The following is a 57103-nucleotide window of genomic DNA, read 5'->3' as shown; positions in this document are numbered from 1 at the left end:
GGATGGTCAGCATGTCGAGCATGCCCTGGGTCGGGTGCGCATGACGGCCGTCGCCACCGTTGATGATCGCTACTTGCGGACAGACATGCTCGGCGATGAAGTGCGCAGCGCCGGAGTCTCCGTGGCGCACGACGAACATGTCGGCGGCCATCGCTTCAAGGTTGCGCAGGGTGTCGAGCAGGGTTTCACCTTTACTCGCCGACGAGGTCGACACGTTGAGGGTGATCACGTCCGCCGACAGCCGCTGGGCCGCCAGTTCGAAGGTGGTGCGGGTGCGGGTGGAGTTCTCGAAGAACACGTTGCACACGGTCTTGCCGCGCAGCAACGGGACCTTCTTCACCGCCCGGGCACCGACTTCGAGGAACGAATCGGCAGTGTCGAGGATTTCCGTCAGCAACTCGCGGCGCAGGCCGTCGAGCGAGAGGAAGTGGCGCAGCTGGCCCTGATCATTGAGCTGCAGCGGGCGCTTGGTGTCTAGAGGCGTCATCGCGAGGGGGACTCTCAATAGGGCGGATTAAGGGTTCAGGTCTTGCAGTTCGAGCGTCAGCGGCTCAGGGCCGGACAGCTTTACCCGCTCGTGTGGGGCGAGCGACAGGGTCGCGCCGACCACGTTCGGGCGAATCGGCAGTTCGCCAGCGTCCAGGTCCAGCAGGCAGACCAGGGTCACGCTGGCCGGGCGGCCGTAGTCGAACAGTTCGTTCATGGCGGCGCGGATGGTGCGGCCGCTCATCAGTACGTCGTCGATCAGCACCAGATGCTGGCCTTCGATCTCGAAGGGCAGGGCCGACGGGCGCACTTGCGGGTGCAGGCCGTTCTGGCTGAAGTCGTCGCGGTAGAAGGAAACATCCAGCGTGCCCAGCGGCGCATCACTGCCCAGTTCCTTGAGCAGGGCCTGCGCGACCCAGATTCCGCCAGTGCGGATGCCGATGTAGCGCGGTTCACTGATATCACGCTGGGCAAGGTGCGCCTTGAGGCGGGTCGCCATCTGGCTGATCAGATCGGCGGGATTTGGCAGGCTCATGGTTGCTCCTTCTTGGGGCCGAGCCAGGTCCTTGGACAAGGCTTGGGTTATAACGCAAAAGAAAAGCGCCGAAGCGCTTGTCAGGATTCAAACAATGCAGTGTTTTCATCGAGCCAGCCCTGCAACAGCAGGGCGGCGGCGATGGCGTCCACCGGGTTGTCGCGGTAACTGCCTTTCTGTCCGCCGCGCACCAGTCGCTCACCCTTGGCTTCAAAGGTGGTCAGGCGTTCGTCGTGGGTATAGAACGGCACATTGAAGCGGCCATTGAGGCGACGGGCGAACTTCTCGGCGCGCAGGCACATTTCGCTGGGCGTGCCGTCCATGTTCAGCGGCAGGCCGACCACCACGGCGTCGGGCTTCCATTCCTTGAACAGGGCTTCGACCTGATTCCAGTCCGGAACGCCGTTCTGCGCTTTCAGGGTGCACAGCTCGCGAGCCTGGCCGGTAATCACCTGGCCGACCGCGACGCCGATCTGTTTGGTGCCGTAGTCGAAGCCGAGAATCAGGCGCAGGGCCATCAGGCGTGCCCCGCCTGACTGGTCAGCAGGCTGAGGTTGATCCCCAGATGCCGTGCCGCCGCTTCCAGACGCAGTTCGCTGCTGGTGTTGAACAGGATGTCGGCGTCGTACGGGCAGGTCAGCCAGGCGTTGTCGGCGAGCTCCGCTTCCAGTTGCCCGGCTTCCCAGCCGGCGTAACCGAGGGCGATCACGCTTTTCGCCGGGCCCACGCCGTCGGCGATGGCGAACAGCACGTCCTGCGAGGTCGACAGCGCCAGATCACCGTCCAGCTCGACAGTGGCCTGAAAGGTCTTGCCCGCCGGGTGCAGAACGAAACCGCGATCAGTCTGCACCGGGCCGCCGATGAAGATCGGCACATGCTGGCACAGCGCTGGTGGATCGATGTCCGGACGCAGTTGCTCGAGAATGTCGGCCAGATTCAGCTCTTGCGGTCGATTGACCACCAGCCCCATGGCGCCATTGGCCGTGTGCTCGACGATGTAGGTCAAGGTGTGGGCAAAGTTCGGGTCGGCCATGTGAGGCATGGCGATCAGGAAGTGATGCTTGAGGTAGCTGGGGCTGACGTTTTTCATGAGCGATAGTGTGGCGTCGTAGGGGCAAACTGACAAGCTGAGGATCAGGCAGCAACGCGGATCAAATGTGGGGCGGGCTTTGCGATGTTCTTAATTGCTGGAGAGCTTGTCGCCCCGGGCGAACTTCCAGGTGCGGATGATTTCCAGTCGGTCGATATCCGACAGATCGCCGGTAAACGGGGCAAACGGTGCCGCCAGTCGAACAATGCGCTGCGCTGCCTGATCCAGCAGCGGCTGGCCGGACGACTCGAGCACCAGCACTTCATACAGCGAACCGTCGCGATTGATCGAGACCATCAGGCGCAGGTTGCCGTAGATCTGCTTGCGTCGGGCCTCTTCCGGGTAATTGAGGTTGCCGATCCGCTCGACCTTCTTGCGCCAGTCGTCCTTGTACCAGGCGCCCTTGTCGCGCATGGTCGAGGCGGCGCTCAAACGGTGAATGCGCGGACGCTTGGCGTACAGCTGTTGTTCGTTGGCCAGTTCCGCTTCGAGGCTGGCGATGTCGCTGGACAGCTGCGAGCTGTCGAACGTCGGTGCGTCAACTGCAGGTTTGGTCTCGGTTTTGGTTTCTTCTTTCTTGGTTGGCGCCTTTTGCTGTTTCGGCGCCACCGTGGTCACCGCAGCCTTGGGCGCCGCTTCGCGGACTTCCGGCTTGGCGGCCGGTGGCGGGGTGACTTTCTTGACCTGGTTGTCCTGGAACGGCGCGACCTCGGTGGTCTTGGGGATCGCCTTCTTGTCCAGGGTGCCGCTGCCTTGCTGGTTTTCCTGAGCGAGGAAGTCGGCCTTCTCGGGCTTCTTTTCACTCTTGAAGGTGGCGAGGGTGATTTCCAGGGTTTTGCTGATCTGCTTGGGCTCGACCATGGTGAAGCCGACACCCAGCAGCAGCGCCAAATGAATCAGCGCCGCGAGAAACAGGGTAAATCCGAGGCGATCGGCCGGGCGCACGCCACGGTGGGCGAGTTCTGCGGGCAGATCGGACGGGAGGGTCATGACAGAAAAACCAACATCGCGTTTTTACGGGCTCGGCATGATAACGCAATGTTGGTTTTTAGCTGCAAGCTTCAAGCGACAAGCAGCACAGGAGCAGCAGCGAGTTTCGAGCTTCGAGCTGCATGTTTAAGGCTTGAGGCTTGCAGCTGGCCGTCAGGCTTGCAGCTTCTTCTCGATCGCGTCCATCAGCAGGCCGCCGATGTCGGTGCCGAACGCATTGTCGATCTCGCGGATGCAGGTCGGGCTGGTGACATTGATTTCGGTGAGGCTTTCGCCAATCACGTCCAGACCGACGAACAGCAGGCCTTTCTCGCGCAGGGTCGGGCCGACTTGTGCGGCGATCCAGCGATCCTTGTCGGTCAGCGGACGGGCTTCCCCACGGCCACCGGCGGCGAGGTTGCCACGGGTTTCGCCCTGAGCCGGAATCCGCGCCAGGCAGTAATCCACCGGCTCGCCGTCGATCATCAGGATGCGCTTGTCGCCGTCCTTGATCGCTGGCAGATAAGCCTGGCCCATGATCTGCTGGGTGCCGAGGGCGGTCAGGGTTTCGAGGATCACCGACAGGTTCGGATCGCCCGCGCGGTGGCGGAAAATCGAAGTGCCGCCCATGCCGTCCAGCGGCTTGAGGATCACGTCGCCGTGTTTGGCAGCGAATTCACGCAGCACATCGGCGCGACGGCTGACTACGGTCGGTGGCGTGCACTGCGGGAACAGCGTGGCGAACAGCTTTTCATTGCAGTCGCGCAGGCTCTGCGGCTTGTTGACCACCAGCACGCCGGCGGTTTCGGCCTGTTCCAGCAGGTAGGTGGAGTACACGAACTCCATGTCGAACGGCGGATCCTTGCGCATCAGGATCACGTCCAGGTCGCTCAGCAGGTTGTCCTGCTCGGCGTCCAGTTCGAACCATTTTTCCGGGTTGGCGAAGACTTTCAGCGGCTTCATGCGTGCCCGGGCCTGACCTTCGCCCTGATACAGGTCGCGCTGTTCCATGTAGAACAGTTCCCAGCCACGCTTCTGCGCGGCCAGCAGCATGGCCAGCGAGCTATCCTTTTTATAGGAAATGCTGGCGATAGGGTCCATGACAATCCCGACGCGAACGCTCATTGGGTTTTCCTCGAAAATTGGCTACCGGATCGGTATTGAAAAAGTGCCGCCAGAGTGGCGCTGGCAGGGTTTTCGGTCAAGGAAAAACCCGTCGATAGATTGCATCTGGAGACTGTGCTAAAAAGGCTGGCATAGCGTGCTGGCCCTTGAGCATCAAGGGTTTCCAGCCATTACTCATCGCAAAACGGACAATTTGATTCGCAAAGGCGACGGTAGAGCCCCCTTATGGAACAGCAGTCCAGCGCCTTGAAGGTCATGGTGATCGATGACTCGAAAACGATTCGTCGCACCGCCGAAACGCTGTTGAAGAATGTGGGCTGCGAGGTCATCACGGCCATCGACGGTTTCGACGCGTTGGCCAAGATCGCCGACAACCACCCCGGAATCATTTTTGTCGACATCATGATGCCGCGTCTGGATGGTTATCAGACCTGCGCTTTAATCAAGAACAACAGTGCGTTCAAGTCCACGCCGGTGATCATGCTGTCGTCGCGTGACGGGCTGTTCGACAAGGCCAAGGGGCGGATTGTCGGCTCTGATCAATTTTTGACCAAGCCTTTCAGCAAGGAAGAACTGCTCAACGCGATCCAGGCCCACGTTCCGGGCTTTGCCGCCGTTTTGCCGCAGTAAGACACGTACAGAGACGCTCGGCCAGCGGGCCGGATGTCGACAAGAAAAATGGGGAAGACCATGGCACGTATCCTGATCGTCGATGATTCGCCGACTGAAATGTACAAACTCACCGGCATGCTGGAAAAGCACGGCCATGAAGTGCTCAAGGCCGAAAACGGCGCCGACGGCGTAGCGCTGGCCCGTCAGGAAAAACCCGACGCCGTGCTGATGGACATCGTCATGCCGGGCCTCAACGGTTTTCAGGCGACCCGCCAGTTGACCAAGGATGCCGAGACCAGCCACATCCCGGTGATCATTATCACCACCAAGGATCAGGAAACCGACAAGGTCTGGGGCACCCGTCAGGGCGCAAAGGATTACCTGACCAAACCGGTCGAGGAAGACATGCTGATCAAGACCCTGAACAACGTGCTGGCCGGTTGATCGCGCCGCCATGAGCGAATCGCTGACCGCGTTCGAGTTGCTGTGGCAGATCGACCAGCGCTGCCGCCTGCTGGCGGCGGACCTGCCGTCGCAGCCCGGTCGCCAGGATCGCTGGAGCGGCATCGGTTTTCGCCTCGGCGAGCACTGGTACGTGGCGCCGATGGGCGAAGTCAGCGAAGTGCTGCACGAGCCGCGCTTCACTCAGTTGCCCGGGGTCAAGCCATGGGTCAAAGGGGTGGCTAACCTGCGTGGGCGCTTGCTGCCGATCATGGACCTGTGCGGATTCTTCGGTCACGAACTGTCGCCACTGCGCAAACAGCGGCGGGTGTTGGTGGTGGAGCATCAGGACGTATTCGCCGGGCTGCTGGTCGATGAGGTGTTCGGCCTGCAGCACTTCGAACAGGGCAGCTTCGAGCCGATCTCGATCAGCAAGCGCCAGGGCTCCAAGGCCGAGTTCGTCAAAGGCTATTTCCGGCGCGAGCAGAACTGGCGGGTGTTCAGCCTGTTTGCGCTGGCCAAATCGCCGGTGTTCATGAGCGTCGCAATTTAGTCGAAACACCACAAACCCCATGTGGGAGCGGGCGTGCTCGCGAATACGGTCTGACATTCAACATTGATGCTGGCTGACCCACCGCATTCGCGAGCAAGCCCGCTCCCACATTGGACCGTGGCAGGTTTCATAGGCGAGGACCGATGACAAAAGCAAAAACAGGCAAGTCGGCGGAAGGATCGCGCAGTCGCTCGCAGATCATCGTGCTGTTCATCGCACTGATCGTGTTCATCATGCTGCTGTTCGCCAACTTCGCGTACCTCAACACCCAGGCCAACTACGACAAACAGTACATCGGCCACGCCGGTGAGCTGCGCGTGCTGTCGCAACGCATCGCCAAGAACGCCACCGAAGCCGCCGCCGGCAAGGCTGCCGCGTTCAAGTTGCTCAGCGATGCGCGCAACGATTTCGCCCAGCGTTGGGGTTATCTGAAGAAGGGCGACCCGGCCACCGGCCTGCCACCCGCCCCGGCCACCGTGCGCCCTGAAATGCGCGCCGTGCAGCTGGATTGGGAGCGCTTGCTGAAAAACACCGATGCCATTCTCTCCAGCGAGCAGACCGTGCTGTCGCTGCATCAGGTCGCCGCAACGCTGGCCGAAACTGTGCCGCAGTTGCAGATCGAATACGAAAAAGTCGTCGAAATCCTCCTGCAACGCGGCGCGCCGGCCGCGCAAGTGGCGATGGCCCAGCGCCAATCACTGCTGGCCGAACGTATCCTCGGCGCGGTCAACACCGTGCTCGCCGGCGACGAGAATTCGCAGCAGGCCGCCGACGCCTTTGGGCGCGACGCCACCCGTTTCGGCCAGGTGCTCAACGGCATGTTGCAGGGCAACCCGACCCTGAAAATCAGCCAGGTCGAGGACCGCGATGCCCGTGCGCGCCTGAGTGATATTTCCGAGTTGTTCCAGTTTGTTTCCGGCTCCGTGGATGAAATCCTCGAAACCTCGCCAGAGCTGTTCAAGGTCCGTGAGTCGGCCGGCAACATCTTCAGCCTGTCGCAGACCCTGCTCGATGAAGCTTCACATCTGGCCACCGGCTTCGAAAACCTCGCCGGCGGGCGCAGCACCGATACCATCGGCGGCTACGTGTTGGGGTTGCTGGCGCTGGCCTCGATCATCCTGATCGGCATGGTCATGGTCCGTGAAACCAATCGCCAGTTGCGCGAGACCGCCGAGAAGAACGAGCGCAACCAGAACGCGATCATGCGTCTGCTCGACGAAATCGAAGACCTCGCCGACGGCGACCTCACGGTCACGGCGTCGGTGACCGAAGACTTCACCGGGACCATCGCCGACTCGATCAACTACTCGGTCGACCAACTGCGCGATCTGGTCGCTACCATCAACCTCACCGCCGGCCAGGTGGCCGCCGCCGTGCAGGAAACCCAGGCCACCGCGATGCACCTGGCCCAGGCCTCGGAGCATCAGGCGCAGCAGATTTCCGAAGCCTCGACGGCGATCAGCGACATGGCCCAATCCATCGACCAGGTGTCGGCCAACGCCGCTGAGTCCTCGGCGGTGGCCGAGCGTTCGGTGGAGATCGCCAACAAAGGCAACGAGGTGGTGCACAACACCATCCACGGCATGGACAACATTCGCGAACAGATTCAGGACACCGCCAAGCGGATCAAACGCCTGGGCGAATCCTCGCAGGAGATTGGCGACATCGTCAGCCTGATCGACGACATTGCCGACCAGACCAACATCCTCGCCCTCAACGCGGCGATTCAGGCGTCGATGGCCGGGGATGCCGGGCGCGGTTTCGCCGTGGTAGCCGATGAAGTGCAGCGTCTGGCCGAGCGTTCGTCCGCCGCCACCCGGCAGATCGAGACCCTGGTGCGGGCGATCCAGACCGACACCAACGAAGCGGTGATTTCCATGGAGCAGACCACCACCGAGGTGGTGCGCGGCGCGCGGCTGGCGCAGGATGCCGGGGTGGCCCTGGAAGAAATCGAAGGCGTGTCGAAGACCCTCGCGGCGCTGATCCAGAGCATTTCCAACGCGGCGCAGCAGCAGACCTCGTCGGCCGGACAGATTTCCCTGACGATGAACGTGATCCAGCAGATCACCACGCAGACCTCGTCCGGTTCCACCGCCACCGCCGAGAGCATCGGCAACCTGGCGAAGATGGCCAGTCAGCTGCGCCGTTCGGTATCCGGTTTCACCTTGCCGTCGGCGTCCGCGACGGACAAGGCGTGAGTGGAGTGGTTATGGGTGACCGGCATGATTACGTGGCCCTCGAATGGGTCAAGGGCGAAATTGCCGAAACGCTGAAACAGGCGCATCAGGCGATTGAAGCCGTGCTTGATGATCCGCAGGCCTTTCCTGGGCTGGACGAGTGCCTCGATTACATTCATCAGGTGCACGGCAGCTTGCAGATGGTCGAGTTCTACGGCGCCGCCTTGCTCGCCGAAGAGATGGAACACTTGGTCGAGGCCTTGCAGCACGAACGCGTCAGCCATCGTGAAGAAGCCCTGCACCTGCTGCTGCAAGCCCTTGGACAGTTGCCGATCTACCTCGACCGGGTGCAGAGCGCCCGCCGTGATCTGCCACTGGTGGTGCTGCCGCTGATCAACGATCTGCGCAGTGCGCGGGGCGAAAGCCTGCTCTCGGAAACCAGCCTGTTCAGCCCGCAATTGCTCCAGTTGTCGCCGCTCAGCGATGCAGCGCTGGCGCTGCTGGAGCCTGCGGAACTGCCGAACGTGCTGCGCAAGTTGCGCCAGATGCTGCAAATGGCGCTGGTCGGTCTGTTGCGCGAGCAGGATGACCAGACGCATCTGGATTACCTGGCGAAGGTCTTCAGCCGTCTCGAAGCCTTGAGCGGCGAGGCGCCGTTGAGCCCGTTATGGCAAGTGGCGTCGGCGCTGGTCGAAGGCATGCGCGAAGGCGCGATTGCCAACAGTCCCGCGCTGCGCAGCCTGTTCAAGGATGCCGACAAGGAGCTCAAGCGCCTGCTCGAACAGGGCATGCACGGACTCAATCAACCGCCGCCGGCGGAGCTGCTCAAAAGCCTGCTGTTCTATATTGCCAAAGCCGAACATCCCACCGGGCAGATGCTGACCATGAAAGATCGCTACTCCCTGGACGACGCGTTGCCCGACAGCGCGATGCTCGACGAAGAACGCGCGCGCCTGGCCGGCCCCGACCGCGATGCGATGCGCTCGGTGCTCACGGCATTGTGTGAAGAACTGGTGCGGGTCAAGGAGCGGCTTGATCTGTTCGTGCGCAGCGACCGTCAGCATGCCTCGGACCTGGACAGCCTGCTGGCACCGCTGCGGCAAATCGCCGACACCCTGGCAGTGCTCGGTTTCGGCCAGCCGCGCAAGGTCATCATCGATCAACTGGCGGTGGTGCTCAGCCTCGCTCAGGGCCAACGCGAGCCGAGTGACGCCACGCTGATGGACGTCGCTGGCGCCTTGCTCTACGTCGAAGCGAACCTGGCCGGGATGGTCGGCAAGGTGGAGCCGGAAAGCCCCGAAGACGCGCGCTTGCCGACCACCGACCTGACGCAGATCCACCAGATCGTGATCAAGGAAGCGCGCATCTGCCTGCAACAGGCCAAGGACATGATCGTCGACTACATCGACGCCGACTGGGATCGCCAGCAATTGCAACCGTTGCCGGAGCTGCTGACCCAGGTGCGCGGCGCGCTGGCGATGATTCCGCTGAGCCGGGCGGCGAGCCTGGTCGAAGCCTGCAACCGTTTCATCCGCGAGCATCTGCTGCTCGATCCCCATGAGCCGGGCTGGCAACAGCTGGATAATCTGGCCGACGTCATTACCAGCCTTGAGTATTACCTCGAGCGTCTGAGCGACGATCCGCAGGCGCCGAACGAGCCCCTGCTGGACGTCGCACAGAAGAGCCTCGCCAGCCTCGGTTTTTTTCCCAAGGACCCGCTCGACGAGCAGCCCGGCGAACCGCATGTGCCGCTGCTCGACGATGTGCTCAGCCCCGGCGAAGCGTTGGTGATGCAGGACCTGCAAGCGCTGGATGACCCCGAGACCGTGCAGTCGCTGGCCGATGTGCTGGCAAGCCCGGTGTCGGCGGTCAACCCGCCAGCCTTGATCACCCCCGGCAGCCTGATGCCGCCGCCCGCCGATGAAGAACCGGTGGACGATGAACTGCGCGAAGTGTTCCTCGAAGAGACCGATGAGGTGCTCGAGGTTCTGCACGAATACCTGCCGCGCTGGACGGCCGACACCCATGACCGCGCCGCGCTGACGGAACTGCGCCGGGCCTTTCACACCTTGAAGGGCAGTGGGCGGATGGTTCGTGCGTTGATTCTCGGCGAGCTGGCGTGGGCAGTGGAAAACCTGCTCAACCGCGTACTGGAACATAGCGTCGAGCCCGGCCCGCAGGTTAAACAGTTGCTCCAGGACAGCGTGCTGTTGCTGCCGGAGCTGATCAGCGAATTCGCCACTCAGCGCCAGCGTCAGCGCAGCGACGTCGATCAACTCGCGGCCCGCGCTCACGCCTTGGCCAAAGGCGCTGCGGCGCCGGCCGAGGAAGACGGCGCCGACGTTGCCGCGTTGGATCCGCTGTTGCTGGAGATCTTCCGCAACGAAGCCGAAACCCACCTCGCCAGCCTCAACCGTTTTCTCGATCAGGCCGCCGAGCATGTGCCGCTGCAGGCCAGCGACGAGTTGCAGCGCGCCTTGCACACGCTCAAGGGCAGTGCGTCGATGGCCGGCGTGCTGCCGATTGCCGAACTGGCGGCACCACTGGATCAGTTGGCCCGTGAATTCAAGGCACATCAGTTGCCACTCGACCTGGACGAAGTGGAATTGCTGCTCGAAGCCGAAGGCCTGTTGCGCGTTGGCCTGCGTCAGCTCAAGCACGATCCGCTGGCGCCGATTGTCGGTGCACAGTCGCTGATCAAACGCACGGGCACACTGCTCGCCGAACGTCTGGAAGCCATCCTCAATGCGCCGAATACCGGTTTGCGGGTCAAGCGCGACCCGCAACTGATCAATAACTTCCTCGCTCAGGGCATGGACATTCTGCTCGACGCTGAGAGCCTGCTGCAGCGTTGGCAGCAACACCCCGGCGAGCGCCAGGAACTCAGCGCGCTGCTGGATGAACTGACCACTTTGGGCGAGGGCGCACACCTCGCCGATCTGCTGCCGGTGGACGTGCTGTGCGAAGCCTTGCTCGACCTTTATGGCGCGGTGGAAGAAAGCAGCCTGGCGGTCAGCGAAAGGTTTTTCCAGGAAGCGCAGAACGCCCACGAAGCGTTGATCAACATGCTCGACGAACTGGCCGCCGGCCAGGAAGTCACGCCGCAGCCGCAGCGTATCCGCGCCTTGCACGAACTGCTGGATGAAAGCCTCGACCCGACGTCCATGGGGCTGATCCGCAGCGACGGCAGTCGCACCTTGAGCATCCATGAGCTGGGTGCAGCGACTGCCGAACTCGCCCAAGCCAATGCCGAGACCGCCCCGGACGACGAGATCGTCGAGATCTTCCTTGAAGAGGCGGTGGATATTCTCGACAGCGCCGGCCAGGCCTTGCAGCGCTGGTTGGGCGACCCGGACAACGGCGCGCCGCTGTCATCGTTGCAGCGTGACTTGCACACGCTCAAGGGCGGCGCGCGGATGGCCGAAGTCGATGCCATCGGTGATCTGGCCCATGAGCTGGAAGGTCTTTACGAAGGGCTGGTGGATCGCCGCTACAGTCACAGCGAGAGGCTGGGGCGTTTGCTGCACAAGAGTCATGACCGCCTGGCCTTGTTGCTGGAGCAGTTGCAGGACCATCAGCCACTGCGCCCGGCGCAGGAGCTGATCGAGGCGATCCGCCAGTTCCGTCAGGGCGCATCCGGCAGTGCCGAAGCCGCGCAACCGGCCGCCGATCACGACAGCGCCGCGCATGACCCGGAGCTGCTGGAGATCTTCCTCGAAGAAGGTTTCGACATCATCGAAAACTCCGGCGCGGCGTTGCTGCGCTGGCAGGCCGAGCCGGGCAATCGCCAGGAAGTGGAAACCCTGCTGCGCGACCTGCACACCCTCAAGGGCGGTGCGCGGATGGTCGAGATCGGCCCGATCGGCGACCTCGCCCATGAGCTGGAATACCTCTACGAAAGCCTCGTCACCGGTGTGTTGCAGCCGTCCACCGAACTGTTCGCGCTGGTGCAGCGCGGGCATGACCGGCTGGCGCAAATGCTCGACGGCGTGCGTGCCGGACAGCCGTGCCCGCCAGCGGATCGACTGATCAGTGCGATCCAGAATTTCAGCCACCCGGCGACGCCCGACACGCCGCCGCTGCTGCCGATTCCGACCAAGACCGAGCCTGCGGCACCAGCCGCTGATGCCGCTGCGGACATGGTCAAGGTGTCCGCCGAGCTGCTCGATGAGCTGGTCAATCTGGCCGGTGAAACCTCGATTTTCCGTGGGCGTATCGAGCAACAGGTCAGCGATGCACAAACCGCGCTGAACGAGATGGAAACCACTATCGAGCGTATGCGCGATCAGTTGCGCCGGCTCGACACCGAAACCCAGGGGCGGATTCTCAGCCGTCAGCAGGTCGATGCCGAACGCCTCGGTTATGAAGAATTCGATCCGCTGGAAATGGACCGTCATTCGCAGTTGCAGCAACTGTCGCGGGCGCTGTTCGAGTCCGCCTCCGACTTGCTCGACCTCAAGGAAACCCTCGACCGTCGCAACCACGACGCCGAGAACCTGTTGCAGCAACAAGGGCGGATCAACACCGAATTGCAGGAAGGCCTGATGCGCACGCGCATGGTGCCGTTCGAACGGATGCTGCCACGGCTCAAGCGCATCGTGCGTCAGGTCGCCGAAGAGCTGAACAAGGACGTCGCGTTCATCATCGACAACGCCGAAGGCGAGATGGATCGCAACGTGCTGGAACGCATGGCGGCGCCGCTGGAACACATGTTGCGCAACGCCGTCGATCACGGCCTGGAGTCCGCCGAAGTACGACTGGCGGCGGGCAAACCGGCGCAGGGCACGATCAGCCTGGACCTGTCGCGCGAGGGCGGCGACATCGTTTTCGATATCCGCGACGACGGCGCCGGGGTGCCGCTGGACGCGGTGCGGCGCAAGGCGATTAAGCGTGGCTTGCTGGCGCCGGATGCCGAGATCAGTGACCGCGACGTGCTGCAGTTCATCCTCCAGCCGGGCTTTTCCACCGCTGAAAAGATCACCCAGATTTCCGGGCGCGGCGTCGGTATGGATGTGGTCCACGAAGAAGTCCGTCAGCTCGGCGGCACCATGAGTATCGATTCGGTGCGGGGGCAGGGCGTGCATTTCCGCATTCGCTTGCCGTTCACCGTGTCGGTCAACCGGGCGCTGATGGTGCAGTGCGGCGAGGATCAGTATGCGATTCCGCTGAACACCATCGAAGGCATCGTCCGCGTCTTGCCGAATGATCTGGAGGGGCATTTCCGCAATGATCCGCCGAGCTATCACTACGGCGGTCAGCGCCATGAACTGTGTTACCTGGGCGAGCTGCTGAAAACCGCGCCCCGGCCGAAACTGCTCGGCCAGAGCCTGCCATTGCCGGTGCTGCTGGTGCAGTGCAATGACCGGCGCATCGCGGTGCAGGTCGATGCGATGGCCGGCACCCGCGAGATCGTGGTCAAGAGCCTCGGCCCGCAGTTCGGCGCGGTGCAGGGAGTGTCCGGGGCGACGATTCTCGGCGATGGCCGGGTGGTGCTGATTCTCGACCTGCTGGCGCCGATCCGCGCGATGCAGGCGCGGGTTGCGCGGTGTCCGGTGCATGCGGAAATCGACAGCGAGCCGCAGAAGCCGCTGCTGGTGCTGGTGGTCGACGACTCGGTCACCGTGCGCAAGGTCACCAGCCGTTTGCTCGAACGTCATGGCATGAACGTGCTGACCGCCAAGGACGGGGTTGATGCGATGCTGCTGCTCGAAGAGCACATGCCCGACCTGATGCTGCTCGACATCGAAATGCCGCGCATGGACGGCTTCGAAGTCGCCACCCAGGTGCGCAACGACGAACGCCTGCAACACCTGCCGATCATCATGATCACCTCGCGCACCGGGCAGAAACACCGCGACCGTGCAATGGCCATCGGCGTCAACGACTACCTCGGCAAGCCGTACCAGGAATCGGTGCTGCTCGAAAGTATCGCTCACTGGAGCAAGAAACATGCATGAGCGCCGCCACAACGCGCGCACCAGCCAGCTCACCGGTTTGCTGCTGCCGTTGGCCGATCGCAACCTGATCCTGCCCAACGTCGCCGTGGCCGAGCTGATCGACTATCAGGCCAGCGCTTTCGACCTGGACACACCGCCGTGGTACCTGGGGCGGGTGAGCTGGCGTGAACGGCAGATTCCGCTGCTGAGTTTCGAGTCGGCCTGCGGGCAGAAAATCGTCATCGGCGAGCGCGCGCGGATCGTTATCCTCAACGCCCTCGGTGGCTTGCCGCAGCTCAAATTCATTGCGCTGCTGGTGCAGGGGATTCCGCGTTCGTACAAGCTCGACAGCCAGTTGAGTTATGTCGATGTGCCGTTGTGTGCGCTGGAGCAGGCCGCGGTGCAGGTCGGGGAGCAGGTGGCGAAGGTGCCGGATTTGTTTGGGTTGGAGCAGTTGTTGGTGGATGCGGGGCTGGTTCACTGATCCAGCCTTTATGGGGGGCTGACTGGCCTCTTCGCGAGCAAGCCCGCTCCCACAGTAGATTTGTACACAAAATTTGCGCTCACCGAAGATCCCCTGTGGGAGCGGGCTTGCTCGCGAAGACGTCAGTCGCCACACCCCAATCCGACAGGCAAACCCTCAATCTCTACAGCGCCATAACCCCATTCAGCCAAACTGTTTAAAGACAGACTGATCCAGAATTTGCGATGCGTCGGCTGGCCTCTTCGCGAGCAAGCCCGCTCCCACATTGGATCTTCAGTGAATACAGATTATGCGTACGCCACCGATCCCCTGTGGGAGCGGGCTTGCTCGCGAATGCGGCAGTGAACGTTACGCTCAGCGTAATGATTCACCGCCGCACTTGATTGATGCCCACCCTTCACGCGCCTAACGTAGCTCCACGACAGCGAACCCCGTGGAGTGAGCATGACAACAACAATTTCCCCCGACTCGCGCTGGACGCGGCGGCGTGACGAGAAGCAGCGGCGCCTCGACAAGGTACGCGGGCTGGCCGATGGTGTGGTGTTGCCCACCGACAAGATCGTTGCCGCACTCGAAGCGCTGATCCATCCCGGCGACCGCGTGGTGCTGGAGGGCAACAACCAGAAGCAGGCGGATTTTCTTTCCCGCTCGCTGGTCAAGGCCGATCCGCAAAAGCTCCACGATTTGCACATGATCATGCCCAGTGTCGGTCGCTCGGAGCACCTCGACCTGTTCGAGCGCGGCATCGCCCGCAAACTGGATTTCTCCTTCGCCGGCACCCAGAGCCTGCGCATCAGCCAGCTGCTTGAAGACGGTTTGCTGGAAGTCGGCGCGATTCATACCTACATCGAACTCTACGCACGGCTGGTGGTGGACCTGATCCCCAATGTCGTGCTCTCGGCCGGGTTCATGGCTGACCGCGCCGGCAACATCTACACCGGCCCGAGCACCGAGGACACTCCCGCACTGATCGAACCGGCCGCGTTCAGCGACGGCATCGTCATCGTCCAGGTCAACCAATTGGTCGACGATGTCAGCGAACTGCCCCGCGTGGATATCCCGGCATCGTGGGTCGACTTCGTGGTGGTGGCCGACAAGCCGTTCTACATCGAACCGCTGTTCACCCGCGACCCACGGCACATCAAACCGGTGCACGTGTTGATGGCGATGATGGCGATCCGTGGCATCTACGAAAAACACAACGTGCAGTCGCTCAACCACGGCATCGGTTTCAACACCGCCGCCATCGAATTGATTCTGCCGACCTACGGCGAATCCCTCGGCCTCAAGGGCAAGATCTGCCGCAACTGGACGCTCAACCCGCACCCGACACTGATCCCGGCGATTGAAAGTGGCTGGGTCGAAAGCGTGCATTGCTTCGGCACCGAACTGGGCATGGAAAACTACATCGCCGCGCGCCCGGACGTGTTCTTCACCGGCCGTGACGGCTCGCTGCGTTCCAACCGGATGTTCTGCCAACTGGCCGGGCAGTACGCGGTGGACCTGTTTATCGGCGCGACGTTGCAGGTCGATGGCGACGGCCATTCCTCGACCGTGACCCGTGGTCGTCTCGCCGGTTTCGGCGGTGCGCCAAACATGGGCCACGACCCGCGTGGCCGCCGTCACGGCACCCCGGCGTGGCTCGATATGCGTCACGACGACTCGCAGCAACCGATGCTCGAACGCGGCAAGAAACTCGTGGTGCAAATGGTCGAGACCTTCCAGGAGGGCGGCAAACCGACCTTCGTCGAAACCCTCGACGCGGTGGAAGTGGCGAAGAAAAGCGGCATGCCGCTGGCGCCGATCATGATCTACGGCGATGACGTCACCCACCTGCTCACCGAAGAGGGCATCGCCTACCTGTACAAGGCGCGCTCGCTGGAAGAGCGCCAGGCGATGATCGCCGCGGTGGCGGGCGTGACCGCTATCGGCCTGCGCCACAACCCCAAAGACACCGAACGCATGCGCCGCGAAGGCCTGATCGCCTTGCCCGAAGACCTCGGCATCCGCCGCACCGACGCCACCCGCGAACTGTTGGCGGCGAAAAGTGTGGCCGATCTGGTCGAGTGGTCCGGCGGCCTGTACAACCCGCCCGCCAAATTCAGGAGCTGGTAATGCACGCACTCAACCTGCAAGCGAAAACCCTCAGCCTGAGCGAACGCCTGGCGGATCTGGCGGTGGATGCGCTGATCGACGAAGCCGATCTGTCGCCGAAACCGGCGCTGGTCGACCGTCGTGGCAACGGCGCGCACACCGATCTGCACCTGGGCCTGATGCACGCGTCGGCGTTGTCGTTGTGGCCGGCGTTCAAGGAAATGGCCGAAGCTGCCAGCACGACAGGCGAGGTCTGTTTGCCATTGCGCGAAGCGATTGGCCGCATCGGTCGCGAAGGCGAGCAAGCGATGCTCGCGACCACTAACGGTGTAAACACCCATCGCGGGGCAATCTGGGCCTTGGGGCTTTTGATCACTGCCGCTGCACTGGAGCCGCAATCGTCCAGCGCCAATGCAGTCTCCCTGCGCGCCGCACGTCTGGCCTTGCTGGATGATCGTCATGCACCAAAACCCTTGAGCCACGGCGCCCAGGTCGCCCTCCGATATGGCGCACGCGGTGCCCGCGAGGAAGCGCAACTCGGCTTCCCGTCCGTACTGCAACGTGGCCTGCCACAACTCAAACGCAGCCGCGCCAACGGCCACGGCGAACAGAATGCCCGGCTCGACGCCTTGCTCGCGATCATGACTGACCTCGCCGACACCTGCGTACTTTACCGCGCAGGTGAACAAGGCCTGCACGCCATGCAAAGCGGCGCGCAAGCGGTGCTCGATGCCGGCGGCAGCGCCAGCCTCAGCGGGCGTCGGCGCCTGCACGAACTCGATCAACAACTCATCGCATTGAATGCCTCGCCCGGTGGCGCCGCCGACTTGCTCGCCGCCACGCTGCTGCTCGACCGAATCGAGCGCGACGGCATCCTTCAAGGAGCGTTTTGATGGAAACCTTATCCTTTGAATTCCCCGCCGGGCAGCCGCCACGCGGTCGCGCGCTGGTCGGTTGTGTCGGCTCGGGTGATCTGGAAGTGCTGATCGAACCGGGGCTGGCCGGCAAGCTGACGATCAATGTGCAGACCTCGGTCAACGGCGCACAGCTGCGCTGGCAGCATCTGTTTGCGCGGATGTTCGACGGCACCACGCCGCCGGCGATGGCCATCGATATTCACGATTTCGGTGCGACGCCGGGTGTGGTGCGGCTGCGGCTGGAACAAGGTTTCGAGGAGATCGGCCATGACTGACAGCGCGGCGCTTTTGCACAAACACAGCTTCGTCGAACTCGGTGCGCGGCAACGGGCGAAAGCCTTGCTCGATGCCGGGACCTTCCGTGAATTGCTCGACCCGTTTCAGCGCGTCATGTCGCCCTGGCTTGAACGCCAGGGCGTGGTGCCGCAAGCCGATGATGGTGTGGTGATCGCCAAGGGCAGCCTCGATGGTTTGCCGGTGGTGATCGCGGCGATTGAAGGCGCGTTTCAAGGTGGCAGCCTCGGTGAAGTCGGCGGGGCGAAGATTGCCGGTGCGCTGGAACTGGCCGCTGAAGACAACCGCAAGGGCATCCCGACCCGCGCCGTGTTGCTGCTGGAAACCGGTGGCGTGCGCTTGCAGGAAGCCAACCTCGGGCTGGCGGCGATTGCCGATATCCATGCGGCGATTGTCGATTTGCAGCAGTACCAGCCGGTGGTGGGCGTGGTGGCGGGCAGCGTCGGCTGTTTCGGCGGCATGTCGATTGCCGCCGCGCTGTGCAGCTATTTGCTGGTGACCCGGGAAGCGCGCCTCGGCTTGAACGGCCCGCAGGTGATCGAGCAGGAAGCCGGGATCGAGGAATACGACTCGCGCGACCGGCCCTTCATCTGGAGCCTGACCGGTGGCGAGCAGCGTTTCGCTAGCGGCTTGGTGGATCGTTATGTCGCCGATGATGTGGAGAAGATTCGGCAGCAGGTTGGCGAGTTGCTGCAACAAGGTTTACCGGCGCAACCACGCAGTCAGCGTGCCGAGTGGTTCCTTCAACGCCTCGGCAGTCTGAACACTGACCAGCAAATCGAACCGGCGGTGGTTCGCGATCTGTATCAAGGAGAGCGCTCATGAGCGGTTATTCATTGCGCGGTTTGAACTGGTTCAATGCCCTGAGCGCGGGGGCTGTTGCGGTGAAAGGGTTGCCGCCATCGTTGAAGGTGGCCGACGGTGAATTGGGGCGTTTTATCGCCGTGGTCGCTGACCCGGACAACCGCTTTCCACGCGCTCGTAACGGTGAAGTCGGCCTGCTCGAAGGCTGGGGCTTGGCCAAGGCTGTGGATGACGCGATCAGCGCTGATCGCGACAAAGCGCAGAAGCGTCCGATCATCGCCATCGTCGATGTACCGAGCCAGGCTTATGGCCGCCGCGAAGAAGCGCTCGGCATTCATCAGGCTTTGGCCGGTGCGGCGGACAGTTATGCCCGCGCCCGCTTGGCCGGCCACCCGGTGATTGCGCTGTTGGTGGGCAAGGCGATGTCCGGGGCGTTTCTCGCTCACGGTTATCAGGCCAACCGCTTGATTGCCCTGCGCGATCCCGGCGTGATGGTGCACGCGATGGGCAAGGCGTCGGCGGCGCGAGTGACCTTGCGCAGCGTTGAGGAACTGGAAGCGCTGGCGGCCAGCGTGCCGCCGATGGCTTATGACATCGACAGCTACGCCAGCCTCGGATTGCTCTGGGAAACCCTCTCGGTGCAGCAGATCGAGCAGCCGTCAGCGGAGGATCTGGCGCGAGTGAGCGAGTGCCTGAAACAAGCCATCGACGATATCTCCAGCACTGACTTGAGCAACCGTCTCGGCGCGAAAAATCGCCAAGCATCCAGCCGCGTGCGCGAACTGCTGAGGGCGCAGTGGTGAACATGCCACTGGCCCACGACCTGCTCTGGGGCATGACGCCGGCGCAGTTGCCGGCGGATGCGCCGCTGTGGGCCGTCGAGTCGCTGGCAGCCGGGCAACCGGTGGTGGTGCGGCGCGCCCTGAGCGCTGCAGGCCGGGTGGCGGTGGGCGTGCGCGGAATGTTGCGCGAGCAGCGGCTGGCGGCGTTTATGCCGGTCGATTCGATTGCCTGTCGGGTCAGTCCCGAGGCGCTTTGTCGGGTCGATTGCGAGCGTGATTTACCGGTGATGCAGGCGCTTGAACAACTGCGGCCGTGGCTCGATGATTGCGGTTGGGTCTGGGGCGTCAGCGGCAGTGTCGGGTTTGAATTGGCCAGTGGTTTTGCAGCGATGCACGAGCGCAGCGATCTCGATCTGATCCTGCGCACGCCGCAAGTGCTGACGCGCAATCAGGCACGTAAACTGGTCGAGCGCTTCGATCAGGCGGTGTGCCGGGTTGACATGCAATTGCAGACGCCGTTCGGTGCGGTGGCTTTGCGCGAATGGGCCAGCGATTCGGCGCGCGTGCTGCTGAAGAATGCTCATCAGGCTTGTCTGGTGGCTGACCCGTGGAACCCGCAGGAGCAGGCAGCGTGAGCAGCCTGTTGGTGTTCCCCGGCCAGGGCGCGCAGCAAGCGGGCATGCTCCAGTGCTTGTCTGGAGCAACGCTGACCGAGGCCAGTGATGTGCTCGGTGAAGACGTCTCGTTGCTCGATTCGCCCGAAGCGTTGCGCAGCACCCGGGCCGTTCAGCTGTGCCTGCTGATCGCCGGCGTCGCTGCGTCGCGGCAGTTGTTGCAGGACGGACTGACGGCGGACTACGTCGCTGGCCTGTCCATCGGCGCTTATCCGGCAGCGGTGGTCGCCGGGGCCTTGAATTTCAGCGATGCACTGCATCTGGTGAGCCTGCGCGGGGAGTTGATGCAGCAGGCTTATCCACAAGGCTACGGCATGACCGCGATCATCGGCCTGCAATTGTCCACCGTCGAAACGCTGCTGGCGCAGGTGCACAGCGAGGATGCGCCGGTGTACCTGGCTAACATCAACGCCGATAACCAAGTGGTGATTGCTGGCAGTGACGAGGCCATGCAAACCGTCGCCGAACTGGCACGCAGCCGTGGCGCCGGTCTGGCGAAACGGTTGGCGGTGAGTGTGCCGTCGCACTGTCCGCTGCTGGAAAAGCCGGCGCAAACCCTTGCCAAAGCCTTCGCCAACGTCGAATTGAAAATGCCGCAGATGGCTTATCTGAGCGGCAGTCGCGCGCGCCCTGTGACCAAAGTAGAAGCGTTGCGCGACGATCTCGCCTTCAACATGTGCCGCGTGGTCGATTGGCGCGGCACCGTGCAAAGCGCCTACGAGCGCGGCGTGCGTCTACACATCGAATTGCCGCCCGGTGCCGTACTGACCGGGCTGGCGCGCCGGGTGTTCGAACAGGGCACGGTCACTGCCTTCGACAGTGCGCGGCTCGACACCTTGCAGGCGCTGCTGCGCGAGGAGGGTGGCCGCCGACCATAAACCGCAGCGACTCAGGCTTCGAACAACAAAAACAACATTCGACGATGCACTTTGAGGACTACAACAATGATTATTTACGGTGTGGCGTTTCTCGCCTTTTGTACGCTGGTGGGTATTTGGGTCGGTGAGCTGCTCGGCAAGTTGATCGGCGTGCCGGCCAACGTCGGCGGCGTCGGTATTGCGATGCTGCTGCTGATCGGGTTGGGCAGTTACCTGAACAAAAGCGGCTGGCTCAAAGGCAAGACCGAGCAGGGTGTCGAGTTCTGGAGTGCGATCTACATTCCGATTGTGGTCGCCATGGCGGCGCAACAAAACGTTTACGGCGCGCTGAAGGGCGGGCCGATGGCGATCCTCGCGGGAACGCTTGCCGTGGTCATCGCCTTTGCCTTGGTGCCGGTGCTGGTGCGCCTGGGTAACAAGGAACCGGCGCCGATCACACCTGCCAAGACTGCGGGGTGAGCGCCATGTACGAATCAATGATGAAAGTCATCACCGGCTACGGTTTGATCAGCGGTTTCCTGATTGTCGGCCTGACCATGTGGGTGTCGTACTGGATGTCCAACACCTTCACCAAGGGCCGTCTGCACGGCTCGGCCATCGCCATTTTGCTGGGACTGGTGCTGTCGTATGTCGGCGGTGCACTGACCGGTGGGCAGAAAGGCGTGGTGGATATTCCGCTGCTGTCGGGCATCGGTTTGCTCGGCGGCGCGATGCTGCGGGACTTCGCGATTGTTGCGACGGCGTTTGGCGTCAGCGTCGATGAGCTGAAGCGCGCCGGGTTTGTCGGGGTGCTGGCATTGTTTATCGGCGTGGGCACATCGTTCGTTGCCGGGGTCGGTGTGGCGATGGCGTTCGGTTACACCGATGCAGTGAGCCTGACCACCATTGGCGCAGGGGCGGTGACTTACATCGTCGGGCCGGTGACAGGCGCGGCGATTGGGGCGAGTTCCGAGGTGATGGCGCTGTCGATTGCGGCGGGGTTGATCAAAGCGATTCTGGTGATGGTGATGACGCCGTTCGTGGCGCCGATGATCGGCCTGAACAACCCGCGCAGTGCGGTGATCTTTGGCGGTTTGATGGGCACCTCCAGTGGCGTGGCCGGCGGGTTGGCGGCGACCGATCCGAAACTGGTGCCCTATGGCTGCCTGACGGCGGCGTTCTATACGGCGTTGGGTTGTTTGCTCGGGCCTTCGCTGTTGTTTCTACTGATGCGCGGGTTGATGGGCTAAGCCATCTGCTGTCTGGACTGACGCCTTCGCGAGCAGGCTCGCTCCCACACTTGGAATGCATTTCCCTGTGGGAGCGAGCCTGCTCGCGATTGGGACGACGCGGTCTCAGGCCTGGCGATTGGCATACATCCGACATTCCGCCAGCAACGCCAGCAGGTTCGGATCGCGCTCCTTGGCCTTCAGAAACACCACGCCGATGTGCTGCTGCAACCGGTACTTCTCCTGCAAAGGGATCAGCTTCACCCGATTCTCGTACACCGCCGCAATCCGTCCCGGCAGTAACGCGTAACCGACGCCCGAACTGACCATGCTCAGCAGGGTGAAGATGTCGTTCACCTGCATCGCCACTTTCGGCTCGAACCCTGCCTGCTTGAACACCCGCACACCGTCCTGATGCGTGGCAAAGCCCTGGGTCAAGGTGATGAACGTTTCATCGCGTACCTGCGCCAGATCGACTTCGGTGCGTTGGGCAAACGTGGAATCCGCCGGCGTGGCGAGGAAGATGTCATCGGAGAACAGCGGGATCTGCTCGCAGTCCGGGTCGTTGATGCTGTCGTCCAGCGACACCAGAATCGCGTCGACTTCCATGTTTTTCAGCTTGTAGAGCAGGTCGATGTTCGAGCCGAGGATCAGGTCGATGTTGAGTTCGCTGCGGCGTATCTTCAGGCCCATGATCAGTTGCGGCACGGTCTTCACCGTCAGCGAATACAGCGAGCCGAGCTTGAAGCGTTCGGCAGAGAATCCGGCGGCTTCGCGGGTCAGGCGTACGCTTTCGACGACATCATTGATCAGCTTCTGTGCGCGCTCTTCCAGCACATAAGCGCTTTCCAGCGGCGTCAGGTTGCGGCCTTCGTGCTTGAACAGCGGGCAGCGCAGGGCGCTTTCCAGTGAATGAATGGCGCGATGCACGCTGACGTTGCTGGTCTGTAACTCGGCAGCGGCGCGCGCCAGATTGCCGGTGCGCATGAAGGCGAGGAACACCTCGAGTTTTTTCAGGGTCAATTCTTCGTCGATCAGCATGGCGCGGACTCTTTTTGGTATCGGCCGATTGTGCCCAATTACCACGACATGTGCAGACCCGCGTTGAACAGAAACATTGCGCTTTTACGCTCAAGGCCCGAGCCTTGCGCGTTGCGGTAACGAATCGTGAGGTGAGCGACACATGTATCACGGGGAAAGACTCAACGCCTGGACGCATCTGGTCGGGGCGGTGGCAGCGTTTATCGGCGGTGTGTGGATGTTGGTGATTGCCAGTCTCGACGGCAGTCCGTGGAAGATTGTCAGCGTGGCGATTTACGCATTCACTCTGTTGGTGCTCTACAGCGCCTCGACCGTGTACCACAGCGTGCGCGGGCGTAAAAAAGCAATCATGAAAAAGGTTGATCACTTTTCGATCTACCTGTTGATTGCCGGCAGTTACACGCCGTTCTGTCTGGTGACGCTGCGCGGGCCGTGGGGCTGGACGCTGTTCGGCATCGTCTGGGGGCTGGCGTTGATCGGCATCCTGCAAGAGATCAAGCCACGCTCGGAGGCGCGGATCCTGTCGATCGTGATTTACGCGGTGATGGGCTGGATCGTGCTGGTGGCGGTCAAGCCGTTGATCGCGGCGCTGGGCACGACCGGGTTTGCCTGGCTGGCGTCGGGCGGTGTGTTGTACACCGTGGGGATCATCTTTTTTGCCCTTGATCACCGGTTGCGGCATGCGCACGGGATCTGGCACCTGTTTGTGATTGCCGGGAGTTTGCTGCACTTTGTGGCGATTCTGTTTTATGTCCTGTGAATGCAATGCTGGTGGGAGGGGGCTTGCTGCTGACATCTTTGTTGAATGACATACCGCATTCGGGAGCAAGCCCCCTCCCACAGTGAATCTTCTGTGTTCACAAAATGTGTGTTCACTGGAGATCTATTGTGGGAGCGGGCTTGCTCGCGAAGAGGCCCTAGAAATCACCCCAAAGTTGCTGGGCCACCGCCAATGCGACCACCGGTGCCGTCTCGGTACGCAATACACGTGGGCCAAGGCGCGCCGCGTGGAAACCGCTGCCCTTGGCCTGCTCGACTTCGGCGTCGGACAACCCGCCTTCCGGGCCGATGAGGAAGGCCAGGCTCGAAGGCTTGGCGTGACTCACCAACGGCTCCGCCACCGGATGCAGCACCAGTTTCAACTCGGCTTCGGTCTGCTTGATCCAGTCAGCCAACAACACTGGCGGATGAATCACCGGCACTCGCGAGCGCCCGCACTGCTCACAGGCACTGATCGCCACCTGACGCCAGTGCAGCAGGCGTTTGTCGGCGCGCTCATCCTTGAGCCGGACTTCGCAGCGGTCGCTGAAGATCGGGGTGATTTCATTCACGCCCAGCTCGGTGGCTTTCTGAATCGCCCAGTCCATGCGCTCACCCCGGGAAAGGCCCTGGCCGAGGTGAATGTGCAGCGGCGATTCGACCTGACCGGCGAATTGCTCGTCGATCTGCACGGTCACGCGCTTCTTGCCGACCTCCAGCAGGGCGCCCCGAAACTCATGGCCGGAGCCGTCAAACATCTGCACCGCATCGCCCTCGGCCATGCGCAGCACGCGGCTGATGTAATGCGCCTGGGCTTCCGGCAGTTCGTGTTCGCCAGTGCTCAGGGGCGCGTCGATAAAGAAGCGGGACAGTCTCATTTCGGGGTCTCTGGAAAGATGTGAATCAGTTGGATCGGTGTCGACTTCATTCGCGAGCAGGCTCGCTCCCACATTTGAAATGCATTCCCCTGTGGGAGCGAGCCTGCTCGCGAAAGCGCCAGTCCAGACACCGCAAATCTCAAGTAAGCCGAATCAGCCCGGATCGCGGAAACCGGGGTGGAAATCCTTCGGCACTGCCACGCTCACGCTGTCACGCGTAGCGATGTCGATGCCCTCACTAGCCACTTCGGCGAGGAAGTCGATTTGCTCCGGGGTGATCACGTACGGCGGCAGGAAATACACCACGCTGCCCAACGGCCGCAGCAACGCGCCACGCTCCAGCGCATGCTGGAACACCTTCAGGCCGCGCCGTTCCTGCCAGGGGTAGGCCTCTTTGGTGGCCTTATCCTTGACCATCTCGATCGCCAGGACCATGCCGGTCTGGCGCACTTCGGACACGTTCGGGTGATCGACCAGATGCGCGGTGGCCGAGGCCATGCGCTGGGCCAGGGCCTTGTTGTTCTCGATGACGTTGTCCTGCTCGAAGATATCCAGCGTCGCCAGTGCCGCCGCGCACGCCAGCGGGTTGCCGGTGTAGCTGTGCGAATGCAGGAAGGCGCGCAGGGTCGGGTAGTCGTCGTAGAACGCGCTGTAGACCTCGTCGGTGGTCAGGCACGCCGCCAGCGGCAGGTAGCCGCCGGTCAACGCTTTCGACAGGCAGAGGAAGTCCGGGCGGATGTCGGCCTGTTCGCAGGCGAACATCGTCCCGGTGCGGCCGAAGCCGACGGCGATTTCGTCGAGGATCAGGTGCACGCCATAACGGTCGCAGGATTCGCGCAGCAGCTTGAGGTACACCGGGTGGTACATGCGCATGCCGCCAGCGCCCTGAATCAACGGCTCGACGATGACTGCCGCGACGCTGTCATGATTTTCGGCCAGAGTCTGTTCCATGGCCGCGAACATGTTGCGCGAATGTTCTTCCCAGCTCATGCCTTCGGGACGCCCGTAGCAATCGGGGCTCGGCACCTTGATGGTGTCCATCAGCAGGGCTTTGTAGGTTTCGGTGAACAGCGGCACATCGCCGACGGCCATCGCTGCCATGGTTTCGCCGTGGTAGCTGTTGGTCAGGGTGACAAAGCGCTTTTTGTTCGGCTGGCCGCGATTGAGCCAGTAGTGAAAGCTCATTTTCAGCGCGACTTCGATGCAGGATGAACCGTTATCGGCGTAGAACACTCGGTTCAGGCCTTGCGGCGTCATCTTCACCAGACGTTCGGACAGTTCGATCACCGGCTGATGGCTGAATCCGGCCAGAATCACGTGCTCCAGTTGATCGACCTGATCCTTGATGCGCTGGTTGATGCGCGGGTTGGCGTGGCCGAACACGTTGACCCACCAGGAGCTGACGGCGTCGAGGTAGCGTTTGCCTTCGAAGTCTTCGAGCCACACGCCTTCACCGCGTTTGATCGGGATCAGCGGCAGCTGTTCGTGGTCTTTCATCTGGGTGCAGGGATGCCACAGCACGGCGAGGTCGCGTTGCATCCACTGGTTATTCAGGCCCATTTACAGTCTCCTCGAGGCGGCTCGCGTCAGGCGCGGGCAAACAATCGCGCAAGCCTATGCAATGCATCGCGCCGGGACAACCCATTGCGTCGATTGAGCTACTTTGTATGGGGCGATAGACGTCGCTGGCGGCGTTTTGATGGCTGACGTATTCTTCGCGGTTCTTTGGGTCGTCTGGCCCGCAAAACTGCTTTTTCCTACGTGTATTTCCGGAGTTCGCTGAATGTCTGTCGGTTGGCTGCGCGCCTGTGCGCTGGTGATGTTGGGGCTGTTCAGCGTTACGGCGCTGGCCAAGGATAAAACCGCAATCGTGATCGGCGGTGGCCTGTCGGGCCTGACCGCGGCTTACGAGCTGCAGAACAAGGGCTGGCAGGTCACGCTGCTGGAAGCCAAACCGAGCCTGGGTGGTCGTTCCGGCATGGCCACCAGCGAGTGGATCGGCAACGACAAGACCCAGCCAGTGCTGAACAAGTACGTCTCGACCTTCAAGCTGAGCACCACGCCGGCCCCTGAGTTCGTGCGCACACCGGGTTATCTGATCGACGGCGAGTATTTCTCTGCAGCCGATCTGGCGACGAAGCAGCCGGCCACCGCCGATGCCTTGAAGCGCTACCAGAAAACCCTCGACGATCTGGCGCGCTCGATCGACGATCCGCAAAACCCGGCCGCGACCAACACCCTGCATGCGCTGGACCAGATCAACGTGTCGAGCTGGCTCGACAAGCAGAACCTGCCGGCCACTGCACGTCAGCTGATCAACCAGGACATCCGCACTCACTACGACGAGCCTTCGCGCCTGTCGCTGCTGTATTTCGCCCAGCAGAACCGCGTGTATCGCGGCGTCGCTGACCGTGATCTGCGTGCCTCGCGTCTGGTGGGCGGCAGCCAGGTGCTGGCCCAGGCCTTCGTCAAGCAGATCAAGACCATCAAGACCAACTCGCCGGTTTCGGCCATCACTCAGGACAAGGACGGCGTGACCGTCAAGGTCGGCAGTGTGGGTTATCAGGCTGATTACGTGGTGCTGGCGGTGCCGTTGCGTGCACTGAACAAGATTGCGCTGACGCCAGCGCTGGACGCTCAGCATCTGGCCGCGATCAAGGGCACCAACTACGGCTGGCGTGACCAGATCATGCTCAAGTTCAAGACGCCAGTGTGGGAAAGCAAGGCGCGCATGTCCGGCGAGATCTACAGCAACGCAGGTTTAGGCATGCTCTGGATCGAACCAGCCCTCAAGGGCGGCGCCAACGTCGTCATCAACCTGTCCGGCGACAACGCTCGGGTGATGCAGGCGTTCGGCGACAAGCAGATGGTCGATCAGGTGCTGATCCGTCTGCACGCGTTTTATCCACAGGCCCGTGGCTCGTTCACCGGTTATGAAATCCGCCGCTACAGCACCGACCCGTCGATGGGCGGCGCTTACCTGGCTTACGGCCCGGGCCAGATCAGCAAGTTCTGGCGTCTGTGGGAGCGTCCGCTGCAACGCGTGACCTTCGCTGGCGAACACACCGACACCTTGTACCCGGGCACACTGGAAGGCGCACTGCGCACCGGCCAGCGTGCGGCCAGTCAGGTAGAAGACCTGGCAGCCGGCAAGTCGTTTGAACCGGTCAAAGTGGTTCCGGCTGCAGCAGCGGCAGGCGCGGCGGGTGCCGTGGCGGCGAAGAAGGGCAACTTCTTCAGCAACCTGTTCGGTGGCTCGGATGATGAGAAAAAACCAGAGCCAGTAAAGGCACCTGAGCCCGCTCCAGCGCCAGTGGCACCAGCGCCTGCACCGGCTCCAGCCCCTGCGCCAGCTCCGGTGGAAGCACCGAAGCCAGCGGCCCCGGTGAAAGCCGAGCCGGCGAAGAAAGCGGCGGCCAAGCCTGCGGCGAAGAAGCCTGCGGCCAAAACCGAGGCGAAAAAAGCCCCGGCCAAGCCAGCGGCGAAAAAAGCCGAACCGGCGAAGAAGCCAGCGGCTAAACCGGCAGCAACTCCGGCACCGGCGGCAAGCACCGACAGCAAAGCGCAGTAAGTCTTTGCGGTGAACGAAAAAGCGCGGCTTTCATGCCGCGCTTTTTTATTGCCTGCCAAACCAGGCTCGCACAGTTGGAATGCGTACACCCTGTGGGAGCGGGCTTGCTCGCGAAGAGGCCGGTTCCGGCAATACAAACTCCGGGTCTGTACGCAGCATTCTGCACCGCACTTTCCCCGTTAATCTTTCCTTAACCACTATGCTCAAGACTCTTGATCGTATTTCTCGATATTTCAAAGCAAAATTTTCCGCTTTAATTCGATAGATAACTCGCTAGTCTTGGTTCGCAGTTCTCACAGGATTTGGGCAATGCAGCTACGTAACTCTTCTTCACGCTATGGTTGGGTCAGCATCTTCATGCACTGGGGCGTGGCGCTGGCAGTCTTCGGGCTGTTTGCACTGGGTCTGTGGATGGTGGGGCTGGATTACTACAGCAGCTGGCGCAAAGACGCGCCGGATCTGCACAAGAGCATCGGTCTGGTGTTGTTGGGTGTGATGGTGTTGCGGGTGCTCTGGCGCTTTATCAGCCCACCGCCGCCAACACTGCAAAGCTACAGCCGGATGACCCGTATCGGCGCGAAGTTCGGCCACGGGTTTCTGTATCTCGCGCTGTTCGCTGTGATGATTGCCGGTTACCTGATTTCCACCGCAGACGGTGTCGGGATCCCGGTGTTTGGCCTGTTTGAAGTTCCTGCACTGGTCTCCGGGCTACCGGATCAGGCAGATACCGCTGGGGTGATTCATCTCTGGCTGGCGTGGGCGCTGGTAATTTTTTCCGGTCTCCATGCGTTGGCAGCATTGAAGCACCACTTTATCGATCGTGATGCGACCCTGACGCGAATGCTCGGTCGCAAAGCCTGAAATTCAACCTCGACTCAAAGGAAAAGAAAGCATGTTGAAAAAGACTCTGGCCGCTCTGGCAATCGGTTCGGCCGTACTGTCCGCGAACGTGATGGCTGCTGATTACACCGTCGACAAGGAAGGCCAGCACGCTTTCGTCGACTTCAAGATCAGCCACTTGGGCTACAGCTACATCACCGGTACCTTCAAGGACATCGACGGCAAGTTCAGCTTTGACGCTGCCAAGCCTGAAGACAGCAAAATCGAATTCAACGTGAAAACCGCCAGCGTGTTCACCAACCACGCCGAGCGCGACAAGCACATCGCCAGCAAAGACTTCCTGGACGTGGGCAAATACGCTGACGCCAAGTTCGTCTCCACCAGCGTCAAATCCACCGGCAAGAACGCTGCTGGCAAAGACACTGCTGACGTGACCGGTGACCTGACCCTGCACGGCGTGACCAAGCCGATCGTGGTCAAGGCTGTGTTCCTGGGTGAAGGCAAGGATCCATGGGGCGGCTACCGTGCCGGCTTCGAAGGCACCACCAGCATCAATCGCCAGGATTTCGGCAAGATGATGGATCTGGGCCCGGCATCCAACAACGTCGACCTGTACATCTCGTTTGAAGGTGTGAAAGCGAAGTAATTTTCGCCGTCATGCAAAAACGCCCCCGGTCGCAAGGCCGGGGGCGTTTTTTTTGTGTACTCAAAGCCCACATCACCACAAAACCCCTGTGGGAGCGGGCTTGCTCGCGAATACGGTGTGTCATTGAAAGGGATGTTGGCTGATCTGGCGCATTCGCGAGCAAGCCCGCTCCCACAGGGGAAGGTGTGTGTTGTGCATAAAAAATGCCCCGGCTCTTTCGAGTCGGGGCATTTTTCATGGCTGCGATAACTCAGCGATTGCGGGTCAGCAAGGCTGGTTTTTCGCCGCGCGGGCGGGTCGGCAGTTGATCGAGCTGCTCAGGTGTCGGGAAGCGGTCAGCCTTGGACTCCTTGTGCATGATCTTTGGCCCACTGCTGCGCGGATTCTGCACGGCCGGTTCGGCGCGTGGCTGATCGTCGCGAGCCGGGCGGCGGTTGCGCGAGGACTCGTCGCGACGGCCCTGGCCGTCACGCGGAGCACCATTGCGTGGGCCGTTGCGTTTGGCCGGCGGGGTGCCGGTGCTCGAACCGTTGCTGTTGCGCGGACCGTTCTGGCGACCCTGCGGCTGACCGCCACGGGGTGCGCCGGAACCTGCGCCCTGAGCTGGCGCGCCTGGACGGCGACCACGGCCACCGGCCGGGGCAGCTTTCGGCACGTAGTCAACGCGGTTACCGAAGTTATCGATATCGTCGTCGAGGAACTCGTCCGGTGCGCGATCAGCGGCGGCGCGTGGCGGCTGCGACGGCTGACGCTGTTCGCGGGCCGGGGTGCCTTCACGTGGTTTCTGCTGACGGGCAGGGCGCTCGCCGCGTTCACCGGCCGGTTTTTCCTTGCCCTTGTCTTTGCCTTTGTCTTTACGACCGCCGCCACCGCCGCCGCCATTCGGGCCGTCACCACGCGGGCCACGGGAGTTGCGCGGGTTGCGCATGTCCGGACGCTCACGCACTTCAGGCTTCTCGGCCTCGATGGTGCTGGCATCGAAGCCCATCAGGTCGCCGTCGGCGATTTTCTGCTTGGTCATGCGTTCGATGCTTTTCAGCAGTTTTTCTTCGTCCGGGGCAACCAGCGAGATTGCTTCGCCCGAACGACCGGCGCGGCCAGTACGGCCGATACGGTGCACGTAGTCTTCATCGACGTTCGGCAGTTCGAAGTTGACCACGTGTGGCAACTGGTCGATGTCCAGACCACGGGCGGCGATATCGGTTGCTACCAGGATGCGCACTTCACCGGCCTTGAAGTCGGCCAAGGCTTTGGTGCGCGCGTTCTGGCTCTTGTTACCGTGGATCGCCACAGCCGGCAGGCCGTGTTTGTCCAGGTACTCGGCCAGACGGTTGGCGCCGTGCTTGGTGCGGGTAAACACCAGCACCTGTTCCCAGGCGCCTGCGGTGATCAAGTGCGCCAGCAGGGCGCGCTTGTGGCTGGCCGGCAGACGGAACACGCGTTGCTCGATGCGCTCGACCGTGGTGTTCGGCGGCGTCACTTCGATGCGTTCCGGGTTGTGCAGCAGCTTGCCGGCAAGATCAGTGATGTCTTTGGAGAAGGTCGCCGAGAACAGCAGGTTCTGACGCTTGGCCGGCAGACGCGCGAGGACTTTCTTCACGTCGTGCACGAAACCCATGTCGAGCATGCGGTCGGCTTCGTCGAGGACGAGGATTTCGACGTGGGACAGGTCAACGCTGCCCTGGCCGCAGAGGTCGAGCAAACGACCCGGGCAGGCAACGAGCACGTCAACACCACGGGACATGGCCTGAACCTGTGGGTTCATGCCGACGCCGCCGAAGATGCAGGCGCTGACGAATTTCAGGTCACGGGCGTAGATCTTGAAGCTCTCGTGAACCTGGGCCGCGAGTTCGCGGGTCGGGGTCAGGACCAGTACGCGCGGTTGGCGCGGGCCATGACGCTGGGATTTGTCCGGGTGACCGTTGGGGAACAACCGCTCCAGGATCGGAAGGGCGAAACCGCCGGTTTTACCGGTACCTGTCTGTGCCGCAACCATCAGGTCGCGACCTTGCAACACGGCGGGAATGGCCCGCTGTTGCACCGGAGTAGGCTCGGTATAGCCCGCATCTTCGATGGCACGGACTAAAGCCTCGGAGAGACCGAGGGAAGCAAAGGACATGAGTAATCCTGTTTTAGTTAGGGCTTGGCCCAATGGGAGTCTTGCCTGGCGCGAATCGCGTTTAAGAGGACGCGACCCCGTCCGGTCCTGCTGCGGTCTCGAAGGCACGTCAGGAGCGCTCGCGCGGGCTGAAAAGCTGCGCTGTAGCGGGTCTAGAGGCCTGTTACGGTTCCGGGCGTCCGGGCGTGAGCCTGGCGGGAACGCCGGAGTATAACAGAGCAATCACTGCGCGCTGCTTTCCTGCTGCTCAACGGTTTTGCTGTCGGCCGAGGCATTGCCCAGCGGCGCGGTGCCAGCCGGCGCTGCGCCGTAACGTGCGCTGAGCTCGGCGTAGGCCGGTTCGCGCTTGAAACGCTTGAGTTCGGCGCCGAAACGCTGCACCAGCAGATCCATCCCGGCATTGCGGCGAACCGCCAGATATTGGCTCTGGCGGCTAATAACGGTAGGGTTTTCGGTGATCTGATCGCGGATATTCAACTGATCGAGCAAGTGCTGACCGACGCGGCGATCGGTGATCAGCAAGTCGATGCGCCCGCGCAGCAGTTTGCCGAAATTGGCCTCGTGGGTTGGCGCCGGTTCACGGGTGAACAACGTCGATTCCCTGAAATCCGGGCTGTACAGATACCCCGGCGAGGTGCCGATGGTCAGGCCTTTGAGGTCTTCGAGCTGGCGGAACGGGTGTGGCCGGTCGTTGGCGTAGAACATCACGAACTCGACGTCCGACAACGGTTCGATGGGGTAGAGCAGAGTGGCGTCGCGCTCGTCGCTGTGAAAGATGTCCAGAGCGCCGTCAGCCTGGCCGGTGTCGAGCATCGACAGGCAGCGCTTCCACGGCAGGAACTGCCATTCGACCTCGATTCCCAGGCGCTTGAACACGATGGCCGTGGTTTCGTAGTCCAGCCCGAGGTTTTTACCGCCCTCTTCGTAGACATAAGGCGCCCACGGCTCGGTGACAATACGCAACTTCTCGCCCCGAGCAGCAAAGCTCAGGCAAGCAAAAACCAGCACCGTGAATAACTGCGCGATCAAAGGCATGGCTTGAGATTACGACGAGAAACGCGAAAGAGCCAGAAAGTGGCTGTACAAGCTCTGTTTCGGGCGTTAAAAGCAAAAGATCGCAGCCTCTGACAGACTCCGCAGAGCCGGAAAACTGTCAAAAGTTGCGATCTTCAGGTCTTGCCCGGGTGTTGCTTAGCGCGGCAGCTTCAGGTTGTTCCAGATCGCCAGGCTCGGTTCGGCCTGGTTCATGGAATAGAAGTGCAGCCCCGGTGCGCCACCCTGCAGCAGGCGTTCGCACATTTCGCTGACGACCTGCTCGCCAAAGCGCTGAATGCTTTGGCTGTCGTCGCCGTAGGCTTCCAGTTGCTTGCGGATCCAGCGCGGAATTTCCGCACCGCAGGCATCGGAGAAACGCGCCAGCTTGCTGTAGTTGGTGATCGGCATGATCCCCGGCACGACCGGAATATCCACGCCCAGCGCCTGCAAACGTTCGACGAAGTAGAAGTAGCTGTCGGCGTTGAAGAAGTACTGGGTGATTGCGCTGTCGGCGCCGGCGCGAGCCTTGCGCACGAAGTTGGCAAGATCGTCTTCGTAGTTGCGCGCTTGCGGATGCATCTCCGGGTAAGCGGCGACTTCGATGTGGAAATGATCACCGGTTTCTTCACGAATGAATTCCACCAGTTCATTGGCGTGACGCAGCTCGCCGCTGGTCATGCCCATGCCGGACGGCAGGTCGCCGCGCAGCGCAACGATGCGCTTGATACCGGCTGCCTTGTATTCGTTCAGCAGGCCGCGCAGGTCGTCCTTGCTGTCGCCGACGCACGACAGGTGCGGTGCGGCCGGTACTTTGACTTCGCTTTCCAGTTGCAGAACGGTGTTGAGGGTGCGATCACGGGTCGAACCACCAGCGCCATAGGTGCAGGAAAAGAAGTCGGGGTTGTAAGTGGCCAGCTGACGGGCAGTGGCGAGCAGTTTTTCATGCCCAGCATCGGTCTTGGTCGGGAAGAACTCGAAGCTGTAGCGACGGTCTTGGGACATGGTCATACCCTTGGAAACAAGAACCTTCGAGGCGCTGCAATCCCATGTGGGAGCGAGCCTGCTCGCGAAAGCGTTGGGACAGACAACACGGATGTTGAATGTTAAGCCGCCTTCGCGAGCAGGCTCGCTCCCACAGGGATAGCGAGCAGTCAGCGCCTGTTAGTAGCGGTAAGCGTGCGGCTTGAACGGGCCTTCGACGGTCACGCCGATGTAGTCAGCCTGTTGCTTGGTCAGTTGAGTGACCACGCCGCCGAAGCCGCGAACCATTTCCAGGGCCACTTCTTCGTCGAGTTTCTTCGGCAGTACTTCAACGGTCAGGCGCTCGGCTTTCTGGGCTGGCGACAGGTCGGCGTACTTCTGGCCGAACAGGAAGATCTGTGCCAGAACCTGGTTGGCGAACGAACCGTCCATGATGCGGCTCGGGTGACCGGTGGCGTTGCCCAGGTTCACCAGACGGCCTTCGGCCAGCAGGATCAGGTAGTCGTCGTTCTGCGCGTCGAATGCGCCCGGGCCGGTACGGTGGATCTTGTGTACCTGTGGCTTCACTTCTTCCCATGCCCAGTTCTTGCGCATGAAAGCGGTGTCGATTTCGTTGTCGAAGTGACCAATGTTGCAGACAACAGCACGCTTCTTCAGCGCTTTGAGCATGTTGGCGTCGCAAACGTTGACGTTACCGGTGGTGGTCACGATCAGGTCGATCTTGCCCAGCAGCGCTTTGTCGATGCTGGCTTCGGTGCCGTCGTTGATGCCGTCGATGAACGGCGAAACCAGTTCGAAACCGTCCATGCAGGCTTGCATGGCGCAGATCGGGTCGACTTCGGAGACTTTGACGATCATGCCTTCCTGACGCAGGGACTGGGCCGAACCCTTGCCCACGTCACCGTAACCGATGACCAGCGCTTGCTTGCCGGACAGCAGGTGGTCGGTACCGCGCTTGATCGCATCGTTCAGGCTGTGACGGCAGCCGTACTTGTTGTCGTTCTTGGACTTGGTTACCGAGTCGTTGACGTTGATGGCCGGGATCTTCAGCTCGCCCTTGGCCAGCATGTCCAGCAGGCGGTGTACGCCGGTGGTGGTTTCTTCGGTCACGCCGTGAACGCGATCCAGCACCTGAGGGTACTTGTCGTGCAGCAGCTGAGTCAGGTCGCCGCCGTCGTCGAGGATCATGTTGGCGTCCCATGGCTGGCCATCTTTCAGGATGGTCTGCTCCAGGCACCACTCGTACTCTTCTTCAGTCTCGCCTTTCCAGGCGAAAACCGGGATGCCGGCAGCGGCGATGGACGCAGCAGCCTGATCCTGGGTGGAGAAAATGTTGCAGGACGACCAGCGTACTTCGGCACCCAGGGCAACCAGGGTTTCGATCAGCACGGCAGTCTGAATGGTCATGTGGATGCAGCCGAGGATTTTCGCGCCCTTGAGCGGCTGCTCGGAAGCGTACTTGCGGCGCAGACCCATCAGGGCCGGCATTTCCGATTCGGCGATGATGGTTTCGCGACGGCCCCAGGCAGCCAGGGACATGTCGGCAACTTTGTAATCGTTAAAATCGGCAGGCGTGATAACAGCGCTCATGAAGAGCCTCCATTCGTAATGTATGCGAATGGGCGCCGTTGTGCGTTTAGTGTCTGGCCTGAGCCAGTCAACGCCCTATCCGAGCCTGACAGGTTGAACCTGCTGCAGCGCCCCTCGGACAGGTGGCGGGAAAACGGTAGCAATTGAACGTTACCGTTTTGAAACGGGGGCGATTATAGCCGTCTAGACTGATCTTCCAAAGGGTTTCTGTCGGCCAAATGAAGATCGCTAATAGCGACCATAGTAGAAGGCTCATGGAGCCTGACCGCTCAGTCTGCCAAGATGGCCCCATCATTGGGCAAGACACTCAGGAGTGAAGATGAATTTCCACACCCGCAAATGGGTAAAACCCGAAGACCTGAACCCCAACGGCACCCTGTTCGGCGGCAGCCTGCTGCGCTGGATCGACGAGGAAGCGGCGATCTACGCCATCGTCCAGTTGGGCAATCAGCGCGTGGTGACCAAGTACATTTCCGAGATCAACTTCGTCAGCGCCTCGCGTCAGGGCGACATCATCGAACTGGGCATCACCGCCACCGAGTTCGGCCGTACCTCGATCACCCTGACTTGCGAGGTGCGCAACAAGATCACCCGCAAGAGCATCCTCACAGTCGAGAAGATGGTCTTCGTCAATCTCGGCGAAGACGGCCTGCCGGCGCCGCACGGGCGCACTGAAATCAAATATGTGAAAGATCAGTTTCAGGAAGATGAATTAGTCACCAAGTGACATCGGCGGTGCACCCTTCGCGAGCAAGCCCGCTCCCACATCAGACCGCGTGCTGCCCCGCAACTCGGTCAACTGTGGGAGCGGGCTTGCTCGCGAATGCGGTTTTGTATTCACCGAAGATTCATCTGCTCAGTGAACAGCTGTGAACGGCGGGGGTCGTAGCTGAAAGCCCCCCACTGGTTGCCACGCCATGACCACCCCCACCGACGGCAAGACCCCCGACCTCTCGGCCAAGGAGCAACACGAAGTCGAAAAAAACCAGCCGCCCCGCGCGGCGGTTCTGCATGAAATCATCCGCACCCAGGGCGATCAGGAGCTGGAGCGCAGCATTGCCGCGTTGTGGTGGTCGGCGCTGGCCGCCGGGCTGACGATGGGCCTGTCGCTGATGGGCATGGGTCTGCTCAACTCTCGCCTGCCTGAGGGTGACGAATTCAAGGTGATCGCCAGTTTCGGCTACTGCGCGGGTTTCCTCGCGGTGATCCTTGCACGCCAGCAGCTGTTCACCGAAAACACCCTGACCGCGGTCCTGCCGGTCATGACCAAACCGACGATACGCAACTTCGGCCGGCTGATCCGGCTATGGGGCGTCGTCCTGTTCGGCAATTTGTGCGGCACGATTCTGGTGGCGTACGTGATGCTCGAGTTGCCGATTTTCGACAGCAAGACCGACGCCGCCTTCCTCGAAATCGGCCGCAAGGTCATGGAGAACCACGCCAGCCAGATGTTCGCCAAGGGCATCGTCTCCGGCTGGATGATCGCCACCATGGTCTGGATGATCCCGTCCATGGAGAGCGCGAAGATGTGGATCATCATCCTCATCACCTACCTGATGGCGCTGGGCGACTTCACCCACATCGTGGTCGGTTCGGCGGAAGTGTCGTATCTGGTGTTTGCCGGCGAGCTGCCGTGGAGTGATTTCTGGATGGTGTTCGCCGGGCCGACGTTGGCGGGGAACATCATCGGCGGCAGTTTCATCTTCGCCCTGATCAGCCATGCGCAGATACGCAGCGAGAGCGGTGCGCCGAAAGACCCGGAAAAGCCGAAAGGGTCTGCGGACCAGGTTGAACAGCCTGATCCGCAGCAGATCAGAAAATGATCAGTGGTGCGCGGGCTCAGCCGCTGTGGCTGGCTCGTCACGGGTGGCGTGCTTGACCAGTTTGCCGATGGTCAGCCCCTGCAACAGGATTGACGACAGCACCACGATGTAGGTGATGCTCAGCAGCAGATCGCGCTCCGGGCCCAATGGCAGGGCCAGCGCCAGTGCCACCGAGACACCGCCGCGCAAGCCGCCCCAGGTCAGGATGCGGATGGTGCCGCGCGGCACCGTGCGCCAGCGACGCAGCAGAACGATGGCCGGGGCCACGGTGAGCAGGCGCGAGAGCAGAATCGCCACCGCCAGCAGGCTTGCCGCCGCCACGTGCAGCCAGTTGAACGGCAGCAGTAACAGCTCCAGACCGATCAGCGCGAACAGCAGGGCGTTGAGCATGTCGTCAAGCAACTCCCAGAAGCCGTCGAGGTACTTGCGGGTCATGTCGTTCATCGCCAGGTTGCGCCCCAGGTTACCGATGATCAGACCGGCCACCACCATCGCAATCGGTGCCGAGACGTGCACCTCGCTGGCCATCGCCGAACCGCCGATCACCAGCGCCAGGGTCAGCATCACCGTGATCTGATGCTGCTGGACGCTCTTGATCATCCGGTACACCAGATAGCCGATCAGCCCGCCGAACAGCACGCCGCCAATGGCTTCGTGAACGAACAGCATGGCCGTGGCACTGATCGTTGGCGTCTCGCCCAGTTGGGCGATGCCCAGCAGCACGGTGAACACCACCACCGCCGTGCCATCGTTGAACAGTGATTCACCGACAATGGTGGTTTTCAGCGGCTTGGAAGCATTGGCCGTACGCAATACGCCGAGCACCGCGATCGGGTCGGTCGGCGAAATCAGCGCGCCGAACAGCAGGCAGTACAGGAAGCTCACGTGCCAGCCGAACAGGGCAAAAATGTAATAGGCGAGGCTGCCGATCACGGCGGTGGCGATCAGCACGCCGAAGGTCGCCAGCAGGCCGATGGGCCAGCGGTAGCTGCGCAGGTCATTCAAGTTGACGTGCAGGGCGCCGGCGAACAGCAGGAATGACAGCATCCAGTTCATCAACAGATCGCCGAAGTCGATCTGGCCGATCAGTTGCTGCACGCGTTCTTCGAGGCCGGGGTAGCCGAGCACGCTCAGGCCTTGCAGCAACAGAGAGAACATCAGCGCGGTGACCATCACACCGATGGTCGGTGGCAGGCCGATGAAGCGGTAATTGACGAAAGTGAGGAGGGTGGTGAGGCAGATAAAAGCGGCTACGAGTTCAAGCATCCGGGGTCCTTTGGATGGGGGTGGAAAGACAGCGCCCCGATTCTTCGGCGCACAGATTGGATGGGCTGACTCGGGGTGGGGACACAATCACGTCCCCTCGGTTGGTCAGCCGCACACATTGGTGTAGGGTCAACAACAAAAAATCAAGGAGTGAAACGTGGCGGCGACAGTTCTGGTGTTGATAGCGGCGCTGTTGCATGCGGCGTGGAATACCTTGATCAAGTTCAGCGCCGAACGGTTGTTGGTGGTGGCTTGCATGGACACGGTGGCGCTGTTGTTCGTGGCGCTGGCGTCGCCCTTCATCAGCCTGCCGCCACTGGACATCTGGCCGTGGATTCTGGCTTCGGCGGCGTTCGAGCTGCTGTATCGCTATCTGTTGATTCAGGCTTATCGGGTCGGCGACCTCGGGCTGGTCTATCCTCTGATGCGCGGATTGTCGCCGCTGGTGGTGCTGGCGCTGACCCTGATCTTCGCCGGCGAAGTGCTCACTGCGCAGCAGATCTTCGGGATCATGCTGATTCCGTTGGGCATGGCCTGCCTGCTCTGGCAGGGCGGCGGCGGGAAGCATCTCCCCTGGTCGATGCTACCGGTGGTGGCACTGATCGGGCTGTGCATCGGTTGCTACACCTATATCGACGGTCAGGCCTTGCGGCGCTGGTCGCATCCGCTGGATTACCTGGTCTGGGTCACACTGCTCAGCGCCTGGCCGTTTCCGTTGCTCGCATGGGTCGCCAAACGCCCGGCGTTCCTGGTGTTCTGGCGCGAGCAATGGAAGCTGGGGCTGGCGGTCGGGTTCTGCGTGTTGTTCAGCTACGCTCTGGTGCTGTGGGCGATGCAGTTGGGGTCGATTGCCGAGGCGGCAGCATTGCGCGAGATCAGCGTGATCCTGGTGGTGCTGTTTGGCATGCGTTACCTCAAAGAACCTTTCGGCAGGCCGCGGCTCTTAGCCTGTGGGTTGGTATTGATCGGCATGCTGGTAATGAAGTTCTGACCGCCCGCCATTTTCCATCAATCAAAGAAGGACGGCTTTATGACGGTAGCTCTGTGGTGCGTGTTGATCGCGATTTTCCTGCCCTATATCTGCACCGGCGTGGCCAAGGCAGTGGGTGGCTACCGGCTGAGCGACAACCATGATCCTCGGGACTTTCTGGAAAGTCTGAACGGTGTGGCCCGCCGGGCGCATGCGGCGCAGTTGAACAGTTTCGAGGTGATGCCGGCATTCGCCATCGCGGTGATCGTCGCGCATCTGGTGGGCACCGCGCAGCTGGTGACGGTGAATGTGCTGGCGGTGATGTTTATCACCAGTCGCCTGCTGTACATCATCTGCTACCTGGCGGACTGGGCGATTCTGCGGTCGCTGGTGTGGTTTGTCGGGATGGGGCTGATTGCTTCGTTCTTCTTTGTGTCTGTCTGATTCTCGGGTGTTGCTGCCTGCCTCTTCGCGAGCAAGCCCGCTCCCACAGTAGTACACATGTTAACTGTGGGAGCGGGCTTGCTCGCGAAGGCGCTGAGGAACTTAAGGTTTGTCCTTCACCGTGTCGGCGACTTGCGGCACTTGCGGCAACGCCGCGCCTTTAGGCCAGAGCATCCAGATCTGTCCCTGCTGTTTCATGTCGCCGGCCAGTTGCCCGGCCGCATCGCCGGTGCCCCAGAACAGGTCCGCGCGAACCTCGCCGGCAATCGCGCCACCGGTGTCTTGCGCCGCCACTGGACGCACCAGTGCCGTGCCGTCAGGGCGGGTGGTGGACAGCCACAGCAGACTGCCCAACGGAATCACCTTGCGGTCCACCGCTGCGCTATAACCGGCCGTCAGCGGTACGTTCAGCGAGCCGCGTGGGCCTTCGTTGCTGTCCGGGTTGCGGGTGAAAAACACATAGCTCGGGTTGCTGCCGAGCAGTTCCGGAATGCGCGACGGGTTGGCCTTGGCCCAGTTGCTGATCGCGCTCATGGTCACGTCTTCCTTCTTCAGTTCTCCCTGTTCCACCAGCCAGCGGCCGATCGGTCGGTACGGGTGGCCGTTCTGGTCGGCGTAGGCGATGCGCAGTTGTTTGCCGTCCGCCGTCTGAATTCGCCCGGAGCCCTGAATCTGCAGGAATTGCAGGTTCATCGGATCGGTCAGGTACGCCACCACGGGGGCTTTGACGCCTTTGGACTCGATGGTCGCGGCGTCGTCATACGGCTTGAGCACGCGACCTTCGAGACGACCGCGCAGGCGCTTGCCCTTGAGCTCCGGATAAATGCTGTCCAGCGACACGATGATCATGTCTTCTGGCACGCCGTACACCGGCACGTTGGCGGCGTCGGTGGGCGTCAGGCTGCCGGGGTAGACCGGTTCGTAGTAACCGGTGATCAGACCGTTGGGGTTGTCATGCTCGGCGCGCAGGCCGAACACGTCGAGGTTCTGCTTGAGGAAACTGCGGATTTCGCTGGCGCTCTGCGGCACGTTGGCCGCGGCGGCGCAGGTGCCGCCCCAGACCGGGTCGGCCTTGAGTCGGGTGCAGGCGCTGCGCCATGAGCCGAAGCCGGCGACCAGATCGCTGTCGGACACGGCTGGCAAAGCTTCCCAGGTGGCGCTGGAGTAAGTGGCCAAGGCGTGGGTTTTCGGTTTGGCGGTGTCGCCGCCCGTGCAGCCGGCGAGGATTGCCAGCAGCGGAAGGGTTGCGATCAGAGGGTGACGCCAGGCCTTGAAGCGGCTGTTCATGGAGTGATTCCTGTGCCGGTTGCCCGAGTGCTCCATGCGCTCAGGCAACCCGTATTTTTAATAGGGCTATTGGTGTTTGTCGGCGACGCGAGGATACTGGCCGCCGAATTCCGTGACCTGAAGCCACCATGACTCTTAAAAGAATTTCTGTTGTATTGCTGGCCTGTCTGACCTTGTCCGCCTGTGGCGGTGTCGATCCGAATTCGCCGCTGGGACAACGCAAGGCGATCTTCAAGCAGATGCTCAAGACCGGCGAAGAGCTGGGCGGCATGCTGCGTGGACGCATTCCGTTCGACGGACCGAAATTCGCCGACGGTGCGGTGAAACTCGATGCGTTGTCCCATGAACCGTGGAAGCATTTCCCGCAGGTGCGCGAAGAAGATCACACCAGTGCCAAGGATGATGTCTGGCTGCGTCAGGCACGCTTTCAGGAACTGGCCCGCAACCTTGAGGCAACCACCGGTGAATTGGTGAGCGTCAGCAAGGTCCAGCCGTACAAGGCCAGCAACCTGGGGCCTGCCGTGCAGAAAGTTGAAGATGCCTGCAGCGCTTGCCATAAAGAGTTTCGGGATCATTGATCTCTGTTGTTTGAGATGAAGCCTTCGCGAGCGAGCCCGCTCCCACATTGGATTTGTGAGGTTCACACAATCCCTGTGGGAGCGGGCTCGCTCGCGAAGAGAGCATCAAATTCACCGCATGCCGGTTACTTGTCCAATTGGTCCAGCGCGTCCTGCAGCTCCTTGCGCGACTCGGCGAGCTTGTTCTTGCGCTTGTCGATCTTCTCCGGATCGCCTTTCTTCATCGCCTTGTCGAGATCAGCCTGACGCTTGCTGACTTCGTGCTTGGCATCCAGCACCTTGTTCTCGCGTTCTTTCTTCAGACCGGCATCGGTGCAGTTCTTTGTCACTTCATCCAGTGCCGTTTGCAAGCCGGCCTGCTGATCGGCGTTGCCGCGGGACTTGGCCTGTTCGATCTGGTTGATGATGCCCTGCTTCTTGGCGGCGCAACCGGTCAGCCCCGGGGCGTCTTCGTCGGCCATCACGGGGGCGGCCATCACGGCGCAGAGGGTCAGCAGGGCGAGCGGTGAAAGAAGTTTCATAAAAGCTCCATGTGCAAAGGCAATCGGGTCAGTCGGGCGCTGCGCAGTTGGAGCGCCTCGGCGGCCCTTGGGTTCCCGGCGTGCGGGGATTGCATGTTCAGAAACCGTCGATTCCGGCGGCATGTAATTGTTCGCTGATGGCCAGCACCTGCGGGTCGCGAAAGAATGCGCTCAATTGCGCTGCGCGTCCGGGGCCGATACCGGCTTCAGCCTGCCATTGTTCGGTGTCGCGTTGTGCCAGCGCCTGCCAGGAATCAGCGAGTGGTGCCTGCCCTGTTGGCGGCAAGCCCAAGGCTTTGAGCCATTGGGCGAAGGGCCGTTGGCGGGCGCTGTGAAAACTGTTCATAAGGCGTTCGCTACTAAGCTCGCCGAAGCCGGCAATGTTAGCAAGCTCTGGCGCGTCGAGGGTCAACCAATCCAGCAGGTTGTTTACGCGGCGTGTTTCGAGAAGTTTCTTCCAGGTGCCGTGACCGACATGCTGCATCGCCAGTCCCTGTTTGCCGCTGAGCCAGGTCAAACGGGCGAGAAACTGGCTTTCACAGCCGGGGGTCGGTTGCCAGCAGCTCAAGTTGTGGAAGTCAGCGGCGTTGGGGATATTGATGTCTGCCCGCTCGGTGGTGCGCAGCACGACGCTGTCGAGCCGTGGAATGGTCAGGCCGGCGAGGCTGATGGCAACCTGATCGCCGGGACGAATATCCAGCGCTTGCCAGCGTGTCAATGAGTTGGCACTGACCCGTTTGATCTCTCGGTCATCCAGCATGACCGGGTTCAGCTCGATCACCGGCGTGATACGGCCGGTGCGGCCGATCTTGAAGTTGACCTCGCGGACTTCAGCCAGCGCTTGCGCAAAAGGGTATTTCCAGGCGATGGCCCAGTAGGGGGCACGTGCCTGCCAGCGTTCGGCGGATGGGCGCTGACCCTGACGCAAAACCACGCCGTCGGTGGCAAACGGCAGGGGCGAGTGATACCAGTGGTCGCGCCACTTCTGCGCCTCGGCGAAGTCGCTGACGGGTTGGCTGTACGGCTCGATTGCGGCGAAACCCAGTGCCGTCAGTCTGGCTATTCGTTCGGGCAAATTCACAGGCCCTTGTGGCCAGTCCCAAACGAATAATCCGATGCCGGCGGCTTGTTCGGCATCAAGCGATTTTCGTCCCATCAGACCTGCCACGGTAGCGCGAGCGTTGACGCTGCCGGATCGGGTCTGCACGTGTTCGTTAAGGCGCCAGTAGAGTTCGCCTTGCACCAGCAGATCCAGCGGTTGTGTCAGGCGCTGAGGAATGGCGCCGATCTTCTGCGCTGATGGCGTCCAGTCCTGTCCACGAACACCGTCGCCACGACTGATTGCCTGATGCAGAACGCCTTCTCGATAAATCAGCGTCACCGCGACGCCGTCGATCTTGGGTTGTACCCAGACATCCCGGCGGTCGCGCAGCCACGTTTCCACGGCAGCCGCCTCGTGCACCTTATCCAGACCGGTATGGGCGATGGGGTGTGCGATTGAGCCTGGGGCCGTGCGCAAGGGATCGGGTGGCGAGGGCAACTTGAAGCACTCTCGCCATTGGTTCAAGCGTATGCGCGATTGGTCGTAGAGTTCGTCGGCAATCAGCGAGCGGCCTTCGCGGTGATAGGCGTCGTCCCATTGGTCGAGCTGTTTTTGCAGGGCGCTGATTTCGTTGGTTGCCTTGGCGGCAGACCAGTCGGGGCAGGCGGCGTAAGCGGTCAGGTGGGTGACACTCAGCACAAGAACTGAAAACAGGCGCAGCGTGGCAAGCATGGTGAGCGTCCTTGCTCAGGGGGAATGCTTGAAGGCTAGTCAGGATTTGGAGCAGCACCGGGTGGGTGTTTTGCATCGTGTTTCAGGCTGAAACTCAGGTCGCCAGAGCTGGCCTCTTCGCGGGCAAGCCCGCTCCCACAGGGGTCTTTGTTTGTGTTCAAGGTGGTATTGCAGGCATGAAAAAGCCCCGCACGGCGCGAACCGTGCGGGGCTTTTTGTGCAGCCGGGGAAGTCTTACAGACCAGCAGCGGAACGCAGGGCGTCGGCGCGGTCGGTTTTTTCCCAGGTGAAGGTGGTGAAGGTGTCTTCGCCAACAGTCTTGGTCTGCGGTGCGCGACCGAAGTGGCCGTAGGCTGCAGTTTCCTGGTACATCGGGTGCAGCAGATCGAGCATGGTGGTGATTGCGTATGGACGCAGGTCGAACACTTCACGTACCAGCTTGATGATCTTGTCATCGCTGATCTTGCCGGTGCCGAAGGTGTTCAGCGAGATCGAAGTCGGCTGAGCGACACCGATGGCGTAGGACACCTGGATCTCGCAACGCTCGGCCAGGCCGGCCGCGACGATGTTCTTGGCAACATAACGGCCAGCGTAGGCAGCCGAGCGGTCAACCTTCGATGGATCTTTGCCGGAGAACGCGCCACCGCCGTGACGGGCCATGCCGCCGTAGCTGTCGACGATGATCTTGCGGCCGGTCAGACCGCAGTCACCTACCGGGCCGCCAATGATGAACTGGCCGGTCGGGTTGATGTGGAACTGGGTGTCCTTGCTCAGCAGTTCGGCAGGCAGCACGTGCTTGACGATCAGCTCCATCACGCCTTCGCGCAGGTCTTTGTACGACACTTCAGGGTTGTGCTGGGTCGACAGAACCACGGCGTCGATACCAACAACCTTGCCGCCTTCGTAACGGCAAGTCACTTGCGACTTGGCGTCTGGACGCAGCCAAGGCAACAGGCCCGATTTACGGGCTTCGGCCTGGCGCTGCACCAGTTGGTGCGAGAAGGTGATCGGCGCAGGCATCAGCACTTCGGTTTCATTGCTGGCGTAGCCGAACATCAGGCCCTGGTCGCCGGCGCCCTGATCTTCAGGCTTGGCGCGGTCAACACCCTGGTTGATGTCAGGGGACTGCTTGCCGATGATGTTCATCACGCCGCAGGTGGCGCCGTCGAAGCCGACTTCGGAGCTGGTGTAGCCGATGTCGCAGATGACGTCACGAACGATCTGCTCCAGGTCGACCCAGGCGCTGGTGGTCACTTCACCGGCAACGATGGCCACGCCGGTCTTGACCAGGGTTTCCACGGCAACGCGTGCGTGTTTGTCCTGGGCAATAATGGCGTCCAGCACCGCATCGGAAATCTGGTCGGCGATTTTGTCCGGATGTCCTTCAGACACGGACTCGGAGGTGAAGAGGGAGTATTCGCTCATCTCGATGTTTTCCTGAATTTACCGATGGTGAGTGTCGCCAGCCGGTCGCTGAAAGTGGCGAACCTGGATCTGGAAACCATTACGTAAGCCTACATAGAGGCTGTCCCCGGGAACGAGTCCCGCAGCGGTGGCCCAACGGGCCAAATCGTCCTGTTCAAACCCCAACCACAGATCACCGCAGGCCTCCCTGGCCCAACTCTGGTTGTGGCTACATAACTCTGTCACGAGCAGGCTACCGCCCGGTTGCAGCAGGCCGGCCATGTGCTTGAGCGCTTCGGCCGGCGCGGCGAAATGGTGCAACACCATGTTCAGTACTACGCAATCGGCCTGAAGGCTTGTGCCATTCAATGCATCGGCCAATTGCAGGCTGACGTTAGCCAGCTGTTCACGTTCACATACCTGACGCGCCAGTTCGAGCATCGCCGGGCTGTTGTCCAGCGCGGTTACGGTGCCGAAACGACGGGCCAGTTCCGGCAGAAAAGCACCATCGCCGGGGCCGACTTCAATGGCCGTGGCAGCACCATTGAAGTTCAGTTTGTCGAGCAGGGCCAGCACACTGTCACGGTATTGCGGCAGGCCTGCGATCAAGTCTTGCTGGGCGCGAAATTTCTCCGCTACCCGGGCGAAAAAGTCCTGGCTGGCCGCCTCGCGTTGCCCGTGTACCTGGGCGATGCGTATCTGCACATCGTCCGGCAGCGCCAGATTGTCGACTTCTTCTAACAGTGCCGCGTGCAACTTGCCACCCAGCAGCTCGGTGTGGGGCAGGGCGCGGCGATAGAAAATCGCGTTGCCTTCGCGGCGCGTCGCCACAAGATCGGCCTGGGCCAGCACCTTGAGGTGGTGGCTCATGCCGGACTGACCGATGCCGAAAATCTGCGCCAGCTCCAGTACGCCGAACGAATCGTTGGCCAGCGCGCGCAATACATTCAGGCGCAGCGGGTCGCCACCGGCCTTGCACAGGGCCGCCAGCTCGTCGCAATCGTCATGGCGAATGGAAGGCACGCGTAAGTTCATGGGGCAGCAGTCTAGTGACGGTGGGAAATCGCCGCAAGGGCAATATCAAAAAGTTTTGATATTGCTCGATAGATGGCACTTCTCACTGGCTGGTTAACTCTACAAACGAACAGCGGAAAGGTTTCACCAACAGAATCCACTGTTAACCACGGGAAAAACGTCTCCGTATGACTATCTGTCATTGCCCCGAGGCGCTCCGGTGAGGGAAAATGCCCTCCTTTTTTCCGTTTCAATTATTCACACCCAGGAGATCAGCGATGCCTAGCCGTCGTGAGCGTGCCAACGCCATTCGTGCCCTCAGCATGGATGCCGTGCAAAAAGCCAACAGCGGCCATCCCGGTGCCCCTATGGGTATGGCAGATATCGCCGAAGTGCTTTGGCGCGACTACCTCAAGCACAACCCGAGCAATCCATCGTTCGCCGACCGTGACCGCTTCGTGCTGTCCAACGGCCACGGCTCGATGTTGATCTACTCGCTGCTGCACCTGACCGGTTACGACCTGTCGATCGAAGACCTCAAGCAATTCCGTCAACTGCACAGCCGTACCCCCGGTCACCCGGAATTCGGTTACACCCCGGGCGTTGAAACCACCACTGGCCCGTTGGGTCAGGGTCTGGCCAACGCTGTGGGCTTCGCCCTGGCAGAAAAGGTTCTGGGCGCGCAATTCAACCGTCCTGGCCACGACATCGTCGACCACCACACCTATGTGTTCCTGGGTGATGGCTGCATGATGGAAGGCATTTCCCACGAAGTCGCTTCCCTGGCCGGTACTCTGGGCCTGGGCAAGCTGATCGCTTTCTATGATGACAACGGCATCTCCATCGACGGCGAAGTCGAAGGCTGGTTCACCGATGACACCCCGAAGCGTTTCGAAGCCTACAACTGGCAAGTGATCCGCAACGTCGACGGCCATGATCCGGAAGAGATCAAGACCGCCATTGAAACCGCGCGCAAGAGCCCGCTGCCGACCCTGATCTGCTGCAAGACCACCATCGGTTTCGGCTCGCCGAACAAGCAGGGCAAGGAAGACTGCCACGGCGCTCCACTGGGCGACGCGGAAATCGCACTGACCCGCAAGGCGTTGAACTGGAACTACGGCCCGTTCGAAATCCCGGCCGACATCTATGCCGAGTGGGATGCCAAGGAAAAAGGTCGCGCTGTCGAGGCCGAGTGGGATCAGCGTTTCGCTGCTTACTCCGCTGCATTCCCGACTGAGGCCAACGAACTGGTGCGTCGCTTGAGCGGCGAGCTGCCGGCTGACTTCTCCGAAAAAGCCAGCGCCTACATCGCTGAAGTCGCGGCCAAAGGCGAAACCATCGCCAGCCGTAAAGCCAGCCAGAACACCCTGAACGCGTTCGGCCCGCTGCTGCCGGAACTGCTCGGCGGTTCGGCTGACCTGGCCGGTTCCAACCTGACCCTGTGGAAAGGTTGCAAAGGTGTCAGCGCTGAAGATGCCAGCGGTAACTACATGTACTACGGCGTGCGCGAATTCGGCATGACCGCAATCATGAACGGCGTGACTCTGCACGGCGGTCTGGTGCCTTACGGCGCGACCTTCCTGATGTTCATGGAATACGCCCGCAACGCCGTGCGCATGTCCGCGCTGATGAAGAAGCAGGTCATTCACGTCTACACCCACGACTCCATCGGTCTGGGCGAAGACGGCCCGACGCACCAGCCGATCGAGCAACTGACCAGCCTGCGCACCACACCGAACCTCGACACCTGGCGTCCAGCCGATGCCGTTGAATCGGCCGTGGCCTGGAAAAACGCACTGGAGCGTAAAGACGGCCCGTCGGCGCTGATCTTCTCGCGTCAGAACCTGCAGCACCAAACCCGCGATGCCGGCCAGATCGCCGACATCAGCCGCGGTGGTTACGTGCTGAAGGACTGCGCAGGCGAGCCTGAGCTGATCCTGATTTCGACCGGTTCGGAAGTGGGTCTGGCGGTTCAGGCCTACGACAAACTGACCGAGCAGGGCCGCAAGGTGCGTGTGGTTTCCATGCCTTGCACCAGCGTGTTCGATGCTCAGGACGCAGGCTACAAGCAAGCGGTGCTGCCGTTGCAGGTCAGCGCACGTATCGCGATCGAAGCGGCCCATGCCGACTTCTGGTTCAAGTATGTGGGCCTGGAAGGTCGCGTGATCGGCATGACCACCTACGGTGAGTCGGCGCCGGCTTCGGCACTGTTCGAAGAGTTCGGCTTCACCCTGGAAAACATCCTGGGTCAGGCTGAAGAGCTGCTGGAAGACTGATTCAGAAGTCGCGTCGTCCGGACTGACGCCTTCGCGAGCAAGCCCGCTCCCACAGGGGGACTTGTTGTGTGACACAGACAGTGTCCATGACACAGATCCAGGGTGGGAGCGGGCTTGCTCGCGAAAGCGACGGTCTGGACACACAGCAATAACGGATTCAAACGGTAATCGAGAACCCCATGCCTCAACCGCGTCCCTACAAAGTTGCACTCAACGGCTACGGCCGGATTGGTCGTTGCGTCTTGCGTGCGTTGTTTGAGCGAGGCGAAAAAGCCGGGTTTGAAATTGTCGCGATCAACGATCTGGCCGACATGGCCAGCATCGAATACCTGACACGCTTTGACTCCACCCATGGCCGTTTCCCGGGCGAGGTGCGAGTAGACGGCGATTGTCTGCATATTAATGGCGACTGCGTGAAAGTCCTGCGCAGTGCCACCCCTGAAGGCATCGATTGGGCGTCGCTGGGCGTCGACCTGGTGCTTGAGTGCTCCGGTGCTTATCACACCCGTGAAGACGGCCAGCGTTTCCTCGACGCCGGCGCACCACGCGTGTTGTTCTCGCAGCCGATGGCCAGCGAGGCGGATGTCGACGCCACCATCGTTTACGGCGTCAATCAGGACTGCCTGACCGGCGCCGAACTGCTGGTGTCCAACGCCTCCTGCACCACCAACTGCGGCGTGCCACTGCTGCGTTTGCTGGACAAGGCGATCGGCCTGGATTACGTGTCGATCACCACGATTCATTCGGCGATGAACGATCAGCCGGTGATCGACGCCTATCACCACGAAGACCTGCGCCGCACCCGTTCGGCGTTCCAGTCGGTGATCCCGGTGTCCACTGGTCTGGCGCGTGGCATCGAGCGCCTGCTGCCGGAACTTGCCGGGCGAATTCAGGCCAAAGCCGTACGCGTGCCGACGGTCAACGTGTCCTGCCTCGACATCACGATGCAGACCGCCACCGCGACCGACGCGGGCGAGGTCAACCGGATCCTGCGCGAGGCCGCCACTAACGGTCCGCTCAAAGGCCTGCTGGCCTACACCGAGCTGCCGCACGCCAGTTGTGATTTCAACCATGACCCACATTCGGCCATCGTCGATGCCAGTCAGACCCGTGTTTCCGGCCCCAGGCTGGTGAACATCCTGGCCTGGTTCGACAACGAATGGGGTTTTGCCAACCGAATGCTGGACGTTGCAGAACACTATCTGCAAACAGCGATTTCAAAAAAACCTGCTCTCTAAGAACAGTTACTCAGGAAGTGCGACCCATGACCGTGTTGAAGATGTCCGACCTCGATCTGCAAGGTAAGCGCGTATTGATTCGCGAAGACCTCAACGTCCCAGTCAAGGACGGTGTTGTCACCAGCGATGCGCGTATCCTGGCTTCGCTGCCGACCATCAAGCTGGCCCTGGAAAAAGGTGCAGCCGTGATGGTCTGCTCGCACCTGGGCCGTCCGACCGAAGGCGAGTTCTCCGCCGAGAACAGCCTCAAGCCAGTCGCCGACTACCTGAGCAAGGCCCTGGGCCGCGAGGTCCCGCTGGTGGTCGACTACCTGGGCGGCGTTGACGTCAAGGCCGGCGATATCGTGCTGTTCGAAAACGTGCGCTTCAACAAGGGCGAGAAAAAGAACGCTGACGAACTGGCCCAGCAATACGCTGCCCTGTGCGACGTGTTCGTGATGGACGCTTTCGGCACCGCTCACCGCGCCGAAGGTTCGACGCATGGTGTCGCCAAGTTCGCCAAAGTCGCGGCTGCTGGCCCGCTGCTGGCCGCTGAACTGGACGCACTGGGCAAAGCCCTGGGCGCTCCGGCGCAACCAATGGCGGCCATCGTTGCCGGTTCCAAGGTCTCGACCAAACTCGACGTGCTGAACAGCCTGAGCCAGATCTGCGATCAACTGATTGTCGGTGGCGGCATTGCCAACACATTCCTGGCTGCCGCTGGTCACCCGGTCGGCAAGTCGCTGTACGAGCCGGACCTGCTGGACACCGCGCGCGCCATCGCTGCCAAGGTCAGCGTGCCGCTGCCGGTCGACGTGGTGGTTGCCAAAGAGTTCGCGGAAAGCGCCGAAGCCACCGTCAAGCTGATTGCTGACGTCGCTGCCGATGACATGATTCTGGACATCGGCCCGCAAACTGCCGCCCACTTCGCCGAACTGCTGAAATCGTCGAAAACCATTCTGTGGAATGGCCCGGTCGGCGTGTTCGAGTTCGATCAGTTCGGCAACGGCACCAAAGTGCTGGCCCAGGCCATCGCTGACAGCGCTGCGTTCTCCATCGCTGGCGGTGGCGACACCCTGGCGGCCATCGATAAATATGGCGTGGCTGAGCAGATCTCCTACATTTCCACCGGCGGTGGTGCGTTCCTCGAATTCGTCGAAGGCAAGGTGCTGCCGGCCGTTGAAGTCCTGGAAAGCCGGGCCAAGGCCTGAGGCCGCCCGTTTGGCCAGGCAAAGGAGTGTTCAGATGGTCAAGTCGTTAGCGCTGTTGTTGCTGACCGGTACGCTGGCGGCCTGCGGGAGTAACCCGAAGGCCGAGGCGACGCCTGCGCCGGGTGCGGCGCAGAAAGGCTGCTACCAGGCCGACTGGCAGGCTGAAACCAACCCGGTGCTGAACAAGCGCTCGGGGCCGGACGGCCTGGACAAATACGAGACGCAAACCCCGGCCAAGGAACATGGTTGTCCTTGACCGGTCTGACTCTTTAACTCAGGGCTGGCGGCGGTGGTTGTCAGTCGAGGAACACGGATGAAAGGCTTGATCGCCATTGCGGCGTTGGCATTGTTGGGCGGTTGCGCGCAGATGAACCTGTTTCAGTCTTCCGCTCCGGCGGATAACTGGACCACCTGGACCTGCGACAGCCAGGCCAAAGTGTTGTGGCGCTACGCCGATGCCGGCCAGAAGGAAGTCGATGTTCGACTCGGCGGTGGTGATCAGGTCTATCGCCTGAAAGAAGAGCCGGGCGCTTCGGGCGCGCTGTACAGCGACGGCATGCTGGCGTTTCACGTCAAGGGTGACGAAGGCCTGGTGTACTGGGTCGCCACCAATGACCTGATCGGCCGCGGTTGCAAGGCGCAGTAATTGATACACCGCAAGCCCATTGTAGGAGTGAGCCTGCTCGCGATAGCGGCCTGACAGTCGCTGCAATATTGACTGCAAGATTGCTATCGCGAGCAGGCTCACTCCTAGAGGGGTTCTGCGCTGTTCTGAAGAATTTGCTTTATCGAATCACCAGGCCGGGCTTCAACCCCCGATCTGCAATCACTTGAATAGCCGCCGCCGCTCCGGCAGGCTGGCACGATTAACGACCCTCAACCGGGAGAGACACACACAATGGCACTTATCAGCATGCGCCAGATGCTGGACCACGCAGCCGAGTTCGGCTACGGCGTTCCAGCCTTCAACGTCAACAACCTTGAGCAGATGCGCGCCATCATGGAAGCCGCTGACAAGACTGACTCCCCGGTGATCGTCCAGGCTTCGGCCGGCGCCCGTAAATACGCTGGCGCGCCGTTCCTGCGTCACCTGATCCTGGCCGCGATCGAAGAATTCCCGCACATCCCGGTGTGCATGCACCAGGACCACGGCACCAGCCCTGACGTCTGCCAGCGCTCCATTCAACTGGGCTTCAGCTCGGTGATGATGGACGGCTCGCTGGGCGAAGACGGCAAGACCCCGACCGACTACGAATACAACGTTCGTGTGACTCAACAGACCGTGGCCATGGCTCACGCCTGCGGCGTTTCGGTTGAAGGCGAGCTGGGCTGCCTGGGTTCGCTGGAAACCGGCATGGCCGGCGAAGAAGACGGCATCGGCGCTGAAGGCGTTCTGGATCACAGCCAGATGCTGACCGACCCGGAAGAAGCCGCTGACTTCGTCAAGAAGACTCAGGTCGATGCCCTGGCCATCGCCATCGGCACCAGCCACGGCGCCTACAAGTTCACCAAACCGCCTACCGGTGACGTGCTGGCGATCGACCGCATCAAGGAAATCCACAAACGTATCCCGAACACCCACCTGGTGATGCACGGTTCCTCGTCGGTGCCACAAGAGTGGCTGGCGATCATCAACCAGTACGGCGGCGACATCAAAGAAACCTACGGCGTACCGGTTGAAGAAATCGTCGAAGGCATCAAGTACGGCGTGCGCAAGGTCAACATCGACACCGACCTGCGCCTGGCATCCACCGGCGCAATGCGTCGCCTGATGGCCACCAACCCGAGCGAATTCGACCCGCGTAAATTCTTCGGCGCGACTGTTACTGCGATGCGTGATGTATGTATCGCTCGTTATGAAGCGTTCGGTACTGCCGGTAATGCTTCGAAGATCAAGCCGATTTCTCTGGAAGCGATGTATCAGCGTTATTTGAAAGGTGAGTTGAACGCCAAGGTCAACTAAGCCTGAGCGTTAAGCTGCTTTAAAAGAAACCCGCCGTGAGGCGGGTTTTTTATTGCAGTAAATAAGTCTGTTCTCCCTGCTGCTTCTTCCAGTGGTTTCTAAAGTAAATAAATTCCTCTTCTATGCCCTTTGTCGCCGTCTCATTTTTTGCTTTAGTGGGATGGGTTGTTATGCAAAGTTTTAAATTTTTTACGGGTGACTAGTTATATTTATTATAAGTACCTGTTAGTTCTAACAGGTGTGCAAATCCTAAATGTAAGGAAAATGGCAGTGGGAGATTGACTCTCCTTTTAATGGCTAGTGATTCAAAGGAGATGTATATGCAGATTTTTATAAAAATAATGTCTGATTACAAAGTTATCACTTTAACTTTAGAGGTCGAGCCAAACGATAGCATCGAAAATGCTAAGGCGAAAATACAGGATAAGGAAGGTATTCCACCTGATCAACAACGGTTAATTTTTTCTGGAAAGCAACTCGAGGATGGAAGGACATTTTCAGATTACAATATTGTTAAAGATTCAGAGCTTTATCTTGTTCTCCGTATTCGGAGTGGGTGATGTTGTAATGAGGTTTTTTGTCTCGGATTAATTTGCTAGCGATAGCTAGACATAAATTAATTGCTATATGAAGAAACCCGCCGTGAGGAGGGTTTCTCGTGAAGGGCTGTTTTTATCGTATAAGAGTCAAAAATGTCACCTGTAGCAGAAATTAATCGAAGTCTTAAATGGGTAAGTCAGTTGTGGGCGATTATTCCTTCAGCTCAACATGATCCAATGCCTGATTCACCCCAGTTCTCCGAGCATGACTACCTGTGCGATGCCCAGCGCAGTCTTGCGGTGTGAGGTATCGAGGGTTGCGGCGAAGTTGTTGAGCATTTCGCTGGCTGAACCCAAGGTTTCGCTGGCGTTGGCCAGCAGGGATTCGGTGTTGTCGGGTTGGCGAGGTACATGGACTCGGGCTCGCCGGTGCTGGTCATGATGTGTGCGGCCGGGTTGAGGTAGTGGTCAAGGGCGCGCTCGGCGGCATCGTGGAGTTTTCTCTCGAATCGAGGGATTCGTAGGGGGAGGCCAGGTCGGTGGCTGGCGGGTGAGGCGTTGATTTGGTCATTTGCTCGAAACCTGATTGGAGTGCCCCCTCTCTGGCTACTAATCAAAGTGGAGGCAACTGTACGCAGGTTAGTAGACCGGGGTTTCGAGCAAGCCGGCGCACCCGAGGGTGCCCTGCGCACAGATGCCATCAAGCGCAGGAATCGAAATCCCTGACTGACAGATGCTTGTGCACCACACTTGAAACCTCGGGCTACTAAACCCGATCACTGGAAATCAGTGACGCGAATCAAGTTACCGATGGCCCTCCAGGCGCACAAGCCGGCGGATTCTGGCGTACCCGTAGGCATTGACGCAAGCCGTTGTAGGCATCCGGAAGTAACCGCCGAGCGATCTAAACTACACCGTTTAAAGGATGTCCGACTGGCAATAAATAACCCTGTGGCGAGGGAGCTTGCTCCCGCTGGGGCGCGCAGCGGCCCTGAAAAAACGAGGCCTGCTGCGCAGTCCAGCGGGAGCAAGCTCCCTCGCCACAGGGATGTGTACCAATGAAGCGTTATTTATCGTGGTCGATGTCGAGTTTGCTGAAGGTCACCTGTCCACCCTCACTGGTGTACCCGGTGTTGTCCTGCACATACACCCCGGCCTTGAAGTACAGCGGCTTGTCGCGTCAGGTGGCGTTGATTTGTGAATCCCATTGATAACCTGCCGCGTTCACGCCGAGTGCGCCGCCGGGGTTGGGATGGATCAGGTAGTTGAATCCGCGCTCAAGGTGGCGAGGTGTTGCCGCGGCTTTATTCGTTTTTGAAAGGTAAATCTGCGCTATTTTTTATTGAGTAAGACTCACCATTACAAACCATGTTTTGCAAGGCTTGTAATGGAAGGTTTTAGATTGGGTGTTTTATAGCATCTCGGTTTGAAAATAGGAGTGCCACCTTTCTGTATCCGTGCCGCCACCTCCTGGGCCTTGGCTGCATGTTTGGGGTTGTCGATATAAGAGGGCTCACTTGATAGATCTAATTTTTATCATCGTTGGATTTATATGGCGTTGATGATGTTTCGAGATAACCTGTTTTGTTTAAGTAGTCTTGTGATGATCTAGAATTCTCAAGGGCTTCCTTTTCGACGGCTTCCTGTGCTTCCCTGTTCGCCGTGGCGATCGCAAGTTCTTTAGTATACTCCGTGGGGTTTAAAGGTCCTGCGAAGTAACCGCCGTTGCCGTAGCAGCCGCAAAAAACATAGTTAGGATCTTTATTGCATTGGCAGTTTTTAGGGTGCCAAATCGAATCGCTTTTCCAAGTGTATGAGCCAGGCATCTCGTTATTCCTTCTGATAATCGTGAAAGGGGACGGATTTTCTTATTGGAAATGTCCGTTGTTTGGGTTTTCGTGATTGATATTGGGCTAGAGATGTTGGCTCGTCACCTGTAAAAGTTGACAGGTGTTGATGCCGTGTTGCGATATTGAAAGATCATAAAAGGAATAAGGGGCAGTTAAAAAATGGCGGCTGATCGAGTCGAAAATGGAACAAAGACGGGGGTATTGATCTATCGCTTTTTTTATTAAGTTTCACTTCGCAGGTCTATCTCTTGCCCCGATTCAATATCTTCAATCCGGTATCTCCTGGGTTTCACCTGAAGGGCTAATTGAACAACAAGGTCAATTAGCCTGGGCGTAAAGCTTCGTTGATGAAAAACCCGCCGAGAGACGGGTTTTTTATTCGGCGCAACGATCATTTTCAGAACACCTCTGAACCCCTGTAGGAGTGAGCCTGCTCGCGATGGCGGTGTGTCAGGCGTCCATGGTGCTGGATGTCAGAGCGCAATCGCGAGCAGGCTCACTCCTACAATCAGATCGTATACAGCTGCATGTCATCGGGTGGCGGTGAGGACGCTTTCGCTGGCAGGCCAGCTACCACAGGGTTCTGCCTATGTCACTTGTCGTGATCAATATCCAGCTTGCTGAACGTCACCTGCCCACCTTCGCTGGTGTACCCGGTGTTGTCCTGCACATACACGCCTGCCTTGAAATACAGCGGCTTGTTGCGCCAGGTGGCGCTGATCTGTGAATCCCACTGATAGCCCGCCGCGCTCACGCCCAGCGCGCCGCCGGGGCTTAAGTGGATGAGGTAGTTGAATTCGTTGTCCAGTCTGATTCCGGTGGCGAGGGTGATGACGCGGCTTTCCTTGTCGTCGGGGTGCATGCGGACTTTGATCACCAGGTTGCCGTTCCGGGTTTTTTCCTTGTACTGGTATTCAAGCTTGACCAACGGGCGCTGGCTTTCATAGGCGTGGATCTGGCCGATGACGATCTTGCCGGAGCTGGGCACCTTGTTCACTGCGAGGGTCGCACGCAGCAGGTTGTCGGCATCCGGGTAGTACCAGTTACGCAACGTACCGTTGCTGTAGGTTTCGCGCAGTTCGGTGCGCGGGTAGATGGCGTTTTCGGTTTTTGATCCGGTAACCGGCGACCAGAAAAACAAGGTGCCGGTGTCGGAATGGAAGTACTGATCCTTGAAGCCATCCACCAGTTTGGAGGTTTCGACGGTGTACGGCGGACTGCCGACGGGAACGCTGAGGTTCCAGGTTGCGAGATCGATCATGTCGGTTCTTCCACTCAATTCATCCTGAACGCGAGTGCCAGAAGCTCTAGCCCGCGCCTTTTCGGGCGGCCTTTATAAGCGTAGAGGACTTTTTTGTTAACGCCCGTTTGGCAGATGATTGGCGTCAACATCCTGTCGAAATGCCATCTGTCCCGGTTTTCGCGGGCTACAGGGGTTACCGTTAGT

Annotated in this window: 52 protein-coding genes, 2 pseudogenes and 1 riboswitch (1 of these 55 cut by a window edge); of the genes and pseudogenes, 31 read left to right on the top strand and 23 right to left on the bottom strand. The window is 60.8% G+C overall.

Features of this window, described 5'->3' with window-relative positions; all coding sequences use genetic code 11:
• The 6 genes from AC0J41_RS24600 to gshB form a co-directional block, all read right to left on the bottom strand.
• Window positions 1-487, bottom strand: partial view of an aspartate carbamoyltransferase catalytic subunit gene (locus AC0J41_RS24600; RefSeq protein ID WP_025109148.1) — the beginning only. It extends 518 nt beyond the left edge of the window; 487 of the gene's 1005 nt are visible here — the first part of the coding sequence; its start codon is at window positions 485-487; its stop codon lies beyond the left edge, outside the window.
• 27 nt (window positions 488-514) lie between these two features.
• On the bottom strand, window positions 515-1021 hold the full coding sequence (pyrR, locus tag AC0J41_RS24595) for a bifunctional pyr operon transcriptional regulator/uracil phosphoribosyltransferase PyrR (protein WP_025109149.1): 507 nt from the start codon (window positions 1019-1021) through the stop codon (window positions 515-517).
• 80 nt (window positions 1022-1101) lie between these two features.
• Window positions 1102-1539: a Holliday junction resolvase RuvX gene (ruvX, locus tag AC0J41_RS24590; protein ID WP_003229101.1), complete on the bottom strand. Its 438-nt coding sequence runs from the start codon at window positions 1537-1539 to the stop codon at window positions 1102-1104.
• Window positions 1539-2111 carry a YqgE/AlgH family protein gene (locus AC0J41_RS24585; protein WP_025109150.1) on the bottom strand — a complete coding sequence of 191 codons (573 nt, stop codon included), beginning with the start codon at window positions 2109-2111 and terminating at the stop codon, window positions 1539-1541. Before AC0J41_RS24585 ends, ruvX begins: the two co-directional genes overlap by 1 nt.
• Before the next feature lie 90 nt (window positions 2112-2201).
• Window positions 2202-3101, bottom strand: a complete 900-nt coding sequence (locus tag AC0J41_RS24580; RefSeq protein WP_025109151.1) for an energy transducer TonB — start codon at window positions 3099-3101, stop codon at window positions 2202-2204.
• 153 nt (window positions 3102-3254) lie between these two features.
• Entirely contained in the window at window positions 3255-4205 is a 951-nt protein-coding gene (gene gshB, locus AC0J41_RS24575) for a glutathione synthase (RefSeq protein WP_025109152.1), read from the bottom strand.
• 225 nt (window positions 4206-4430) lie between these two features.
• On the opposite strand from gshB, the gene pilG reads away from it, so the two are divergent.
• The 15 genes from pilG (at window position 4431) to madM (ending at window position 22080) form a co-directional block, all read left to right on the top strand.
• Window positions 4431-4835, top strand: a complete 405-nt coding sequence (pilG, locus tag AC0J41_RS24570) for a twitching motility response regulator PilG (RefSeq protein WP_025109153.1) — start codon at window positions 4431-4433, stop codon at window positions 4833-4835.
• 60 nt (window positions 4836-4895) lie between these two features.
• Complete coding sequence (gene pilH, locus AC0J41_RS24565; RefSeq protein WP_025109154.1) at window positions 4896-5261, top strand: twitching motility response regulator PilH; 366 nt, start codon at window positions 4896-4898, stop codon at window positions 5259-5261.
• 10 nt (window positions 5262-5271) lie between these two features.
• Window positions 5272-5811 carry a chemotaxis protein CheW gene (locus AC0J41_RS24560; protein WP_025109155.1) on the top strand — a complete coding sequence of 180 codons (540 nt, stop codon included), beginning with the start codon at window positions 5272-5274 and terminating at the stop codon, window positions 5809-5811.
• A gap of 143 nt (window positions 5812-5954) precedes the next feature.
• On the top strand, window positions 5955-8009 hold the full coding sequence (locus AC0J41_RS24555; RefSeq protein WP_025109156.1) for a methyl-accepting chemotaxis protein: 2055 nt from the start codon (window positions 5955-5957) through the stop codon (window positions 8007-8009).
• Between the two features lie 11 nt (window positions 8010-8020).
• Window positions 8021-13945 (top strand): Hpt domain-containing protein, encoded by a 5925-nt coding sequence (locus tag AC0J41_RS24550; RefSeq protein ID WP_473013826.1) that lies wholly within the window; start codon window positions 8021-8023, stop codon window positions 13943-13945.
• The gene (locus AC0J41_RS24545; RefSeq protein ID WP_473013825.1) at window positions 13938-14408 is read left to right on the top strand and encodes a chemotaxis protein CheW; all 471 of its coding nucleotides are present in this window, start codon (window positions 13938-13940) and stop codon (window positions 14406-14408) included. The genes AC0J41_RS24550 and AC0J41_RS24545 overlap by 8 nt, the downstream gene beginning before the upstream one ends.
• Before the next feature lie 444 nt (window positions 14409-14852).
• Window positions 14853-16523: a malonate decarboxylase subunit alpha gene (gene mdcA / locus AC0J41_RS24540; protein WP_473013824.1), complete on the top strand. Its 1671-nt coding sequence runs from the start codon at window positions 14853-14855 to the stop codon at window positions 16521-16523.
• Window positions 16523-17395, top strand: a complete 873-nt coding sequence (locus AC0J41_RS24535) for a triphosphoribosyl-dephospho-CoA synthase (protein ID WP_473013823.1) — start codon at window positions 16523-16525, stop codon at window positions 17393-17395. Before mdcA ends, AC0J41_RS24535 begins: the two co-directional genes overlap by 1 nt.
• Window positions 17395-17694: a malonate decarboxylase subunit delta gene (locus AC0J41_RS24530; protein WP_007913697.1), complete on the top strand. Its 300-nt coding sequence runs from the start codon at window positions 17395-17397 to the stop codon at window positions 17692-17694. Before AC0J41_RS24535 ends, AC0J41_RS24530 begins: the two co-directional genes overlap by 1 nt.
• Complete coding sequence (locus AC0J41_RS24525; protein WP_473013822.1) at window positions 17687-18538, top strand: biotin-independent malonate decarboxylase subunit beta; 852 nt, start codon at window positions 17687-17689, stop codon at window positions 18536-18538. Before AC0J41_RS24530 ends, AC0J41_RS24525 begins: the two co-directional genes overlap by 8 nt.
• On the top strand, window positions 18535-19320 hold the full coding sequence (gene mdcE, locus AC0J41_RS24520) for a biotin-independent malonate decarboxylase subunit gamma (protein WP_473013821.1): 786 nt from the start codon (window positions 18535-18537) through the stop codon (window positions 19318-19320). The genes AC0J41_RS24525 and mdcE overlap by 4 nt, the downstream gene beginning before the upstream one ends.
• Entirely contained in the window at window positions 19314-19934 is a 621-nt protein-coding gene (locus AC0J41_RS24515) for a malonate decarboxylase holo-ACP synthase (protein WP_473013820.1), read from the top strand. The genes mdcE and AC0J41_RS24515 overlap by 7 nt, the downstream gene beginning before the upstream one ends.
• The gene (gene mdcH / locus AC0J41_RS24510; RefSeq protein WP_473013819.1) at window positions 19931-20851 is read left to right on the top strand and encodes a malonate decarboxylase subunit epsilon; all 921 of its coding nucleotides are present in this window, start codon (window positions 19931-19933) and stop codon (window positions 20849-20851) included. The genes AC0J41_RS24515 and mdcH overlap by 4 nt, the downstream gene beginning before the upstream one ends.
• 66 nt (window positions 20852-20917) lie before the next feature.
• Complete coding sequence (gene madL, locus AC0J41_RS24505; protein WP_025109166.1) at window positions 20918-21310, top strand: malonate transporter subunit MadL; 393 nt, start codon at window positions 20918-20920, stop codon at window positions 21308-21310.
• Window positions 21311-21315: 5 nt separating this feature from the next.
• Entirely contained in the window at window positions 21316-22080 is a 765-nt protein-coding gene (madM, locus tag AC0J41_RS24500; protein WP_473013818.1) for a malonate transporter subunit MadM, read from the top strand.
• Between the two features lie 105 nt (window positions 22081-22185).
• On the opposite strand, the gene AC0J41_RS24495 is transcribed toward madM, so the two are convergent.
• On the bottom strand, window positions 22186-23100 hold the full coding sequence (locus AC0J41_RS24495) for a LysR family transcriptional regulator (protein ID WP_473013817.1): 915 nt from the start codon (window positions 23098-23100) through the stop codon (window positions 22186-22188).
• Between the two features lie 142 nt (window positions 23101-23242).
• On the opposite strand from AC0J41_RS24495, the gene trhA reads away from it, so the two are divergent.
• Window positions 23243-23860, top strand: coding sequence for a PAQR family membrane homeostasis protein TrhA (gene trhA / locus AC0J41_RS24490; protein WP_025109169.1), 618 nt, complete (start codon window positions 23243-23245; stop codon window positions 23858-23860).
• Window positions 23861-24017: 157 nt separating this feature from the next.
• On the opposite strand, the gene AC0J41_RS24485 is transcribed toward trhA, so the two are convergent.
• Together AC0J41_RS24485 and AC0J41_RS24480 are read right to left on the bottom strand one after the other, a co-directional pair.
• Window positions 24018-24737 (bottom strand): 16S rRNA (uracil(1498)-N(3))-methyltransferase, encoded by a 720-nt coding sequence (locus tag AC0J41_RS24485; protein WP_473013816.1) that lies wholly within the window; start codon window positions 24735-24737, stop codon window positions 24018-24020.
• A 153-nt stretch (window positions 24738-24890) separates the two neighbouring features.
• Window positions 24891-26297 (bottom strand): adenosylmethionine--8-amino-7-oxononanoate transaminase, encoded by a 1407-nt coding sequence (locus AC0J41_RS24480; RefSeq protein ID WP_473013815.1) that lies wholly within the window; start codon window positions 26295-26297, stop codon window positions 24891-24893.
• A gap of 223 nt (window positions 26298-26520) precedes the next feature.
• On the opposite strand from AC0J41_RS24480, the gene AC0J41_RS24475 reads away from it, so the two are divergent.
• The 3 genes from AC0J41_RS24475 (at window position 26521) to AC0J41_RS24465 (ending at window position 29794) form a co-directional block, all read left to right on the top strand.
• Window positions 26521-28308 carry a flavin monoamine oxidase family protein gene (locus AC0J41_RS24475; RefSeq protein WP_025109172.1) on the top strand — a complete coding sequence of 596 codons (1788 nt, stop codon included), beginning with the start codon at window positions 26521-26523 and terminating at the stop codon, window positions 28306-28308.
• Window positions 28309-28617: 309 nt separating this feature from the next.
• A complete protein-coding gene (locus tag AC0J41_RS24470) occupies window positions 28618-29169 on the top strand; it encodes a cytochrome b (protein ID WP_025109173.1) in 552 nt (183 codons plus the stop codon).
• A gap of 31 nt (window positions 29170-29200) precedes the next feature.
• Complete coding sequence (locus AC0J41_RS24465; protein WP_473013814.1) at window positions 29201-29794, top strand: YceI family protein; 594 nt, start codon at window positions 29201-29203, stop codon at window positions 29792-29794.
• Between the two features lie 250 nt (window positions 29795-30044).
• Here AC0J41_RS24465 and AC0J41_RS24460 read toward each other — a convergent pair whose 3' ends face one another.
• The 4 genes from AC0J41_RS24460 to ahcY form a co-directional block, all read right to left on the bottom strand.
• Window positions 30045-31913: a DEAD/DEAH box helicase gene (locus AC0J41_RS24460; RefSeq protein ID WP_473013813.1), complete on the bottom strand. Its 1869-nt coding sequence runs from the start codon at window positions 31911-31913 to the stop codon at window positions 30045-30047.
• A gap of 222 nt (window positions 31914-32135) precedes the next feature.
• Window positions 32136-32948 carry a substrate-binding periplasmic protein gene (locus AC0J41_RS24455; RefSeq protein WP_473013812.1) on the bottom strand — a complete coding sequence of 271 codons (813 nt, stop codon included), beginning with the start codon at window positions 32946-32948 and terminating at the stop codon, window positions 32136-32138.
• 156 nt (window positions 32949-33104) lie between these two features.
• Complete coding sequence (gene metF, locus AC0J41_RS24450) at window positions 33105-33950, bottom strand: methylenetetrahydrofolate reductase [NAD(P)H] (protein WP_025109177.1); 846 nt, start codon at window positions 33948-33950, stop codon at window positions 33105-33107.
• Between the two features lie 159 nt (window positions 33951-34109).
• Window positions 34110-35519 (bottom strand): adenosylhomocysteinase, encoded by a 1410-nt coding sequence (ahcY, locus tag AC0J41_RS24445; RefSeq protein WP_007959684.1) that lies wholly within the window; start codon window positions 35517-35519, stop codon window positions 34110-34112.
• 23 nt (window positions 35520-35542) lie between these two features.
• Window positions 35543-35641: riboswitch (S-adenosyl-L-homocysteine riboswitch) on the bottom strand.
• 197 nt (window positions 35642-35838) lie between these two features.
• On the opposite strand from ahcY, the gene AC0J41_RS24440 reads away from it, so the two are divergent.
• A complete protein-coding gene (locus AC0J41_RS24440; RefSeq protein ID WP_016984776.1) occupies window positions 35839-36246 on the top strand; it encodes an acyl-CoA thioesterase in 408 nt (135 codons plus the stop codon).
• 190 nt (window positions 36247-36436) lie between these two features.
• A complete protein-coding gene (locus AC0J41_RS24435) occupies window positions 36437-37342 on the top strand; it encodes a formate/nitrite transporter family protein (protein WP_473013811.1) in 906 nt (301 codons plus the stop codon).
• On the opposite strand, the gene AC0J41_RS24430 is transcribed toward AC0J41_RS24435, so the two are convergent.
• Complete coding sequence (locus AC0J41_RS24430) at window positions 37343-38608, bottom strand: cation:proton antiporter (RefSeq protein WP_025109179.1); 1266 nt, start codon at window positions 38606-38608, stop codon at window positions 37343-37345.
• Between the two features lie 157 nt (window positions 38609-38765).
• Between AC0J41_RS24430 and AC0J41_RS24425 the strand changes: the two genes are divergently transcribed.
• Window positions 38766-39599 (top strand): EamA family transporter, encoded by an 834-nt coding sequence (locus AC0J41_RS24425; protein ID WP_025109180.1) that lies wholly within the window; start codon window positions 38766-38768, stop codon window positions 39597-39599.
• A gap of 39 nt (window positions 39600-39638) precedes the next feature.
• Window positions 39639-40022, top strand: a complete 384-nt coding sequence (locus tag AC0J41_RS24420; RefSeq protein WP_473013810.1) for an MAPEG family protein — start codon at window positions 39639-39641, stop codon at window positions 40020-40022.
• Between the two features lie 102 nt (window positions 40023-40124).
• Here the strand turns inward: AC0J41_RS24420 and mltA are convergent, their stop codons facing one another.
• Entirely contained in the window at window positions 40125-41309 is a 1185-nt protein-coding gene (gene mltA, locus AC0J41_RS24415; RefSeq protein ID WP_473013809.1) for a murein transglycosylase A, read from the bottom strand.
• A 128-nt stretch (window positions 41310-41437) separates the two neighbouring features.
• Between mltA and AC0J41_RS24410 the strand changes: the two genes are divergently transcribed.
• Window positions 41438-41887, top strand: coding sequence for a c-type cytochrome (locus tag AC0J41_RS24410; protein ID WP_025109183.1), 450 nt, complete (start codon window positions 41438-41440; stop codon window positions 41885-41887).
• 125 nt (window positions 41888-42012) lie between these two features.
• On the opposite strand, the gene AC0J41_RS24405 is transcribed toward AC0J41_RS24410, so the two are convergent.
• The 4 genes from AC0J41_RS24405 to AC0J41_RS24390 all read right to left on the bottom strand — a co-directional run bounded on the left by AC0J41_RS24405 (window position 42013) and on the right by AC0J41_RS24390 (window position 46621).
• The gene (locus AC0J41_RS24405) at window positions 42013-42408 is read right to left on the bottom strand and encodes a DUF1090 domain-containing protein (RefSeq protein WP_025109184.1); all 396 of its coding nucleotides are present in this window, start codon (window positions 42406-42408) and stop codon (window positions 42013-42015) included.
• A gap of 97 nt (window positions 42409-42505) precedes the next feature.
• A complete protein-coding gene (gene ligB / locus AC0J41_RS24400; RefSeq protein ID WP_473013808.1) occupies window positions 42506-44182 on the bottom strand; it encodes an NAD-dependent DNA ligase LigB in 1677 nt (558 codons plus the stop codon).
• A gap of 234 nt (window positions 44183-44416) precedes the next feature.
• Window positions 44417-45607, bottom strand: a complete 1191-nt coding sequence (metK, locus tag AC0J41_RS24395) for a methionine adenosyltransferase (RefSeq protein WP_025109186.1) — start codon at window positions 45605-45607, stop codon at window positions 44417-44419.
• A gap of 18 nt (window positions 45608-45625) precedes the next feature.
• Window positions 45626-46621: an ArsR/SmtB family transcription factor gene (locus AC0J41_RS24390; RefSeq protein WP_473013807.1), complete on the bottom strand. Its 996-nt coding sequence runs from the start codon at window positions 46619-46621 to the stop codon at window positions 45626-45628.
• Between the two features lie 257 nt (window positions 46622-46878).
• On the opposite strand from AC0J41_RS24390, the gene tkt reads away from it, so the two are divergent.
• The 7 genes from tkt to AC0J41_RS24355 all read left to right on the top strand — a co-directional run bounded on the left by tkt (window position 46879) and on the right by AC0J41_RS24355 (window position 53827).
• Complete coding sequence (gene tkt / locus AC0J41_RS24385; protein WP_025109188.1) at window positions 46879-48876, top strand: transketolase; 1998 nt, start codon at window positions 46879-46881, stop codon at window positions 48874-48876.
• A gap of 179 nt (window positions 48877-49055) precedes the next feature.
• The gene (gene epd / locus AC0J41_RS24380) at window positions 49056-50114 is read left to right on the top strand and encodes an erythrose-4-phosphate dehydrogenase (protein WP_025109189.1); all 1059 of its coding nucleotides are present in this window, start codon (window positions 49056-49058) and stop codon (window positions 50112-50114) included.
• Window positions 50115-50140: 26 nt separating this feature from the next.
• Window positions 50141-51304, top strand: coding sequence for a phosphoglycerate kinase (locus tag AC0J41_RS24375; RefSeq protein ID WP_473013806.1), 1164 nt, complete (start codon window positions 50141-50143; stop codon window positions 51302-51304).
• 34 nt (window positions 51305-51338) lie between these two features.
• Window positions 51339-51560, top strand: a complete 222-nt coding sequence (locus AC0J41_RS24370; RefSeq protein ID WP_025109191.1) for a hypothetical protein — start codon at window positions 51339-51341, stop codon at window positions 51558-51560.
• Window positions 51561-51617: 57 nt separating this feature from the next.
• Window positions 51618-51950 (top strand): MliC family protein, encoded by a 333-nt coding sequence (locus AC0J41_RS24365; RefSeq protein WP_025109192.1) that lies wholly within the window; start codon window positions 51618-51620, stop codon window positions 51948-51950.
• 252 nt (window positions 51951-52202) lie between these two features.
• Window positions 52203-53267: a class II fructose-bisphosphate aldolase gene (gene fba / locus AC0J41_RS24360; RefSeq protein WP_003177554.1), complete on the top strand. Its 1065-nt coding sequence runs from the start codon at window positions 52203-52205 to the stop codon at window positions 53265-53267.
• A gap of 320 nt (window positions 53268-53587) precedes the next feature.
• A complete protein-coding gene (locus AC0J41_RS24355) occupies window positions 53588-53827 on the top strand; it encodes a ubiquitin-like protein (protein ID WP_473013805.1) in 240 nt (79 codons plus the stop codon).
• 190 nt (window positions 53828-54017) lie between these two features.
• On the opposite strand, the pseudogene AC0J41_RS24350 reads toward AC0J41_RS24355, so the two are convergent.
• The 4 genes and pseudogenes from AC0J41_RS24350 to AC0J41_RS24335 all read right to left on the bottom strand — a co-directional run bounded on the left by AC0J41_RS24350 (window position 54018) and on the right by AC0J41_RS24335 (window position 56917).
• A pseudogene (locus tag AC0J41_RS24350) lies at window positions 54018-54377 on the bottom strand (DUF6124 family protein).
• 495 nt (window positions 54378-54872) lie between these two features.
• Window positions 54873-55088, bottom strand: a pseudogene (locus AC0J41_RS24345) (polysaccharide lyase family 7 protein); the annotation flags it as partial.
• Window positions 55089-55332: 244 nt separating this feature from the next.
• Window positions 55333-55632 carry a hypothetical protein gene (locus AC0J41_RS24340; protein ID WP_473013804.1) on the bottom strand — a complete coding sequence of 100 codons (300 nt, stop codon included), beginning with the start codon at window positions 55630-55632 and terminating at the stop codon, window positions 55333-55335.
• Window positions 55633-56248: 616 nt separating this feature from the next.
• Complete coding sequence (locus tag AC0J41_RS24335; protein WP_025108517.1) at window positions 56249-56917, bottom strand: polysaccharide lyase family 7 protein; 669 nt, start codon at window positions 56915-56917, stop codon at window positions 56249-56251.
• Window positions 56918-57103 lie beyond the last annotated feature (186 nt).

The organism is Pseudomonas sp. Arb-4-2C (assembly GCF_055755015.1).
The sequence above is the reverse complement of the archived record's forward strand: the minus strand, read 5'-3'. Positions and strand labels throughout refer to the sequence as shown.

Coding starts and splice junctions, on each gene's coding strand:
- pyrR (WP_025109149.1), bottom strand. CDS start 1,021: ATGAGCCTGCCAAATCCCGCCGATCTGATCAGCCAGATGGCGACCCGC.
- ruvX (WP_003229101.1), bottom strand. CDS start 1,539: ATGGCCCTGCGCCTGATTCTCGGCTTCGACTACGGCACCAAACAGATC.
- AC0J41_RS24585 (WP_025109150.1), bottom strand. CDS start 2,111: ATGAAAAACGTCAGCCCCAGCTACCTCAAGCATCACTTCCTGATCGCC.
- AC0J41_RS24580 (WP_025109151.1), bottom strand. CDS start 3,101: ATGACCCTCCCGTCCGATCTGCCCGCAGAACTCGCCCACCGTGGCGTG.
- gshB (WP_025109152.1), bottom strand. CDS start 4,205: ATGAGCGTTCGCGTCGGGATTGTCATGGACCCTATCGCCAGCATTTCC.
- pilG (WP_025109153.1), top strand. CDS start 4,431: ATGGAACAGCAGTCCAGCGCCTTGAAGGTCATGGTGATCGATGACTCG.
- pilH (WP_025109154.1), top strand. CDS start 4,896: ATGGCACGTATCCTGATCGTCGATGATTCGCCGACTGAAATGTACAAA.
- AC0J41_RS24560 (WP_025109155.1), top strand. CDS start 5,272: ATGAGCGAATCGCTGACCGCGTTCGAGTTGCTGTGGCAGATCGACCAG.
- AC0J41_RS24555 (WP_025109156.1), top strand. CDS start 5,955: ATGACAAAAGCAAAAACAGGCAAGTCGGCGGAAGGATCGCGCAGTCGC.
- AC0J41_RS24550 (WP_473013826.1), top strand. CDS start 8,021: ATGGGTGACCGGCATGATTACGTGGCCCTCGAATGGGTCAAGGGCGAA.
- AC0J41_RS24545 (WP_473013825.1), top strand. CDS start 13,938: ATGCATGAGCGCCGCCACAACGCGCGCACCAGCCAGCTCACCGGTTTG.
- mdcA (WP_473013824.1), top strand. CDS start 14,853: ATGACAACAACAATTTCCCCCGACTCGCGCTGGACGCGGCGGCGTGAC.
- AC0J41_RS24535 (WP_473013823.1), top strand. CDS start 16,523: ATGCACGCACTCAACCTGCAAGCGAAAACCCTCAGCCTGAGCGAACGC.
- AC0J41_RS24530 (WP_007913697.1), top strand. CDS start 17,395: ATGGAAACCTTATCCTTTGAATTCCCCGCCGGGCAGCCGCCACGCGGT.
- AC0J41_RS24525 (WP_473013822.1), top strand. CDS start 17,687: ATGACTGACAGCGCGGCGCTTTTGCACAAACACAGCTTCGTCGAACTC.
- mdcE (WP_473013821.1), top strand. CDS start 18,535: ATGAGCGGTTATTCATTGCGCGGTTTGAACTGGTTCAATGCCCTGAGC.
- madL (WP_025109166.1), top strand. CDS start 20,918: ATGATTATTTACGGTGTGGCGTTTCTCGCCTTTTGTACGCTGGTGGGT.
- madM (WP_473013818.1), top strand. CDS start 21,316: ATGTACGAATCAATGATGAAAGTCATCACCGGCTACGGTTTGATCAGC.
- AC0J41_RS24495 (WP_473013817.1), bottom strand. CDS start 23,100: ATGCTGATCGACGAAGAATTGACCCTGAAAAAACTCGAGGTGTTCCTC.
- trhA (WP_025109169.1), top strand. CDS start 23,243: ATGTATCACGGGGAAAGACTCAACGCCTGGACGCATCTGGTCGGGGCG.
- AC0J41_RS24485 (WP_473013816.1), bottom strand. CDS start 24,737: ATGAGACTGTCCCGCTTCTTTATCGACGCGCCCCTGAGCACTGGCGAA.
- AC0J41_RS24480 (WP_473013815.1), bottom strand. CDS start 26,297: ATGGGCCTGAATAACCAGTGGATGCAACGCGACCTCGCCGTGCTGTGG.
- AC0J41_RS24475 (WP_025109172.1), top strand. CDS start 26,521: ATGTCTGTCGGTTGGCTGCGCGCCTGTGCGCTGGTGATGTTGGGGCTG.
- AC0J41_RS24470 (WP_025109173.1), top strand. CDS start 28,618: ATGCAGCTACGTAACTCTTCTTCACGCTATGGTTGGGTCAGCATCTTC.
- AC0J41_RS24465 (WP_473013814.1), top strand. CDS start 29,201: ATGTTGAAAAAGACTCTGGCCGCTCTGGCAATCGGTTCGGCCGTACTG.
- AC0J41_RS24460 (WP_473013813.1), bottom strand. CDS start 31,913: ATGTCCTTTGCTTCCCTCGGTCTCTCCGAGGCTTTAGTCCGTGCCATC.
- AC0J41_RS24455 (WP_473013812.1), bottom strand. CDS start 32,948: ATGCCTTTGATCGCGCAGTTATTCACGGTGCTGGTTTTTGCTTGCCTG.
- metF (WP_025109177.1), bottom strand. CDS start 33,950: ATGTCCCAAGACCGTCGCTACAGCTTCGAGTTCTTCCCGACCAAGACC.
- ahcY (WP_007959684.1), bottom strand. CDS start 35,519: ATGAGCGCTGTTATCACGCCTGCCGATTTTAACGATTACAAAGTTGCC.
- AC0J41_RS24440 (WP_016984776.1), top strand. CDS start 35,839: ATGAATTTCCACACCCGCAAATGGGTAAAACCCGAAGACCTGAACCCC.
- AC0J41_RS24435 (WP_473013811.1), top strand. CDS start 36,437: ATGACCACCCCCACCGACGGCAAGACCCCCGACCTCTCGGCCAAGGAG.
- AC0J41_RS24430 (WP_025109179.1), bottom strand. CDS start 38,608: ATGCTTGAACTCGTAGCCGCTTTTATCTGCCTCACCACCCTCCTCACT.
- AC0J41_RS24420 (WP_473013810.1), top strand. CDS start 39,639: ATGACGGTAGCTCTGTGGTGCGTGTTGATCGCGATTTTCCTGCCCTAT.
- mltA (WP_473013809.1), bottom strand. CDS start 41,309: ATGAACAGCCGCTTCAAGGCCTGGCGTCACCCTCTGATCGCAACCCTT.
- AC0J41_RS24410 (WP_025109183.1), top strand. CDS start 41,438: ATGACTCTTAAAAGAATTTCTGTTGTATTGCTGGCCTGTCTGACCTTG.
- AC0J41_RS24405 (WP_025109184.1), bottom strand. CDS start 42,408: ATGAAACTTCTTTCACCGCTCGCCCTGCTGACCCTCTGCGCCGTGATG.
- ligB (WP_473013808.1), bottom strand. CDS start 44,182: ATGCTTGCCACGCTGCGCCTGTTTTCAGTTCTTGTGCTGAGTGTCACC.
- metK (WP_025109186.1), bottom strand. CDS start 45,607: ATGAGCGAATACTCCCTCTTCACCTCCGAGTCCGTGTCTGAAGGACAT.
- AC0J41_RS24390 (WP_473013807.1), bottom strand. CDS start 46,621: ATGAACTTACGCGTGCCTTCCATTCGCCATGACGATTGCGACGAGCTG.
- tkt (WP_025109188.1), top strand. CDS start 46,879: ATGCCTAGCCGTCGTGAGCGTGCCAACGCCATTCGTGCCCTCAGCATG.
- epd (WP_025109189.1), top strand. CDS start 49,056: ATGCCTCAACCGCGTCCCTACAAAGTTGCACTCAACGGCTACGGCCGG.
- AC0J41_RS24375 (WP_473013806.1), top strand. CDS start 50,141: ATGACCGTGTTGAAGATGTCCGACCTCGATCTGCAAGGTAAGCGCGTA.
- AC0J41_RS24370 (WP_025109191.1), top strand. CDS start 51,339: ATGGTCAAGTCGTTAGCGCTGTTGTTGCTGACCGGTACGCTGGCGGCC.
- AC0J41_RS24365 (WP_025109192.1), top strand. CDS start 51,618: ATGAAAGGCTTGATCGCCATTGCGGCGTTGGCATTGTTGGGCGGTTGC.
- fba (WP_003177554.1), top strand. CDS start 52,203: ATGGCACTTATCAGCATGCGCCAGATGCTGGACCACGCAGCCGAGTTC.
- AC0J41_RS24355 (WP_473013805.1), top strand. CDS start 53,588: ATGCAGATTTTTATAAAAATAATGTCTGATTACAAAGTTATCACTTTA.
- AC0J41_RS24340 (WP_473013804.1), bottom strand. CDS start 55,632: ATGCCTGGCTCATACACTTGGAAAAGCGATTCGATTTGGCACCCTAAA.
- AC0J41_RS24335 (WP_025108517.1), bottom strand. CDS start 56,917: ATGATCGATCTCGCAACCTGGAACCTCAGCGTTCCCGTCGGCAGTCCG.